We start from the raw sequence: 57671 nt of genomic DNA on the forward strand, positions 1-57671 counted from the left end.
GGGTGCACGTGCTCCGAACCCTGGCCGACGCCGAAGAGCTCGGGGCCGCGTTGCGGCAGGGCGGCCCGCTCGTGGTGATCGGTGCGGGGTTCATCGGTGCTGAGGTCGCGTCCACGGCGGTGGGCCTGGGAGTCCGTGAGGTCACGATGGTCGACCCGGTCGAGGTGCCGCTGTCCCGGGTGCTCAGTCCGGGAGTGGCGAGCCAGGTCGCGGCGTTGCACGAACGACACGGGGTCACGACCCGTTTCGGAGTGGGCGTGACCGACGTCGTTCCCCGCTCGGGCGGTCTCGAGGTCCGACTCGCCGACGGGTCCACGCTCCAGGCCGCGACCGTCGTGGTCGGCATCGGTGCCGTGCCGAACGACGACTGGTTGGACGGCAGCGGCATCACCACCGACGACGGTGTCGTGTGTGACCAGTTCTCCCGCTCGGTCGACGATCCGCACGTGTGGGCCGTCGGTGACGTGGCCCGGTGGTGGCATGTGCGTCAGCAGCGGTCCGTTCGCGTCGAGCACTGGACGAACGCCGTCCAGCAGGCCGAATGCGTGGCGCACAACATCGTCCACCCCGCGGACCTGCGCAGCCACGCGCCGGTGGAGTACGTGTGGAGCGACCAGTACGACTGGAAGCTCCACGTGGTCGGGTGCACCGACGGCGACCAGCAGCACGTGCTCGTCGGCGGTGGTGCCCCGGAGCGGTCGTTCGCCGTGCTCTACGCCGCTGCCGACGGTTCGTTCACCGGAGCCGTGATCGTGAACTGGCCCAAGGCGCTCGTGACCTGTCGTCGGTCCCTGGCTCTGGGCAGGGTCCCGCTCGCCCAGGTGCGTGCCGACGTCGAGGCCCTGCAGCCGAAGTCCCACGGAGTGCGAGGAGCAGCTCGATGACAGCCTCCAGAGAACTCGATCCGCTGCGTGCGCGGATCGCAGAAGCGTGCAGGGTCCTCGCGGCCAGAGGTCTCGCAGACGGGATCCTCGGGCACATCAGCCTGCGGGTCGATGAGCGGCGACTGCTGGTGCGGTGCCGCGGACCCGAGGAACGCGGCCTCGGCTGGACCACTCCCGACGACATCAGGCTGGTCGATCTCGACGGTGCGGAAGGGGTCCCCGGGGAGCTCGACCGTCACGCGGTGCCCAATGAACTCCCGCTGCACACGGGAGTGCTGCGGAGCCGGCCGGACGTGTCGGCCGTGGTGCACGCGCACCCGCCGAACGTCGTGGCAGCGGACTTGGCAGGTCTGGCGATCCGGCCGATCGTCGGATCGTTCGACATCCCGGGGACCCGCCTCGCAGCGGGCGGCGTTCCCGTCTACCCGCGCGGAGTGCTGATCCGCAACCGGAGGTTGGCCCAAGAGATGGTCGGTGCCATGCGGGACCGGCCGGTGGTCGTCCTCCGCGGGCACGGGTTGACCAGCGCGGCCGCTTCGGTGGAAGAGGCGGTGCTGCAAGCCATCAGCGTCGACGGGCTGGCCGGGATGTCACTGCGCGTCGTCAGCGCAGGCGGCAGCCTCGTCGACCTGCCGCCCGAGGACATGCGGGAACTCCCCGACCTCGGAGCGGGTTTCAACACCGAAACCGCGTGGCGTCACGAGGTCACCAGGCTTCGCGGCGTCGTCGCACCAGAACAGGGGTGATCGAGCGGCCGATCGGCCGCGCACCCGTTTTTCGGGCCCCCGGGTTCGGTTGTGGCGCCACGCGTCCACAACCGAACCCGGGGCGCTCGTGTTGCCAGCGAAGCCCGGGGGCGCTTCCGACTGCGGGGTTCGACGGTGGACAGCAGTCTTCTGTGACGAGCGATTGACATCACGTTCTTTCTGGCAGAATCTACCTCTGTATGTCAGAGATAAGTGTTCCCACTCTCATCCGTGGCCGGGCCCGGCGAGCCGGAGGCCGCGTCCATCGGAGCACGCGGAGAGGAAAGACCTGTGCCCATCCACGTCATCGGAGCCGTGGCACTCGTGTTCGTGTTCGTCGTGGGCACGATCCGGCCCGTCAACATCGGCGCGCTCGCGTTGGTGGCGACCTTCCTGATCGGAACCCTGGTAGCGGGGGAGAGCGCGGAGGACGTGCTGGCCGGATTTCCCGCCGACGTCTTCGTGCTCCTCGTCGGAGTGACCTACCTCTTCGGCCTCGCAGCGGCGAACGGCACCATCGAGTGGATCATCGACCGCGCCATGCTCGTGTTCGGCGACCGCCCGGCGCTGGTGCCCTGGCTGCTGTTCGGCTTCTCCGCCGTCCCCACCCTGCTGGGCGCGCTGGGGCCGGCGGGGGTGGCGATGCTCGCACCGCTGTGCCTGCGGCTGGCGGAGAGGTACGGCCTCAGCCGGCGGATGTCGGCGTTGATGGTCATGCACGGCTCGTGCCTGGGCAACTTCTCGCCGCTCAACGGACTCGCCATCATCGTGCAGAAAGCGGCTCAGGCCAACGGGTTGTCGGTGTCCTCGGCAGCGCTCTTCTTCGGCAACGCCGCGTACAACCTGGGACTCGCTGTGGTCATCTACGCCTTCTTCGGCGGTCGACGGTTGCTGCGGGAGCGCAGAGTCCTTCGCGCGACTGCAGCGGTGGGTGCCGGAGGCGGGCCCGCGACCGGGGGCGCGTCCCCGGCGAGCGCTCCGGCCGACGGAGCGGCCGAGGAGCGGCCGGTGCGGGCGCTGCGCGCTGACCAGGCGGCGACGATCCTGGTCATGGTCGGCGTGGCTGTCGGGGCGCTGGCGTTCGAGATCGAGATCGGGTTCCTCGCGCTGACGTCCGCGGTCGTGCTCCACACGGTGTTCCCGAGCCGGTTCACCGGTGCGGACAAGAAGATCGTGTGGTCGGTCGTCCTGCTGATCTGCGGCATCACCTCCCTGGTCGAGGCGATGGAGCACTGGGGCACCGTCGAGGTCCTGGGCAACGGCATCGCCGGCCTGGGGGCACCGCTGCTGACGGCCTTCCTGCTGTGCTTGGTCGGGGCGGTGACCTCGGCCTTCGGCTCCAGCGTCGGACTGCTGGGGGTGCTGATCCCGCTCGCGGCACCCTTCTTCGCCGCCGGTGACGTCCGGGTCGCCCCGCTGATCGTCGCGCTGACGATCTGCGCGACGGTGGTGGACGCGATGCCCTTCTCGTCGGTCGGTGCGTTGACCCTGGCCACCGCACCCGAGGCGGAGCGGCCGAGCTTGTTCCGGTTCATGCTCGGCTGGGGCTTCGCGATGGCGGTGACCGCACCCGTGATCACCTGGTCGGTCCTGGTGCTGCCAGGGACCGCGTGACGGTCGCCCGCTCGCAGGGCCAGTGCTGATCGACCGCTGCTAGGCGGCCATCCGTACGCACGGTGGTCGGACGTCCGGCGTACGATTTCTGCCATGAAGAAAACAGCTCCTGCCGGGCCGCCGGCCAGTGGCCCACCACCGCAATACCCGATCGAATCAGTGGACAACGCGCTGAAGATCCTGCTGCTGTTCGGTGAACGCAGTGAGCTGCGGCTCACCGAGGTCGCCGACTACCTCGGCGTCGCGTCGTCGACCGGGCACCGGCTCCTCGCGATGTTGCAGTACCGAGGTTTCGTCCGCCAGGACAACAAGTCCAAGGTCTACCGCCCGGGCACCGCGTTGACGGGTGTCGCCTTCTCGATCCTCCAGCGCTTCGACGTCCGCGAGACGGTGCGGCCGTACCTCGAATCGCTCAACCGCGAGCTCGGTGAGACCGTCCACCTCGGCACCCTGGACGGGACGGTGGTGCGGTTCATCGACGCCATCGAGAGCCCTCGCGCCGTCCGGGTCGCGTCGAGGTTGGGCCAGTCGATGCCCGCCAACTGCACCTCGACGGGGAAGGCCCTGCTGGCGCAGCTGTCGCAGGAGGACCTGCTGCGGCTGTTCCCGGAGGAGGAGCTCGTCGGGTTGACCAACAACTCGATCCGTTCACGGGTGGAGCTCGAGCAGGAGATCCAGGCGGTGCGTCGACGCGGCTACGCCACGAGCAACGAGGAGAGCGAAGAGGGGGTTTCCTCGGTCGCGGTCGCAATACCCGCGGGCAGGTCGCCGCTCAGCTTGGCCATCAACGTCGCGGTGCCGGACAGCAGGATGAGCCGCAGCGATGTCCGACGGATCGGCGACCTGCTGGTCTCCACCGCCGATGAGATCGCTGAACTCCTGCACTGAGCCGGAGCGTCGATCTGAACACGGCCGGGTGCGGGGTTCGACATGGGCCGCCACCAGGGCGCCCGGGCTCCGTATGGCTACAACGTCGTCGACGGCGGGCCGCGCCCGAACCCGCGTGAGCCGCTGTATCTGGTTCGCTGACAGTCTCGAAGAACCCTCGCTACACCGGGTGCGCCTTCTTCGGTCGCTGGACCAGTCGGGCGGGCCCTTGACCGAGCCGACCCGCACAAGCTGCAGGAGCTCTACGCGCGCATGGGCCTGGAAATGCCCTACGACCCAGAGTCACGGACTCTCGAAACCGCCGTGACCCTGGGCCGTAGGGATAGCGCGCGTGTCCGATGGGCGAGTTGCACCCTAACCACACGGCTCGCCCTCGAACGGACCGGAGAGCCGTTGCTGTCCCACCGTCCCACGGTTTCCCGCATGGGACACTTCTGTGGGACACGTGGCCCTGCGTGCTGACCAGCTAGCCAAAACTCCTGTCGAATCGGTACTTGGACAGGAAGGGCGTCATGTCCCGAGACGTCCCTGAAACGCCGGCTCGGCGCCGTTGACGGCGGTCAATCCGGGACATGGGCCTTTGCCGAAAGTCGGCGCGCGCATACACCGCTCATGACGGCTATCCCCGCGTGCACGGGGCCGACCGGGTCAGCGCATCCACCGCGGTCAGGTGGCCGGAACCATCCCCGCGTGCGCGGGGCCGACGCCGAGTTCGAGATCCGCAGCGGGAACATCCTGGAACCATCCCCGCGTGTGCGGGGCCGACCTTTGGGTGATCGACCCCAAGGGCGGCCAGGAGGAACCATCCCCGCGTGTGCGGGGCCGACAGCCTCGGCATGGTCCGCCACATGCCGGTCGGCGGAACCATCCCCGCGTGTGCGGGGCCGACCCTTGCCGGGCGGGCCCCTGCCGTGGCGGTCAGGAACCATCCCCGCGTGTGCGGGGCCGACAGACCAGGCGGAATCCGAGGACGGCCCCTCGGCGAACCATCCCCGCGTGTGCGGGGCCGACTTCGGCCGTCCCGGCGGCCGCGGCCTGACCTCGGAACCATCCCCGCGTGTGCGGGGCCGACCGCTGGTCGCAGCGGCGCTGCTGCGCTGGCTCGGAACCATCCCCGCGTGTGCGGGGCCGACAAGGAAAACCTGATCGACAACACGCAGGCCGGAGAACCATCCCCGCGTGTGCGGGGCCGACCACACGAGAGGTGGAACGGATTCGCCCCGCTGCTGAACCATCCCCGCGTGTGCGGGGCCGACTCGGGGTGCCTCGTGCGTCGCCGCCACTGGTCGGAACCATCCCCGCGTGTGCGGGGCCGACGGCGGTGAGCCTGGAGATCACCTGGGGGCCGACGAACCATCCCCGCGTGTGCGGGGCCGACCGGATGGCGTCGGCGCGGCGGCGTCGGGCGAGGGAACCATCCCCGCGTGTGCGGGGCCGACATCAGGATGATCGGCGTGCTCGCGGCGCTCGCGGAACCATCCCCGCGTGTGCGGGGCCGACTCGTCCTTGCGGGACGAGGTCCGCTCGCTGGGCGAACCATCCCCGCGTGTGCGGGGCCGACGCTGCCGCAGGTCGTGCGCACCAGCGCCGGGTTGAACCATCCCCGCGTGTGCGGGGCCGACACTTCTTGACCTGCACATTTACCTAGCCCCGACGGTCTTCCCGTGTTGTCCGGGATGACTTCGTGGGGTCATGTCGTGGCGTCTTGTCGGATCGCTGCATGGCTACGGTCACTGAACGCCGCGCGCACGTTGGCGCGGCTTTGATCCCCGCAATGCGGGGCCTACTTCACCTCGTCGGCACCAAGCCATACGTGACTCGGACCATCCCCGCGTGCGCGAGGCTGGAATGCTCGCTCCAAATTCAACCATGAGGAGCAGCTGAGACCACCTTGGGCTCGGGGGTGGGTGGTCGCGCGGCGTCATACTTGGCCGTTTCCTCATACATGCCTGTTGAAAGAGACACTGTGGGCATGTACTCTCCGTCCTGTCCTTGTCACCAGCAGTTAGGAGTAAGTAAGCGGCGTACGTGGGAGGTGTCTCGCCGCGACGGGAACCGAGTGCTGCTAGCCGCCTTCTAGGCGGAGCACCGGTGACTGTCGGTGGGCATGGCTACGGTTCGATCTTGCCGATGACGTCCGCTTCCGAGGGGGTCTTGTGGAGGGCTTGAGTCCGGAGGTGCTCCGGTGGTTGGGGGTGTTGTGGGGGAAGTCGCCGGAGCGCGCTGGCGGACGGATGAACTTGCTGGTGTCGCACATGCTCGACGCGGCGGCGGTAGGTGAGCTGTTGTGGGACTGCTACGTGGCGCCCTCGACGCAGGTCTGGCTCGACCAGGTGGCCGGAGGTCCTGGGCGGGGGCGAGCGTTGCTGTCGTGGTTGTGCGGGGTGCATGACTGTGGGAAGGCGACTCCGGCGCATCAGCGTCTGTGGCCGGAAGGCGCGCGAGCTGTTCAAGAAGCCGGTCTGCGCTGGCGTGAGGTGACGACGGCCAACGTCCGGTGGCGGCACGACCGGGCAGGCGGGTCGGTGTTGCGGTCCGTGCTGAATGAGGAGGGCTGGCTCCCAGAACATGTGGACTGGGTGTGGCCTTTGGTGGCCGGCCACCACGGTCTCTTTCCAGCGGAAGGGCAGTTGGCCGAGCCGCTGAAGGCGCGCGGGCAGTTGCGGGGACGGAGCGCCGAGTGGCAGCGCGCTCAGCGGGGGTTGCTGCAGTGGTTCTCCCGAGCGCTGGGGTTTGCCGGGGTCGCTGACGTGGAGCCGGTCGTGGTGCCGTCGCGTGCTGCGCAGCTGCACTTGAGCGGCCTGGTGGTGATGGCGGACTGGATCGCCAGCGATGAGAAGTACTTCGAAGGCGTCGATGACCTCGACAAGGTGAGCATGGACGGGGCTCGTGAGCGGGCCAAGCGAGCGTGGGTGGACATCGGGCTGCGTGGTGGTTGGGGGCGGTTGAGCGCGCCGAGCGAGTGTCTGTTCCAGACCAGGTTCGGGCAGGATCCGCGGGCGTCACAGCTGGCGGTGCTGGAGGCGGCCTGGGCGATGGAGGCCCCGGGTTTGTTGGTGGTTGAGGCGGCGATGGGGGAGGGGAAGACGAAAGCCGCGTTGGCGGCAGCTGAGGTGCTGGCGGCCCGGTTCGGTGCGGACGGGGTTTTCGTGGGGATGCCAACGCAAGCGACGAGCGACCCGATGTTCACCCAAGTCCGTTCGTGGGCGAAGAACATCGATGGTGAGCTCGCCGGTCAAGTCGCGTTGCTGCACGGCAAGCGCATGTTCAACAAGGAGTGGGCGGCGCTGCTGAAGGCCGACTCGGGATTGGTCGACCGGTTCGCTGGGGTGGACGAGTACGGAATGTCATGTGAGGACGACGAGTTCGGCCTCGCACCTGTCTCCCGGACCCCAGCTGATGAGGTGCCAGAACGACAGGCTCCTGCGCAGTGGTTCCTGGCGTCGAAGCGCGGTCTGTTGTGCCCGTTCGTGGTGGGCACCATCGATCAGCTGTTGTTCGCCGCGACGCGCACCAAACATGTGATGCTTCGGATGGCCGGCCTGGCCGGCAAGGTCGTCATCCTCGACGAGGTCCATGCCGCCGACGTGTACATGTCCCAGTTCCTGCGTGAGGGATTGCGGTGGCTGGGGCAGGCCAGGGTGCCGGTGGTGTTGTTGTCGGCGACGTTGCCTGCTCGGCAGCGCCGCGAGCTCATCGACGCCTATCTCCTGGGTGCGGCGACGAAGGAAGAGGCAGACTTTCCGGCACCACCGGAGCCCGCCGTGTATCCGCGAGTCACCGCGGCGTGGATGGACACCGACAGTGTTGAGCCGCGTTTCGTCACGCGGAAGGCACGATCGTGGCGGTCGGACACCCCAGTGCGTGTCGAGGTCTTGCCTGAGCCGGTACCGCACGTTGGAGCTGATGCGGACCAGCGGGAGTCAGCGCGGAGCGCTGGTGAGCGTGCGGTGGCCGAGTTGCTGGAGCAGAGGCTTGCGGAGGGTGGCTGCGCGTTGGTCATCCGGAACACGGTGGCCCGGGCGCAATCGACCTTCGAGGAACTGCGCGAGCGCTTCGGTGAGGACGTGCGATTGCTGCACGCGCGATTGACGGTGAAGGATCGGGCAGAGCGGACCGAGGACTGTCTCAAGCTGTTGGGTCCGCCTGCCAAGTCCGGTGAAGAGCCGGACCGTCCCTTGCGCCTGATCGTCGTAGCCACTCAGCTGGCGGAGCAGTCCTTCGACGTAGATGCTGACCTCTTGGTCACCGATCTAGCCCCGATCGACCTCCTGCTGCAGCGAATCGGCCGCTTGCATCGTCACCCAGGCACTTCACGGCCGGCCCCACTGCAAGCGCCATCGGTGGTGGTGACCGGGTTCGATGACTGCGGTCGTCAACCGCCGAGGTTTCTCTACGCCAGCGAGAAGATCTACAGCCGGTACCTGCTCCTGCGTACCGCAGCCGAGCTCGTCGGAACCGAGACGTGGTCCATCCCGGGGCAGGTGCCGGAGTTGGTGGACCGGGTGTACTCCGGGGCACTGTTGGTGCCGTCGAGCTGGGCGGAGGCGGCGGAAGACGCGCGTGTCGAGTGGAAGCGCGAACAGACCACTCGGGCAGCATCAGCGGCGCCGTTCCTGCTGACGCGCAGCGGAGAACACGAAGCGCCCACGCTGGCAGGGCTGCACGCCGATGGAGCCTCCGGAGGAGGCAGTGAGTCGCTGATGGAGGCCGTTGTCCGGGACGGGGAGCGGGGTACCGAGGTGATCCTCGTGGTTGCCGACGGCGATCGGTACCGCACCCTCGCAGGCCGAGCGCTGGGACCCAACGGTGAAGTACCGGAACCTGTGGTAGACGACGTGCTGGGATGCACGGTTCGCCTGCCTCCGAAGCTTTCGACGGCTGCGGTCGACAACTGCCGTGTGTTGCCGGGTTGGCAGGCGCATCCGTGGTTGCGGCACAGCCTCGCCCTCGAGCTGGACACCCACCACCGCACGCAGCTGGGGAACGTAGTGATTCATTATGACGCCGAGCTCGGGCTGGTCGAGGAGAACGAGTAGTTCCACACATGCCCGGTTGTCGGTGGTGACTGGATGATGATCTAAGGCTGGAAGGAGAGCATGGTGGTGACTGGGGGTGTTCGTGTCGTTCAACCTGGTTGATCAGCCGTGGTTGGTCGTACGCCCTGTAGGCGGGGGAGCGCCGGCGGAAGTCTCGCTCTGGCAGGCGCTCTGCGAGGCTCATCGTTTCGAAGACCTCGTCGTTGACCTACCGACACAGAAGCCCGCACTGCTGCGTCAAGTCCTGTTGCCTGTTGTGGTGCGCGCCTTGGGACGGCCCGCCACCACACGCGAATGGGCACAGTGGTTCGCAGCAGGAGCCTTCACACCGACCCAGCTTGAGGCGATCACTGCTTACCTGGATGCTCAGCGCGAGTGGTTCGACCTCTTCCACGAGAAGCACCCGTTCGGTCAGGTCGCTGGTCTGCGCACCGCGAAAGACGAGACGAAGGGCACGGCGGTCCTAGTGGCGACGGCCGCCACTGGTAACAACGTGCCGTTGTTCTCCCCGCGGAGCGACGCCGATCCGCTGGAGCTGACCCCGGCCCAGGCAGCGCGATGGCTCCTGCACGCTCACTGCTGGGACACCGCAGCGATCAAGACCGGAGTGGTGGACGATCCGAAGGTCAAAGCCGGCAAGACGACGGGCAACCCCACCGGACCTCTGGGGCAATGCGGTGTGATCGTCCCGATCGGTCGCACTCTGTTCGACACCCTTCTGCTCAACGTGCCGTCAGGACCGGCCCTGCGCTCGGATGACCTTCCCCAATGGGAACGGCGCACCCCCGAGACTCCTGCTGAGTTGTCGGTGGCGAGCTCAGTGTGGCACACCCGAGAAGCCAGGGGGTTGCTGGACATCTGGACGTGGCAGTCCCGCCGTATCCGTCTGATCCCGGAATCCACTCCCAATGGCACGCGGGTGACACGTGTCGTGCTCGCCGCTGGTGACCGCCTCACTGCTACGCCCGACGTGGAGCCTCACACCGCCTGGAACCTCACCCCCGCAGGCAAGACCAAAGGAAAGAGCGGAACCGCGCTCCCGCGTCGACCGAGGCGCCACCCGCAAGGGAAGGCCGCCTGGCGTGGTTTGGAAGCCTTGCTGGCCACCGACCGGGAAGACCGGGCTGCCACCACGACGAAGTCAGGATTCGCCACGAGCGTGCTGGTCAACGAGCTCCGTGCCCGCCGTGAGCTCCTGGATGCGGACTATCCTGTACAGCTCGAACTGCTGGGCATGGTCTACGGCACCCAGTCGTCCACCTTCGAAGACCTCTACTACGACACCATTCCCTTGCCGCTCACGGCCTTGAACATTGACTCGGAGGTGCCCGGGGCGCTACTTGAGATGGCCGCGCAGGCAGAGGGTCTCGCGCAGGCCGTGAACAACCTCGCCAACGACCTGCGGCGTGCTGCGGGTGCAGATCCGATTCCGTGGGACAAGGGACACCGACCAGGCGAACTCGTCCTGCACGCACTGGATCCGCTGATGCGCCGAGCCATGATCGGCATGCGTACCGTTGACGATGACGTCGACATGCTCGAACGCGGATTGTTGGCGTGGGAGCAGAAAGCCGACGACATCACTCGACGGATCGGTGACCGAGTGATCAAGGCCGCGGCCCCGACCGCCGTCTTCGCTGGGCGCACCATTGAACAGGATGACGGCAAGGAGCGCACTTTCCGGCAGAGCACCGCTGAAGCCAACTTCGGCAACAGGATCGAGCAGATCCTCACCCGCGTCCATAGCGTCCCAGGCCGACTTGCCGCACTCGATTCAGATCAGGAAAAGGCCACGCAGAGATGACCGACCGCACCCGAACCCGCTATTGGAACGAACGAGTAAAGTCCGACGGCACATGGCGGCGTGATCCGAACACCGGTGAGCCTATGAGGCCACCAGGTGAAGACCTGGCAGCAATGCGTTCCGGCCTCGGCCGTCCGGCGGGATCAGTGCCAGCGCTGTGGCCCTTCTACACCTGCCCGATCGACGACCATGCCGCGATGCGCGGTGAAGTGTCGGTCGAGCAGGCAGCCGAGCACGCCGCCCTCGCTCTGTTCGGCCTGCACCAGCAAGCCCAGCGCGACCCGATGCACCGCCCCGGCGTCAACCTGGGCCAGGCGTTGAAGGTTTTGCGAGACAAGGAAGCCGAGAAAGCCTCGCGGGGTTCGCGGGACAGCGAGAAGAGGGCCCGCAGCTCCATGGCGCTGGACGTGAGGTTCAACGCGGCGGCGACCGCAACGAGTGTCTCAGCGCTGCTCTACCGGCTGCGTGGTCTGATCAGCCAGCTGCGTGACATCAGTCAGCCGGTGGATTACGACCGGTTGATGGACGACATCCGTGAGTGGCACTATCCCGATTCGCGGTTGCGCGTGCGCAGTCGATGGGGCCTGGGCTACTACGTCTGGAAATCCCCCTCGGCGAGTACCGGAAGTCATTTTCCCGGTTGATTTGCAGCGGGCGGAGTGCATTTCGGCTTGTCTTCTTTGAGCTGATCGAACTCTACTTTATTGGAAGTTCCCAGGAGCATTCGAAACAAGGAGAACCAACAGATGACCCAGCGTCGCTTCATCGACGTGCACATCCTGCAGACCGTGCCGCCGGCGAACATGAACCGCGACGACCAAGGGAACCCGAAGGAAGCCGTTTTCGGTGGGGTCCGGCGGTCGCGAGTGTCCTCGCAGGCGTGGAAGCGTGCGACCCGGTTGGCCTTCGTCGACCATGGGATGGACAAGCAGGATCTGGGCACGCGAACCAAGCGAATCGCCTCCAAGCTGACGGCTCTGCTCGTCGACCGCACCCCACTGGAGGAGGAGCAGGCGGCGCGCCTCGCTGGAGCTCTGCTCGACGTCCTCGAGATCTCGGCGGGCAAGAAGGCTGGCGACACTGCTTATCTGCTGTTCTACGGCAACCGACAGCTCGAGCAGGTCGCCGACCTGGTGATGGAGCGGGCAGAGGAGTTGGCCGCGCTCGGTGACAAGGAGCTGGCCGCAGCAGTCAAAGACCTGCCGGTCAAGGAAACTCTGGGAACCGGACACCCGGTGGACGTGGCCTTGTTCGGACGCATGGTCGCTGACATCCCGACTCTCAAGGTCGACGCCGCTACCCAGGTCGCCCACGCCATCTCCACCCACGCCACCGAGCTGGAGTTCGACTACTACACCGCTGTTGACGACGAGCTCGAGGAGGAAGAGACCGGCGCGGGGATGATCGGCACGATCGGCTTCAACTCCGCTACCCTCTACCGTTTCGCCACCATCAACATGCGCCAGCTGCAAGAGAACCTTGGTGATGATGCGGAGACCGCGTTGAAGGCCGTGGAGCTGTTCGTCTCCAGCTTCACCCGGTCGATGCCCAAGGGCTACAGCAATGCCTTCGCGCACCGCACGCTGCCGCACCTGGTGGCGGTCGTGGTCCGCGACGACCAGCCGGTCAACCTCGTCTCGGCTTTCGAACGCCCCGTATCCACCGGCAATGGTGCCCGAGCGCACGACGGGATTGCTGCAGCCTCAGCACGGCGCCTCGCGCGGGAACACACGACCGCAGTCACCACCTGGGGCGACACCCCGGCGTTCACCGGCCTGTGCTGCACCCTCAACACCGAGGACGAGTCGACCGGATCCGCGCTCACCGAGGCTTTCGGGCAACCGCGTTCGTTCCCCGCGCTCTTGGCCGACCTGCGCGCCCATCTGGCGGAGGGGAGCCACTGATGGCCAGCTCCGAGGAAGCGGTGCTGCTGCTCAGGCTGGCAGGACCGATCCAGTCCTGGGGTGACCGCAGCTCGTTCAACCGCCGCGACACGAGGCCCGAACCTACCAAGTCCGGTGTCATCGGTCTGCTGGCCGCCGCCAGTGGGCGCGCCCGTGAAGACTCCATCACCGACCTTGCCGAGCTCCGCCTGGGAATTCGGGTCGACCAGCCCGGCACACTGTTGCGTGACTACCACACCGCCAGTGATTACCGTGGTAGACCGCTCCCGCAAGCCGGCGTGTCGAAGAAGGGCGTGCAGAAACCGACCTCGCCGCCCAAGGACACCTACGTGACCACCCGCTTCTACCTGCAGGACGCGGTGTTCCTTGCAGGGGTCGCTGGACCCCGCCCTCTCTTGGAAACCCTCGACCACGCTGTCCGCCACCCGTCCTTCCCTCTGGCTCTCGGACGCCGATCGTGTGTGCCAACACAACCGATCTCGCGCGGCTTGCGTGATGGCTCGCTCGGTGACGTGCTCGCGGCCGAGCCTTGGCTGGCCAGTGAGCACGCCCGCGCAGTCCATGAACGCGAGCATCGCACCACTCTTGGTTCCTGGATCAGCTTGTCTGCCACGCTCGAGGATCCGGAGCACGGTGACGACATCCTGAACGATGTGCCTCGGTCCTTCGACCCGCACCACCGCGCTTTCGCCAGCCGCCGAATCCGTCATACCTGGCTGAAAGTGCCCACCGGACTGGCCGACGCCGGAAACGCCGCCGACACCACTGCCGATGCTGGCCACGACCCCTTCGCCCTGCTGGGCTGGTGATCACCCGTGACCTATCTGTCTCGAATCCGTATCAACCCGCTCCGGAAGGCAAGTCAGAAGTTGCTGGCGAATCCCCGCGCCCTACGCGGTGCGGTCGTCGGCGGCATCGCACAGGACCCCACCGAAGAACGGATCTTGTGGCGCCTGGACGCTGACAACCCTCGTCGGCCGCTGTTGTACGTGCTCTCGCGCAGCAGGCCTGACTGGACCCACCTCGTCGAGCAAGCCGGCTGGCCCGGCGCCGACGGTGAACACGCCGGCGTCCGGGATTACGGACCTCTGCTCGCTCAGATCGCTACCGGCCGCGAGTTTGCCTTCCGACTCACTGCCAACCCTGTGCAGAACACTGCCAACCCGGACAAACCCACGCAAGAACAGCAAGAGCGGGTGGCCAACGGCACGACGAAACGGTCCTTCCGGATCGGGCACCGCACCGTGACTGCACAACTCGCTTGGTTGTTGGACCGGACCGTCCGTTGGGGCTTCGAGATTCCAGAGTCTCGCATGTCCACCCCCGCCCCCGGAATTGCGCCCCTCAACGACCCTCATCACGGCGGCGAGCCTGCACGAGAAGTCCGGATCATCGCCCGCAAGCGTCACTCCTTCACCAAGAAGCGCAATGCGCGGCCCGTGGTCTTGCACACCGCCACTTTCGAGGGGCACCTGCGCATCACGGACCCGCAGGTGTTCACCGATCACCTGCTGAAGGGGTTCGGCCCCGCCAAGGCCTATGGATGCGGGCTGCTCACCCTCGCGCCGCTCCCACGCCATCTCCTGCATGAGGGAGGTCATTGAGCGATGTCAGAGGTGTGGTGGAAAGCAGACCCGCACGGCTTGCACCGCCTCGTGGACCGTGTTTCCAGCGTCTACATCGAACGTAGCCACCTCGACCGTGACGACAACGCCGTCGTCGTGATCAACAAGCGTGAGACCGTTCGCATTCCCGCGGCGATGATCGCGGTCGTTCTGCTCGGGCCCGGCACCCGAACCACTCACGCGGCCATCAGCCTGCTCGCCGACTCCGGCACCGCCGTCTGCTGGGTCGGCGAACACGGCGTTCGCATGTATGCCGCCGGCGTCGGAGCCAGCCGCGGGACCACACTCTTGCAACGCCAAGCATGGCTGGTGAGCCGCACCAAGGAACGTCTCGCCGTCGCCCGCGCCATGTACGCCATGCGATTCCCAGGCGAAGACGTGAGCACGATGACCATGCAGCAACTGCGTGGGCGGGAAGGCGCCCGAGTCCGCCGCCTCTACCGAGACCACGCCCGCAGGACCGGCGTCAAGTGGACCGGGCGCGAATACGTACCCGGTGATGCTTTCGCCGCGGGCGACGACCTCAACCGCCTGCTCTCAGCAGCCAACGCCGCCCTCTACGGCATTTGCCACGCTGTGATCAGCGGCCTCGGGGCCAGCCCCGGCCTTGGTTTCATCCACACCGGCGCCGCTACCTCCTTCGTCATGGACATCGCAGACCTCTACAAGGCCGACTACACCATTCCGTTGGCTTTCGATCTCGCCGCCAGCGGACTCACCGACGAGCGTGACGCTCGCGTTGGCCTCCGCGACCGCATCACCCAAGACCAGCTGCTACCGCGGATCGTACGCGATGTCAAAGCCCTTCTCGGGCATCCCGACGTCGAGGACGCCGAACCTGACACCAACCGGATCTGGGACGAACGACGCGATCCCCTACCCGGGGCCTTGAACTACGCAGACCCCACCGACCCGCACCCCACCGCTCCGCATGATCGGGGCAGCGAGCACATCTCCATCATCGGACCCGAGACCACCACATCTGACCCGACTCCAGGCGCCTCATGACCGTCATCGTCCTCATCGCCGCCCCTGAAGGACTACGCGGCCACCTGACTCGATGGATGGTCGAGGTCAACGCCGGCGTCTTCGTCGGCAACCCCAGTCGACGCGTCCGAGACCGCCTTTGGGACGTCCTCGCTACCCGCATAGGGGACGGCCAAGCAGTACTCGTCGAGCCCATGAACAACGAGCAAGGTTGGACCGTTCGCACCGCGGGACGCGACCGCTGGCATCCCGTCGACTACGACGGACTGATTCTCTCCGCCCGTCCTCGCCGCTGAAAGCCCAGGTCAACAAGTCTCGGCCCCGCACACGCGGGGATGGTTCCCCCGATGAGGGCATCCCAGGAGTGCTCGCTGGCTCGGCCCCGCACACGCGGGGATGGTTCCGCGGACCTCATGCCCGACGTCCCCGAGGACTACTCGGCCCCGCACACGCGGGGATGGTTCCAGGTCGTTCTCCCGCTCCCTCAGCGGACTCCGCTCGGCCCCGCACACGCGGGGATGGTTCCGCTCCGCCGAGCGCGGCCCCGATCTCAGCCAGCTCGGCCCCGCACACGCGGGGATGGTTCCCACGGCCACCACGGAGGAGGGGCCCGGACCTTCTCGGCCCCGCACACGCGGGGATGGTTCGTCGGTGGTCCGCACCCGCGCTTCGGCCGACAGCTCGGCCCCGCACACGCGGGGATGGTTCCAGCCCCCGCATCGGCACATGTTCCTTGGTCGGCTCGGCCCCGCACACGCGGGGATGGTTCCTCGGGGCCGTGGGTCGCCGCGGCCTTGCTGCCTCGGCCCCGCACACGCGGGGATGGTTCCGTGAGGCTCATCGGGACATCACCTCAGAGAACCTCGGCCCCGCACACGCGGGGATGGTTCCCTGCTGTGGCGGGTGGTCGGCTACGTCGGGTCCTCGGCCCCGCACACGCGGGGATGGTTCCTCGCCCCCTACCAGCGCATTGCCAAGGAGATCCCTCGGCCCCGCACACGCGGGGATGGTTCCCCGTAAGTCAGCGCGATGCTCTGGCAGCGCTCCTCGGCCCCGCACACGCGGGGATGGTTCCCCGCTGCTGGCGATGGGCCCGGCCATTCGCGACTCGGCCCCGCACACGCGGGGATGGTTCTGGGACCTCCCAACGGGTGTTGGGCCGGAGCTGCTCGGCCCCGCACAGGCGGGGATGGTTCCTGGGACTCCGCAGGTCTCCGGCAGTACTCGAGCTCGGCCCCGCACACGTGGGGATCGTTCCGACATGGTGCTCGGCACCTCCAAGTACAAGCACTCGGCCCCGCACACGCGGGGATGGTTCCCGGTCGTGTCCGGGGCATGGCCCAGTTCCACCTCGGTTCCGCACAGGCGGAAATGGCTTTCTGATCAGTGGGTAGTGTGTTGACAGGAGTGCTCGGTCATGAGCACGCAGGGTTGCCTTCTCGGCCGCTTCGGTGGCGTCGACGCCGAAATGCTCTCTTCTTCGTCACAACCGTCGAAGTCCTCGGAGGACGGCTTGCATGGTCATGGGCGATGGTGTCGGAAACATCCTGATCGTGGGCGTGCTCAGTTGCGGTCGATCTTGGAGAACCCTCGCTACACCGGGTGCGCCTTCTTCGGTCGCTGGACCAGGCAGGAGACCTTGCTCGACCCTGATGACGTCGCAGCCGGGCATGTGGTCCGGTTCCACCGGGCCGGTAAGGAATCAGTGGTGCGCTCGCGGAAGCCGGCGCACCCGGCGATCGTGTCGGTGGAGACGTTCGTCGAGGTGCAGTTGCGGCGTCGGGCTCGGACCGCGGGTGGACTGGCAGCGAGTCGGAAACTGGAGCGTGGGCCGAAGAAGACGACCAAGCGTGCCTACCCGCTCGTGACCAGCGGACCTACTACCGGTGTGCTGCGCGCACGCTGGTGCCGGGCTCGCCGGTGCTCGCCGACCACCCGAAGAACGTCTACCTGCCCGAGGCTCCGGTGCTGGAGCAGCTTCACGCCTGGCTCGGACACTTGTTCGATCCGGCTCGTCGTCGTGACACGGTCGCGGCTCTGCTCGACTCCCAGGGGCAGGACCGGGCGTCGACAGCGCGTGCGAGCGCTGAGCGCCGTCTCGCTGATGCCGAGCGCCGGCTGCGGCGGCTGCAGGAGGCGATCAAGGCAGGTGTCGACCTGCTGCGTTGGTCGAGTCGATCAACGAGGCGCAAGCCGAGCGGGAAGCGGCTCGGGCCGAGTTGGCCAACGCCCCGGCACGCACCCTGCTGACTGAGGACGACGTCAACGCGATGATCGATGCACTCGGCGATGTCGGGCGGGCCCTTGACCGAGCCGACCCGCACAAGCTGCAGGAGCTCTACGAGCGGATGGGCCTGGAAATGACCTACGACCCAGAACCACGGACTCTTGAAACCGCCGTGACCCTGGGCCGTAGGGATAGCGCGCGTGTCCGAGGGGGGACTTGAACCCCCACGCCCTTGATCGGGCACTAGCACCTCAAGCTAGCGCGTCTGCCATTCCGCCACTCGGACATCTCGGGTCGCCCCTGTCTCTCGGGGGTTCCCGCTGTGTTGTGCCGATAGATTAACCCATGGTCATCTCGCCGCCAACGGCACCCCCCTCTTCAGGACTCGGGTGATAGAAATGCCTGGTGAGCGAGCACAGCGGTATGTCCGGTACTGACCATGACGCGGGGTTGCGGCGGGCCGAGGAGGAGGTCGTTGGCCTCGCCAGTGATCTGATTCGCATCGACACCACCAACACCGGTGATCCGGAGACGCTCGTCGGGGAGCGGGCCGCGGCGGAGTACGTGGCCGGCAAGCTCAGCGAGGTCGGGTACGAGGTCGCCTACGTCGAGTCCGGTGACCACCCCGGGCGCGGCAACGTCATCGCGCGGCTGCCCGGTGCCGACCCCAGCCGGGGCGGGTTGCTGGTGCACGGGCACCTGGACGTGGTGCCCGCAGACCCGGCCGAGTGGTCCGTGCACCCCTTCTCCGGGGCCGTCCAGGACGGCTACGTGTGGGGGCGCGGCGCGGTCGACATGAAGGACATGGTCGCCATGAGCCTCGCGATCGCGCGGCGGTTCAAGCGGGACGGCATCGTGCCGCCGCGGGACGTGGTGTTCGCCTTCCTGGCCGACGAGGAGGCCGGGGGCTTCCACGGGGCGCAGTGGCTGGTCGACCACCGCCCCGAGCTGTTCGAGGGGTGCACCGAAGCGATCAGCGAGGTCGGTGGGTTCTCCGTCACGCTCAAGGACGGCGTGCGCGCCTACCTGGTGCAGACCGCGGAGAAGGGCATCCGCTGGCTGAAGCTGCGGGTCCGGGCGCGGGCCGGGCACGGGTCGATGGTGCACGACGACAACGCTGTGACGAAGCTCTCCGAAGCCGTCGCCAAGCTCGGCAACCACCGGTTCCCGCTGGTGCTGACCGACTCGGTGCAGGAGTTCCTCTCCGGTGTCACCGAGATCACCGGATGGGACTTCCCGGAGGACGACGTCGAGGGCGCGGTCGCCAAGCTCGGCAACCTGTCGCGGATGATCGGCGCCACACTGCGCGACACCGCCAACCCGACGATGCTCACCGCCGGCTACAAGCACAACGTCATCCCGTCCGTGGCCGAGGCCGCGGTGGACTGCCGGATCCTCCCCGGTCGGGAGGAGGCGTTCGACCGCGAGCTGGCCGAGCTGCTCGGCCCCGACGTGGAGCGCGAGTGGGTCGGGCTGCCGCCTGTCGAAACCAAGTTCGAAGGGCGGATCGTCGACGCCATGAGCGCCTCGCTGCTCGCCGAGGACCCGGGCGCCAAGGCGCTGCCGTACATGATGTCCGGCGGCACCGACGCCAAGTCGTTCAGCCGGCTCGGCATGAACTGCTACGGGTTCGCCCCGCTGAGGCTGCCCGCGGACCTCGACTTCAGCGCGCTGTTCCACGGCGTCGACGAGCGGGTCCCGGTCGACGCGCTGAAGTTCGGCGTGCGGGTGCTGGACCGCTTCCTCCGCTCCAGCTGAGTGTCGGAGGTGTCTGGTTCCATCGACACCCGAGTCGATCTTCGGGGAGGTGCGGTGTGGACCTGGCGCGCTTGATCGAGACCTACCTGGAGCACTTGCAGGCGCGCAAGCTCGCGGCCAACTCGCTGCGGGCCTACCGGCGCGATCTGGAGTCGGTGGCCGGTGAGCTGGCCGAGCTCACCGGCCTCGCCGCCGACCAGTTGCCGGTGGAGCGCGTCGACGCCTCGGTGCTGCGGTCGGCGTTCGCCCGGTTCGCGGCGTCCCGGTCGGCGTCGTCGGTGACCCGGGCGTGGTCGACCTGGAACGGGTTCTTCGGGTTCCTGGTGGTCGAAGGCGCGGTGCCGGGCAACCCGATGCAGGTGGTCCCCAAGCCGCGCCACGCCCCGTCGACGCCGAAGCCGTTGCAGGGGGAGGACACGCCGGAGCGGTTGCTGCAGATGGTCGCCGCGGGGGCCAGGCGGGCGCGCAATCCCTGGCCGGAGCGCGACCTTGCGGTGCTGGCCACGCTGCTGTGCACGGGGGTGCGCTCGGCCGAGCTGCTGGAGCTCACCGTGGCGTCGCTGGCCGGGCGCGTCGGCGACCGGCGGCTGCACGTGCACGGCAAGGGCGGCAAGAACCGCTCCATCCCGATCGAGGACGCCCTGGACGCGACGATCCAGGACTACCTGCGGACGCGGCGGGAGCGGTTCGGCGACCGCCTGCCCGGTGACGCACCGTTGTTCGTCGACCACCGCGGCGAGCGGCTCCAGCGCGGCGGGCTGCAGTACCTGGTGCGGCAGTCGCTGCGGGCCGCCGGGGTGTCCGACCGGGTCCAGCGGGGCGCGATGGTGCACGCCCTGCGCCACACCTTCGCCACCCGGCTCGCCGAGGACGGGGCCAACGCCGCCGAGATCGCCAAACTGCTCGGCCACTCGTCGATCAACTCCAGCCAGACCTACATCGACGTGACCGCCCGCGAGCAGCGGTTGTCGGTGCGGGCGAACCGGACGCTCAACGTCCTCGGAGAGCTCTCCAGCGGCTCGGTGCGGTAGCGCCTGTCAGGCGACGTCGGTGGGGCATCCGGTCGCGAGGGGCGCCGGAACCGTGCGGGCGCGACGAGATCCCTGCGAGGAACGCTCGCTGTGATCGAGGGATCGGTCGAGCGACAGCCGTGAAGCGCGAAGAGACCGAGTGTCCTCTATAGACATAAAAGATCCGTGGTCGCCTACCGGTGGAGGACTTCGGTGCCTCGGTGCCGCGTTCGGCGTTCGCGCGGTTCGACGGCCCGAGAACAGAACGGCATGGGCGCTGCCGAGGATCGGCCCGACCGTTCCCGTGCGTGCTGCGTGGGCGAACCGCCCGAAATTCGCCCGGTGGTAGTCGCGGATGGGTAGATTCACGGTGCGTGAGCTTTGCTGCCGGTAGAGGACCGGCAGGGTGAATTGGGAGCTGATCGGGATGGGTTCGATGGTTCGTCTCCCGCTGTGACGCTTTCTCGATGTCGTCGCCGTTCTGCCAGGCGAGCACGATGTAGCAGGTGAGCACGACGGTGAACAGCGCGCTGAGGACGCCGTTGACGAAGGACTGCGAGCCCGAGTCCGCTCCGCCGGAAGCGGCTGCCTTGCGGCGCGCGTTCAGCACGGTGACCCCAGCGACGGCGAGGGGCAGCATGCCGATCGCCGGCAGGCTGATGAAGGTCACGACGGCGAGTCCGAACGGATGCGTGAGGAAGTCGGGATGCCGGGCGCCCGGGATCCGGGTGCGGCCGAGGTGTGAACGTACTGGGACCGTTGTGCCAAACCCCAGTCGCGCACGCGAAGCCGCTCGGACGGCTCTTACCGGCTCGCGCCCTCACGACCGCGAATCGGTGGCGGGCACGGTGTTTCAGGCGTGGGTCGACCGTGGTACCCAGTGGCATGCTGCTGAGGCTTCCTGGGGTTTACCGCCCGCAGGGCGATTCGTTGCTGCTGGCGGAAGCCCTTCGCGAGGTCGGGCTCCAGCGCGGGTCGCGGGTGCTCGACATCGGGACGGGTACCGGTGTCCTCTCGATCGCCGCGGTGCGCGCGGGTGCGGCTGAGGTCTCGGCGGTCGATGTCTCGCGGTCGGCGGTGCTGTCCGCGCGGTTCAACGCGGGAGTGCGCGGGTGCCCGGTGCAGGTCCAGCGGATCTCCTCGCTGGAGGACCTCCTGGGCGCGCGGTACGACGTCGTCCTGTCCAACCCGCCTTACGTCCCGTCCCCGTGCGACGAGCTGCCCCGGCGCGGTGGTGCGCGGTGCTGGGACGCGGGCGTCGACGGGCGCGCGGTGCTGGACCAGATCTGCGAGATCGCGCCGGAACTGCTGAACCCGGGCGGTGTCCTGCTCCTCGTGCAGTCCTGCTTGTCCGGGGTGCAGCAGACGATGGAACGGCTCGAGGACGCGGGCCTGGGGACGTCGCTGGTCGCGCGACGGCGCCAGCCGTTCGGGCCCGTGCTGCGCAGCCGCGCCGCGTTGCTGGAAGAGCGCTCGCTGATCGGGCGCGGGGAGCGCATGGAAGAACTGGTGGTGGTTCGAGGTGACCGAACCGACGGCGCGGTACCGCGCGGACTGGCGTCGGGTGCGGATCGTGCCTGGCGGCCCGGTCCTGATCGACGGGCCGGTGGACATCGTCACGGGTGACGGCACGACGCACAGCTCCGACCGCGTCGTGGTCGCGCTCTGCGCCTGCCGGCGCAGCCACCGGTTCCCGTTCTGCGACACCAGCCACCGGCGCCGGGTCCGGCGGACGACCGAGCCCGACGCCGAGGGGTCAGCTCAGCGGCCGGAGCAGTGACGTGCCGCCCCGCTCCCGCCACGCGGTGAGCAGCGCCTCCGCGAACCTGGCTTCCAGGAACTCAGTGGCCTGGATGCCGAACACCACGTCGGCGGCCAGGTCCGGTTCCTGAGCGAGCAGGTCGTCGATGACGTCGTGCCGCATGATCTGCTCGTGCACGGCGTCGGCTTCGATGTGCTCGGTGAAGAACAACGTGCACTCCGGTGGTGCGCCGAGCCGTTCCAGGGCGCTCGCCATCCGCCGGGCGCTCGGCGCCGTGCTGATCTCGGCGGCGCTGAAGTGCCCGACGAGGGCCCCGCGCAGGCTGCGGTGCAGGCCGAACAGCGACATGAGGTTGACGATCGCGATCTGCGGCGCGGGCACGATGTCGAGGTAGTGCAGGTAGTCCGAGCTCAACCCGGCCGCGTCGAGCAGATCGGCGTACAGCTGGGCGTGGACGCGTTCGGCCTTGCCGCCGCCGAACTCGTCGAACTCCACCGCGACCAGGGCCGCCTTCGCGCGACCGCGCAGCCGCGGGATGACCCACGCGTGCGGGTCGGCTTCCTTGAGGTGGTAGATCGACCGGTGCGCGAAGAACTCGCGCACCTGCTCCCAGGTCCCGTGCTCCCGCAGGTGGTTCGGCACGCCGTCGTTCGGGATGAACTCGGTGAGCAGCTCCTCGACGACGCCGTCCACGTCGTCACCGCCCTCGACCTCCTCGCGCAACGCGGTGAGGAAGCGGCGCTCCAGCTCGGCCCGCAGCGCCAGCAGCGCGGGGTCCCACTCCCACTCCGCGGGCACGCTGCGGAAGCCCCGGTAGTGCAGCTCGTAGCAGGTGTGCAAGGCGATCGCGAGGTCGTCGCCGAAGGGGTCGGGGTCCAGCGCCCGGACCACCGAGGGCGCCGGCGTGGGCCGGGTCTCGCGCAGCACGTCGACGACCGCCTCGGACACCGGGCCGCGCGGTTCCGGGAGCGCGGGTGCCACCGCGACGTCGAGCCCGCTGGTGCTCATCGTGCCTCCTCTGGCGTCATCGTCTGGACGGGTCGCAACGGGTAGGTGTGGTCGGCGATCATGTCCACCACCGCGAGCGGGCCGCCCCGCGCGGCGCGGCGCTGCTGGTCGGCCCCGGTGCCGTGGGCGGACAGCGACCGGAGGCGTTCCCGCACGACCGCGAGGTCGCCCGTCTCCTCCAGGGCCGGGGAGACCCGGTCCAGCATGGTGCGCACCAGTTCCGGTGCGGGCACGCGTTCCTCGCGGAGGAGGTCGACCGCCGGACCCGTCGGCCCGTAGCGCGCCGCGGACCAGACCGCGGCCGCGGCGGCCTGCTCCCCGACGCGCGGGGCTTCGCGTCCCGCGGCGAGTTCGGCGAGGGCGTGCTGGACCAGGCCACGCGTCAGCGCCGCGATGAGGACGGTGTCCTCGACCGCGAGCAGCGCGTCCGTCGCGCGGACCTCGACCGTCGGCAGGTGGGGGGAGAGCCTGGCCAGCCAGAAGTTCATGCGCGGGTCGACGAGCGCCCCGCAGGCGACCAGGCGGTCCAGCTGCTCGTGGTAGGCGGCCGCGGAGGCGAAGCACGGCGGGACGCCGGATCCCGGGAAGCGGGACTGCAGCATGATCCGCCAGCTCATGTACCCGGTGTCCCGGCCGAGGTGGTACGGGGAGTTCGCCGACAGCGCCACCAGGACCGGCAACCACGGTCGCAGGTGGTTCAGCACCGCGACCCCGGTGTCCTGGTCCGGGACGCCGACGTGCACGTGGCACCCGCAGGACTGGTAGTCGGCGACGACAGCCTGGTACGCGTCGGCGATGCGCCGGAAGCGCTCGCCGTCGGAGACGGGCGGGGGCGGGCCGCTCACCACGGGCGTTCCGGCGGAGACCAGCAGGGCCTCCGCCCGACGCGCGGCGGTGGCGAGCTTCCGGCGTCCGCAGCGCAGGTGCTGTTCCAGCTCGGCCAGCTCGGTGCACCGGCCGGTGACGGCTTCGACCTGGCTGCTGAGCAGTTCGGCGTGCAGCTCGGTGCCCAGGCCGTCGTCCTCCTCGGCGGCGTCGGCCAGGACCGCGCCCGCCAGGGGGACTGCCTGTCTCGTGTGCGCGTCGACCAGCAAGAACTCCTCTTCAACTCCCATGGTCGTGCCACCGGCAGCACCCGGTCGCGCAACGCCGTGCATGCGGTACGCCCTTTCGCCACGATCGCCGACGGTTCGCTGAGTACCCGGGTCCGCCCGTTCGCACACCGCCCCGGACCGAGGTTTCGTGGGGACTCGCCGATCAGCGGCGTCGAGGAGTCCGGATGCGGGGTTGTCGCGAACAGGTAGCTTAGGCTAACCTAATATCACCGCTTCGTGGTGGGAGCGGCAGCAGTTCGGGAACGGATCGGCCCCAGGTCTTCGACGCAAGACCTGGGGCCGAACTCGTGCTGCCCTCAGACGAGGGAAGGCCCGCCGGGGTGTCCGGCGGGCCTTCCGTTCGGGGAGAGTGTCGGGGGAGGGGCGTCAGGCGGCGTAGCCCTTCGGCGCGATCAGGGACGCCATCTGGTCCAGGGACAGCCAGTAGTCCTGGATGCCGCCGAACCGGGCCGGGTCGGTGACGTGCACCGTCTTGTTCGCCTCGTCGTAGCCGGTGATCGCCACGTAGTGGTAGATCGTCTGGCTCGACGGGTAGCCGGGCGGCTGGTTGCCGGGGGCCGCCACGATGTTGGCCACCATGCCCTTGCCCTCGTTGATGTCGCGGACGACGTCGGACCACAGCTGGTCCTTGAGCTCCGGGGTCAGCTCCTTGTCGCTCCAGTCGCGGGCCTCGTAGTGGGCGGCACCGGCCAGCTGCTCGTTGAGCCCGTTGACGACCTGGTGGATCGTGTCCGTGCCGTTCGAGGTGGTGCCCAGCACCGAGGCCAGCGTGCTCTGCTCAGGCACGGCGTCGGTCTTGGCGGACAGCGCGATCCGTGTCGCGGCCGGACCGCACCAGTAGCTGGTCTTCTGCGCCTGGTAGTCGACGTCCAGGGACTTCGACACCGGCTTCGGGGGCGCCTCCGGGGCCGGGGCGGCCTGCGGGGCCAGCGGGGCCGGGGGCTGTGCGGGAGCCGGGACCTGGTGGTCGACGGTCTGGACCTGGGCGGTCGTCGGCTCGTGCTCGGCACCCGCGCCCGCCACCAGCGGCTGGCCGACCATCGCGATCGCGCCACCGGCGACGACCACCGGGAGGACCTTGGTGGACACCTGGCGGAGGCGGGAACCGCCTGCGTTCATGCCGAACTTGTCTGCGAGGTTGCGGACTGCCTTCGGGGTGCGGCCGCCCGCGTTGTCCTGGTTCTGCACGTCGCGCCTCTCCACGTCGGGGGAGATCCGGTTGCCACCGACGGGGGTGCGGTGGCCGATCTCGGGGTCGTAACCGGATCGTGATTGAACAGCCATCTGCAACGTAACGGTGCGTCACCTCGGCATCAACGTTCGACCTGATCGGGTTAGGGGAGTAGCCCGCGACGAACGCGGAGAGTGATGGACTGTGTCGATCACCACGACCCCGCCGGAGCAGGGCGGTGCGGAGGTCGCCGCGGGGGCCGCGTTCCGGGCATCAGTGCAGGTGAGCGGCGTGTGAGCGGGAGGCTCGCGGTGATCGGCGACGTCTGCGGCGTCGAGATCGGGTCGCGGTCGTCCGGGGCCGGTCGAAGCGGCGAGAAAACGGTTCGTGACCCTGGGCACACGTCGATCGCCACGCGGCGTTGCGGCTCACTCGGCCGGGTGGTGGCCGCATGCGAAGCACTACGACCGTGAGCGCCGGAGCGGCTCGGCGCGGGCGCGCGGCGCCCCGCGACGGGCGGTGAGCCGTTGGACCCGTGCTGTCTCGAGGCCCCGCCGGCGCCTCCGGACCGCGGTCACGTCGCTCGGCGTGCCGGTGCTGCTCGCGCCACCCGTGTGAGTGACTCGGCCTCCTACTGTCGCACGCAGGCGAGGCCCTGCGGCCGAGGGGGGCGGGCCGCGGTGTCGCGCGCTGCCGGGCGGTGATCGTCCGGGGAGCCGGGGCTCGGCCGTGGTCGCTGGTGTCGGGACTGGTCAGAGGGCTGGTGCGTCCGTTCGGTGGAGCTGGTGCATCCTGGTGCGCGGTCCCGCCTCGACGGCGCCCCGGCCCGGTCGGGCCCGTGCGGGTCGCCGGGCGGGCGACGGCCGACGTCGAGCGGGACGCCCGACGGCCTGTCGACAGCACGACGCACATCGCCGCCGGACCGCGCTCGCGAGCACGGTCCGGCGGCCTCGGGCTGAGCGGTGCGCCCGCTCGGTCGTGACACGGGGCACGACGTGGTCCCGCAGGGAGGAACCAGGTGGAGAAAGGCGCTGCGGCCCTGAGCCGAGGCCTCACAGCACGGCACATCCGCTTCATCGCACTCGGCTCGGCCATCGGGACCGGGCTGTTCTACGGGTCGTCGGAGGCGATCGGGCTGGCGGGCCCCTCGGTGCTGTTCGCCTACCTGATCAGCGGCGCCGTGGTGTTCGTGGTGCTCCGGGCGCTCGGCGAGATGGCCGTCGCCGACCCGGTGCCGGGCTCCTTCGGCGAGTACGCCAGCCGCCACCTCGGGCGCCTGCCCGGTTTCGTCACCGGCTGGACCTACGCGTTCGAGATGGTCATCGTCTGCATCGCCGACGTCACCGCGCTGGCGGTCTACATGGGGTTCTGGTTCCCCGGCGTGCCCCGCTGGACCTGGGTGCTGGCCACGCTGTTCGTCATCGCGGCGGTGAACCTGTTCAAGGTCAAGGTGTTCGGTGAGTTGGAGTTCTGGTTCTCGGTGATCAAGGTCGCCGCCATCGTCGCGATGATCGTCGGCGGCATCGCGGTGCTGGCCTTCGGCTTCACCTCCGGCGGCGGCCACGCCGACCCAGCGGTGAGCAACATCTGGTCCCAGGGCGGGATGTTCCCGCACGGCGTCGAGGGCTTCCTGCTGTCCTTCGCCGTGGTGATGTTCGCCTTCGGCGGCACCGAGATCATCGGCGTGACCGCAGGTGAGGCGGAGGACCCGCAGCAGACCATCCCGCGCGCGGTCAACACCGTGCCGGTGCGGATCCTGCTGTTCTACGTGCTGACGCTGGCCGTGATCATGGCGATCACCCCGTGGCACCAGATCACCGGCGAGGGCAGCCCCTTCGTGGAGATCTTCCAGGGCCTCGGCCTGGACTCCGCGGCGGCGGTGCTCAACGTCGTGGTCATCACCGCCGCGCTGTCGGCGATCAACAGCGACATCTTCGGCGCCGGCCGGATGCTGTTCGGCATGGCCGAGCGCGGCCAGGCCCCGGCGATCATGGGCCGGGTCGGGCGCAACGGCGTGCCGTGGATGACCGTCGTCATCATGACCGTCGCGCTGCTGGTCGGCGTGGTGCTCAACTACGCCGTGCCGGAGGACGTCTTCACGATCATCGCCTCCATCGCCACCTTCGCCACGGTGTGGGTGTGGCTGATGATCATGCTGTCGCACTACCGGGCGCGGCGGAAGATGAGTGCGGAGGAGGCCGCCGCGCTGGCGTTCCCGGTGCCGCTGTGGCCGGTGGCGCAGATCGTCGCGATCGCCTTCCTCGTCTTCGTCTTCGTCCTGCTGGCCTTCTCGGCCGACACCCGCGTGGCGCTCGTCGTGGGCGCGGTGTGGCTCGCGCTGCTGTCGCTCGGCTACTGGCTGGGCATCGGCCGGCGGTCCCGCACCGGCGACGAGCGCGCCGTCTCCGAGACCCGGACGAGCTGAGCCGGCCGCCGCTCGGCCGGGCGAACCGGACGAAGTTCGCCGCGCCGAACCGCGTCTGGGATACCAGACGGTGGCGCGGGCTCGGGCATTGCTCCGCCGGTCCTCGCGACTGACCGTGGAACGAACCTGGTTCGCGGCAGGGCGAGGAGTGGCACATGGCCGGTGGGTTGCGGGTCGAGCGGCGGTCGATCGACCCGGTGCCGGACAGCGAGCGGCACGGCAGTCCGCGCAGCCTGTTCACGCTGTGGTTCGCGAGCAACATGCAGATCACCGCGGCGGTGACCGGTGCGCTGCCGGTGCTCGTGGGGCTGCACCCGCTGTGGGCGCTGGTGGCCATCGCGGTGGGCAACGCGCTCGGCGGCGTGCCGATGGCGCTGCACGCGGCGCAAGGACCGAAGCTGGGCATCCCGCAGATGATCCAGAGCCGCGCGCAGTTCGGCGTGCACGGCGCGGTGCTGCCGCTGGTGCTCGTGGTGCTGATGTACCTCGGCTACTTCGCCAGCGGCAACGTGCTGGGCGGTCAGGCGCTCTCGGCGATCACCGGCCTGCCGGTGGACCTCAGCATCGTGGTCTACGCGGCGCTGTCCGCGCTCATCGCGATCGTCGGGTACCGGCTCATCCACCGCTTCGGCTGGCTGGCCTCGTTGGTGTCGGTCGTGGTGTTCGTGTACCTGACCGCCCGGCTGGTCACCACGCACGACCTCGGCGCGGTGCTGGCCGGTGCCGAGTTCGAGGTGCCCGAGTTCCTGCTGGCGCTGTCGCTCATCGCGTCCTGGCAGCTCACCTTCGGCCCCTACGTGGCGGACACCTCGCGCTACCTGCCGGCGAGCACCTCGGTCCGGGCGACGTTCTGGTGGACCTACGGCGGGACCGCGCTCGGCGCCACGTGGGCGATGTCGTTCGGCGCCATGGCCTACGCCGTGGCGGGTCAGCAGTTCAAGGGCCGCGAGGTCGCCTACGTGGTGGGCCTGGGCGGCGAGGCGCTGGTGCTGCCGCTGCTGCTGGCCATCGCCCTGGGCAAGCTCACCATCAACGTGCTCAACATCTACGGCGGCTACATGACCGTGGCCACGACGATGACCGCCTTCGCGCGCCGGGTGGTGCTGTCCCCGGCGACCCGGGTCGGCTACATCGCGCTCGTCGGCGTGCTCGGCGGGGTGCTGGCCGTGCTGGGCCGCGGGGACTTCCTGTCGAACTTCGTGCTGTTCCTGCACTTCCTGCTCTACTTCCTCACCCCGTGGAGCGCGGTCAACCTGGTCGACTTCTACTTCCTGCGCCGGGAGGACTACGACCTGGAGGCGATGTACGACCCGGACGGTGCCTACGGACGCTGGTGCGTCCCGGCGCTGGTGGCCTACTTCGCGGGCATCGCGGTGCAGATCCCGTTCTCCCACGTGGAGGGTGTGTTCACCGGGTTCGCGGTCCCGCTGCTCGGTGGTGCGGACATCGCGTGGCTGCTCGGGCTCGCCGTGCCCGGTGCGATCTACTGGGCGGCGATGCGCAACCGGACGGGTGCCGCCGAGCGCGTGGCCGGGTAGGCGCACTCGCTGAGGTGTTCACAGTGGACTGATCGTGCCGCGAGAACCGTTGTGGCCGATCGTGGTCCAGGCTGTCATCCCGCGCCACTGTCACGCAAGGGTGCGAGTCCAGTTCGCCCGGGAAGTCGTCCGTTGCCGCTTCCGGCCGGTCGCCGCCGTCGACCGCCTCGGCCGGGACCGGGTTGTGGCGAGAACTGGTCGCCGGGGTTCTCCGCGGCGGGGACGGTCGTCCAAGGTGGGTGGCCCAGCACTCGCAGCGGAGGGAGGTGCCGGTGGCCGCCCACGGAACCACCCCGGTCGCCGCTGGTGCGCAGCGGCGTGCGACCCGGTGCCTCGACCCCGCCGAGCTCGCCGACCTGGAACTGCTGCTGGACGGCGCTTTCCCGCCGCTGCGCGGGTTCCTCACCGCCGACGAGGCCGAGTCGGTGCGCACCCGGCAGCAGCTGCGGGAGGGCGTGCCCTGGCCGGACCCGATCACGCTGCGCGTGCCCGACGACATCGCCGCAGCCGAGGAGATCGAGCTGCGCGACGCCGAGGGCGCCCCGGTCGCGCTGGTGCGCAACGACGCTCCCTGGCGCGACGGCACCGGCGCGCACGCCGCGGGCCCGGTCCAGCCCCTGGGGGAACCCACCGGCGTGCTGCGCCGGATGCGCCCGCCCGCTGCGGAGGTCCGCGCGAGCATGCCCGACGGGCCGGTGCTCGGGCTGTTGCCGGAAGAACCGCTGCACCACCGCGAACTGGCGCAGGTCCGCGCCCTGGCCGCCGAGCTCGACGCGCACGTGCTGGTGCTGCCGCGGATGAGCGGCCCGCGACCGGAACTGCTCGTGCAGGCCGTGCTGGCCGCCGGACCGGAACTGCCGGAGGGCACCACGATCGTGCCGGTGCCGCTGGTGCGCCGCAGCGACCCGAAGCGCGACGCGGTGCTGGCCGCGCACGTGGCCGCCGCCTACGGCGCCACCCACCTGGTCTCGCGGTTCCCGGTGGAGCAGGCCCCGATCGCGGTGCTGGAGCCGCCGGAGGTGGTGCGCGACCGCGCCGACCGGTGGCTCCCCGCCGCGCAGGTCCCCGCCGCCGACCGCCGCCCCGGGCTCAGCGCCGAGCTGGTCCGCGAGCTGCTCGACCGCGGCGCGGACCTGCCCGACTGGTTCACCACACCGGCGATCGCCGAGGTGCAGCGCCGGATGCACCCGCCGCTGGCCCACCGCGGGTTCACCGTGCTGTTCACCGGCCTGTCCGGCGCGGGCAAGTCCACCGTCGCCCGGGCGCTGCGCGAGCAGCTCAACCGGCACGACCACCGCGCGGTGACGTTGCTCGACGGCGACGTGGTCCGGCGGACCCTGTGCGAGGGGTTGGGGTTCTCCGCTGCCGACCGCAGCCGGAACGTGCGGCGCATCGGCTACGTGGCCGCGGAGGTCACCCGGCACGGCGGTGCGGCGATCTGCGCGCCCATCGCTCCGTACCGCGCCGACCGCGACGCGGTGCGCCGGATGGTCACGGAGGTCGGCGGTTTCGTGCTGGTCCACGTCGCCACCCCGCTGGCGGAGTGCGAGCGGCGCGACCGCAAGGGCCTGTACCGGGAGGCGCGGGCCGGCGCGATCCCCGAGTTCACCGGGGTGTCCGCGCCCTACGAGGTCCCCGACGACGCCGACCTCGTCCTGGACACCTCGGTGCTGTCACCGGACGAGGCGGTGGCACGCGTCGTGGCCGTGCTGCGCGAGCGGGGCTGGGTGGGGTCGTGGACTGGGGAGTAGCGGCGACCGGGCTGCTCACCGGCCTGATGGTGGGCGTGACCGGCATGGGCGGTGGGGCGCTGACGATGCCGCTGCTGACCCTGGTGTTCGGCGTGCCGCCGCTGGCCGCGGTGTCGTCGGACCTGGTCGCCGCAGCGGTGGTGAAACCGGTCGGGGCGGCGGTGCACCTGCGCCGCGGCACGGTGCGGCCGCAGCTCGTCGGCTGGCTGTGCCTCGGGTCGTTGCCGTGCGCCGCGGTCGGGTCGCTGCTGGCCGGGTCGCTGGGCCGGACCGCGGAGTCGGTGCTCGAGGACGTCATCGGGGTCGCGGTGCTGCTGGCGGTCGGCACGTTGCTCGCGCGGATGTGGCTCGACCACCGGGCCGCGGACGGAGGAGCGCCGGTGCGGCCGGTGCCGACGGTGCTGCTGGGCGGGGTGGCCGGGATGGTGGTGGGACTGACCTCGGTCGGTTCCGGGTCGATCGTCATCGTGGTCCTGCTGCTGCTCCACCGCGGCCTGAGCTCGGCGCGGCTGGTCGGCACCGACCTCGTGCACGCGGTGCCGCTGGTGCTGGTGGCCGCGGCCGGACACCTGCTCGCCGGCGACGTCCGCCCCGGACTCGTCGGTGCGCTGCTGGTCGGGTCGCTGCCCGGGGTGCTGGTGGGTGCGCTGGTCTCGGCGCGGGTGCCGGACCGGCCGGTGCGCGTGCTCGTGGGCGGGATGCTGGTGACCAGCGGGTCGGTGGTGCTCGGGGCGGACGTCGTGCTCGGCGGGGCCGCGGGCCTGCTGGCGGTGCTGGTCGGCGCGGCGCTCCCGCTGCTGCGCGGCGCCGGAGTCGTCGGACGTGCCCGCGGTGCGCGGGCCGGGGAGGTGTCGGGTGAAGGTGGACGACCACGAGCTGGCCGCACGGCTGGCGGAACGGGCGGGGGAGCACCTGCTCACGGTGCGGACGACGGGATCGTCCACATCGGACCCGAAGGCGCTCGGCGCGGCGGGTGACGCGGCGGCCCACGCGCTGCTCTGCGAGGCGCTGGCGCAGGAACGCCCGCAGGACCCGGTGCTGTCGGAGCACGGCGTGTCCGGTCCGGCGCCCCGTCCCGGAGGCCGGGTCTGGATCGTCGACCCGCTGGACGGCACCCGGGAGTTCTCCGAACCCGGCCGCACCGACTGGGCGGTGCACGTCGCGCTGGTCGAGGAGCACGAGGTGCGCGCCGCCGCGGTGGCCCTGCCCGCGCGGGGCACCGTGCTCAGCACCCGAGGGCCGGCCGAGCAGGCCCCACGCAGCGCATCGCGGTCGCGGATCGCGGTCAGCCGCAGCCGTCCACCGGAGTTCGTGCACGACGTCGCCGCGGACGTCGGCGCCGAGCTCGTCCCGATGGGCTCGGCCGGCGCCAAGATCTCCGCGGTGGTCCTCGGTGAGGTCGACGCCTACCTGCACGGCGGCGGGCAGTACGAGTGGGACAGCGCCGCCCCGGTGGGGGTCGCCCGTGCCGCCGGGTTGCACACCAGCCGTCTGGACGGCTCCGCGCCGGTCTACGGCCGGACCGACCCGTGGCTGCCGGACCTGCTGGTCTGCCGGCGCGACCTGGCCGGCGCGCTGCTCGACGCCGTGTCCCGCACCCGAGCAGAGGGGAGTCGCTGATGCCGACCGAGCTGTCCCGCCTCGACCTGCTGGAGTCCGAGGCGGTGCACCTGATCCGCGAGGTGGTGGCCGAGTTCGACCGCCCGGCGCTGCTGTTCTCCGGCGGCAAGGACTCCGCGGTCCTGCTGCGGCTGGCGGAGAAGGCGATGGCCCCGGCACCGATCCCGTTCCCGGTGCTGCACGTCGACACCGGGCACAACTTCGAGGAGGTGCTGGAGTTCCGGGACCGCCGCGCCGCCGAGCTGGGCGTCCGGCTGGTGGTCGCCTCGGTGCAGGACTCGATCGACGTCGGCCGGGTCGCCGAGCAGCCCGGAGGCAGCCGCAATCGCGCGCAGACCGTCACCCTGCTGGACGCCATCGCCGAGCACCGCTTCGACGCGCTGTTCGGCGGTGCCCGCCGGGACGAGGAACGCGCCCGCGCCAAGGAACGGATGCTGTCCTTCCGCGACGCCTTCGGCCAGTGGGACCCGCGCAACCAGCGCCCGGAGCTGTGGAACCTCTACAACGGGCTGATCCACCCCGGCGAGCACGTGCGCGCGTTCCCGCTGTCGAACTGGACCGAGCGCGACGTGTGGGCCTACATCGAGTGCGAGGGCGTGGAACTGCCGTCGCTGTACTTCGCGCACAACCGCAAGGTCTTCGAGCGCGACGGGATGCTGCTGGCCGACAACCCCTTCCTGCCGCGGGACCCGAGCGAGGTGCTGGTCGAGAAGTCCGTGCGGTTCCGCACGGTCGGCGACATGACCTGCACCGGCGCGGTCCCGTCCACCGCCACCACCGTGTCTGAGGTGATCGCCGAGATCGCCGCGACCCGGGTGAGCGAGCGCGGCCAGACCCGGGCCGACGACCGCACCAGTGCCGCCGCCATGGAGGACCGCAAGCGGGAGGGGTACTTCTGATGAGCACCGCGACGGACCAGCGACCCGCCTTCGCCCCGGCGCGCAGCCTGCTGCGGTTCGCCACCGCGGGCGCGGTCGACGACGGCAAGAGCACGCTGATCGGCCGGCTGCTGCACGACTCCCGGTCGCTGCTGGCCGACCAGCTGGAACAGCTCGAACTCGCCAGCGCCGAGCGCGGCGACGACGGGCTGGACCTGGCGATGCTCACCGACGGACTGCGCGCCGAGCGCGAGCAGGGCATCACCATCGACGTGGCGCACCGCTACTTCGAGACCGCGCGGCGGGCGTTCATCATTGCCGACACCCCCGGCCACGCCCAGTACACCCGCAACATGGTCACCGGCGCGTCCACCGCCGACCTGGCGATCGTGCTGGTCGACGCCCGCAACGGGCTGACCGAGCAGAGCCGCAGGCACGCGGTGCTGGCCGCGCTGCTGCGGGTGCGGCAGCTGGTGCTGGCGGTCAACAAGATGGACCTGGTCGGCTTCGACGAGGCGGTGTTCGGCACCATCGCCGCCGAGTTCGCCGCCTTCACCGACCGGCTCGAGGTCCGGCAGGTCACCGCCATCCCGATCTCGGCGCTGCGCGGCGACAACGTCGTGCACCGCTCGGAGGCGATGCCCTGGTACGACGGGCCGTCGCTGCTGGAGCACCTGGAGGAGGTCGACGCCGGGGACGACCGGGCGGCCGGGCCGTTCCGGTTGCCGGTGCAGTGCGCCCTCCGCGCCCCGGAGCGCGACTACCGCGGCTACGCCGGGCAGATCGCCGGCGGCACGATCGCCCAGGACGAGGAGGTCCTGCACCTGCCGTCCGGGACGCGCACCACCGTGGTCGCGGTCGACACCGCCGACGGCGAGCTCGACCGGGCGCGGGCGCCGCAGTCGGTGACCGTGCGGCTGGCCGACGACCTCGACGTCGGCCGTGGCGACATGCTGTGCGCCGCCGAGAACGCCCCGGCCGCAACCGAGGAGCTCACCGCCGAGGTGTGCTGGATGTCGGCGACGTCCGCGCTCGAACCGGGTCGGCGGCTGCTGCTCAAGCACACCACCCGCACCGTCAAGGCGGTGGTCGCCGAGGTCCGGGACCGGCTGGACGTCACCACGCTGCACCGCAGTCCGGTCGTGCGGCTCGAGCTCAACGAGATCGGCGCGGTCGTCCTGCGGCTGGCGCAGCCGGTGTTCTGCGACCGCTACGCCGACAACCGGGCCACCGGCGGCGCGGTGCTCATCGACGAGGCCACCCACGCCACCGTCGGCGCGGTCCTCATCACCGGGACGCACTGAGACCCCGCGCGGCGCCGGCGCCGCGCACCGGTTCCGCCGGAGACGGCGGTACGACGACGAGGAGCAGGGAATGGTGCAGATCATCGGGGCCGGGTTCGGCCGCACCGGTACCGCGTCGCTGAAGGCGGCGCTGGAACGCCTCGGCTTCGGCCCGTGCTACCACATGTTCGAGGTCATCGCGAAGCCCGAGCGGGTGCGGGACTGGGAGCGGGCGCTGGACGGCGAGGTCTCCGACTGGGAGACCGTGCTCGGCGGTTTCCAGTCCACTGTGGATTGGCCTGGTTGTGCCTTCTGGCGCGAACTCGTCGACTCCTACCCGGACGCCAAGGTCGTGCTGACCGTGCGCGACCCGGAGAAGTGGTACGACAGCGTGCACAGCACGATCTACCAGTTCGTGCAGGAGGAACCGGGCGACGACGACTTCAGCGTGAAGCTGCGCCCGACCATCGAGCGGATGATCTGGAACGGCACCTTCGGCGGCCGCTTCGACGACCGCGCGCACGCCATCGAGGTCTTCCAGCGGCACAACGCCGCGGTCCAGGAGGCCGTGCCGGCCGACCGGCTGCTGGTCTACCAGGTCGGCGAGGGCTGGCAGCGGCTGTGCGACTTCCTCGGTGTCCCCGTCCCCGACGTGGACTTCCCGCACGTCAACGACGCGGCCTCGATCCGGGGCCTGGTCGAGCGGATCCGCCGCGACGGCGAGGTGCCCACGCTGGCCTGAGGGGCGGCGCCCGTGCTCGCGGCCGCGGTCAGGCGTTGGGCAGGACGTCGGTGCCCGCGCCGCGGCGCCGGATCGCCGTGCCGACCGGCCGTCCGTCCCGCTGCCCGAGGTCCTCCTCGGAGCCCTGGACGACGAAACCGCCGTCCCGGATCATCTCCAGGTCCGCCTCGGCCGCCTGGCCCTCCGAGGTGAGGTAGTCGCCGAGGAAGATCGAGTTGGCCACGTGCAGGGCGAGAGACTGCAACGAGCGCAGGTGCATCTCGCGGCCCCCGGCGATGCGGATCTCCTTGTCCGGGCAGACGAACCGTGCCATCGCCAGGATCTTGAGGCAGCGGGTCGGGGAGAGCTCCCAGGTGTCCGCCAGCGGCGTGCCGTCGAAGGGCATGAGGAAGTTCACCGGGATCGAGTCGGACCCCAGCTCGCGCAGCGCGAACAGCGCCTCGACGAGCTGCTCGTCGGTCTCGCCCAGGCCGGCGATCAGGCCGGAACAGGGGGAGATCCCGGCGTTCTTGGCCTTGGTCACGGTGTCGACCCGGTCGCCGTAGGTGTGCGTCTGGACGATGGCGTCGTGGTGGCTCTCCGCCGTGTTGATGTTGTGGTTGTAGGCGTCCACGCCGGCGTCCCGGAGCCGCTCGGCCTGGCCGTCCTGGAGCAGCCCGAGGCATGCGCAGACCTCGACGCCGGGGTGCCGTTCCTTCAGTGCCGCCACCACGTCGACGACCCTGTCGATGTCCCTTGTGGACGGTCCGCGACCAGAGGCCACCAGGCACACCCGGCTCGCGCCGCCCTCGAGCCCGGCATCGGCCTGGGCGAGAGCTTCGTCCGTGGACAGCCACGAGTACTTGAGGATGGGTGCGCTCGAACCCAGCGCCTGCGAGCAGTAGCTGCAGTTCTCCGGGCACAGCCCGGACTTCAGGTTCACCAGGTAGTTGACCTTCACCGCGTTGCCGAAGTGCGCGCGCCGCAGCCGGCCGGCCGCGTCGACGACGGACAGCAGCTCGGCGTCGTCGGCGCGCAGCACCGCGAGCGCGTCCTCGGGGGTGGCCGGCGTCCCGGCGAGGACCGCGTCGGCGAGCTGGTGGAAGTGGGTCATCGTGTCTCCCGGTGTCGGGACCTGAACAATGTTCAGCTGAACGGCGTTCAGGTTAGACTGGGGCGGTCCACCGATCAACGGGAGGTGCCCGCGTGCGCTACCACCGAGACGACGTCGTGGCCCGCGCCCTCGCGGTCCTCGACGACCACGGGCTGGAGTCGCTGACGATGCGGCGGCTGGCCGGCGAGCTCGGCGTGCAGCCGAGCGCGCTCTACCACCACGTGCCCAACAAGCAGGCACTGCTGGCCTTGGTCGCCGACGAGATCCTGGCCCGCGGCAAGCGGCCTCGCCGGGCCAAGCGGTGGGACCGCCGTGTGGTGGAGGTCTGCGCGGAGCTGCGCGACGCCATGCTCGCCTACCGCGACGGCGCCGAGGTGGTCGTCACCGCGCACACCTTCGGGCTCGGTGCCGCGGAGCCCGCCCAGCAGCTCCGGGAGGCGTTGCGCGACGGCGGGCTGCCCGACGACGTGGTCGACGTCGGCACCCGGGCCCTGCTGCACCTCGTGTTCGGCCACACCGCGGAGGAGCAGATGGCGCTGCAGGCGGCGAGCGCCGGAGCGATCGAGCGGGCTCCCGGCGGGCCGGCCGACTTCGAGCACGGGCTCGAACTGGTGCTGGACGGACTCCGGGCCCGTGTCAACGCCTGATACCCGAATCTTGATCACTCTGTCGGGTGGTCTTCGGGTGGGGGCGGCGGTATGTGCTGCCGGAGACCGGCGGTGTGATGCATGGTGGACCAGGGTTGACCTGGGCTGATCGTTCCGCGCGCGGTCGCGGACGAGGTCCCGGGGGCCCGCCAGACCTGCCCGACGAGACCGTGTGAGGACCCCGCACCGTGAACAGCGTCAACGAAGCGCTGCAGCTCTACCCGGAGCTCGCGCTCCTGGTCGGGCTCCACACGCTGTGGACCTTCTGGATCCTGACCGATCCGCTCGGGCGCCCGGAATGGCTGGTCGGGGTGATGAGCTGGCCCGAGCACAGCGACGCCCTCTGGATCGCCGACCGCCAGCACGCGCTGGCCGCGCGCCTGCTCGTGTCCACGCCGTCCGGCGGGATCGTCTGGCAGGCCTCGGGCGGGCTGGCCGCGACCATCGAAGCGCTGAGCAAGCTCCCCGCGCCCGACGCCCCCGACGCGCCGAAGAAGGTGCTCAAGCCCGGTCCGTTCTGGCCACCGGCCAGCCTCTGCTGACCGTCCTCATCCCCAGCTCCCGGCAGCGGCCAGCGCGAGCGTCGCACCGTTCGGGTCGGTGATCAGCAGGGCCTCGCCGAGCAGCGGGTGGTCGAGCCGCTCGAGGAGCTCGACACCCACCTCGCTGAGCAGTTTCTCGGCCCGCGACAGGTCTTCCACCGCGAAGAAGCACAACCAGCCCCAGCCCGCCGCGGACTCGCGGGCGGTGCGGGACGCCAGCGGGCGGTCGTCGACCAGGTACTCCGCGCCCCCGGCGGTGGGGCGCACCACCCAGTGCAAGGTGCCGGCCCAGAAGGCGTCGGCGCGCTCCGGGGCGCTGGTGGCCAGGTCGATCCACCGGGGCTCGCCGGGGCGCGGCGGCGGAGCCCAGGGCCCGTGCTGGGCCCGGCCCCGGGCGATGACCGCGAGCGCGTCGTCCGGTCCGGTCAGCGTGCAACTCGGGGAGTTCCCGGCGAGGACCGGGTGCCAGCCGGGACGTTCGCCCGCGCGGGGCTTGCGGATCTCACTGCACCGCCGATCGCCGACCCAGCAGTCGAACCCGCGCCCGGTCGGTTCCGGCGTCCAGCCGAGCAGGGCCCGGTAGCGGACCGCAGCAGCCACCGGGTCCGGGCTGATCAGGTCGACGCGACGCAGGCCGCGGACCACGGGTCGAGCGGGCACGAGCGACACCTCGTCACCACTGGGGACCAACCCATCCTGGAGTCCCCGGGCGCGCCGCACAATCCGCCGTTCGTCCGCCGCGCCACTGGTGCCGACGACCTCAGCGGGGCCGGGTCACCGCAGCCGCTCCAGCTCCACGGCCACGTCGACGACCTGCGCCGCGAGCTTGCGCAGCTCGGCGTGGTCGGCCCCGTCGTCGACCGCGGTCACCACGTCCTCGGCGGCACACCGCAGCTGGAACAACCGGTCCTGCAGGTCGGCGAGCTCGGCGGCGGAGAGCACCACCGCGTCCTCCGGCAGCCCGCCGCGCTGCACCGCGGTGCGGCGCTCGTAGGCGCGCTGGCGGCAGGACTGGGCGCAGTACAGGCGCGGACGTCCCTGGCGACCGGCCTCCGGGACGCGCCGTCCGCACCACGCGCAATGCCGGACTCGTCGCTGACGCGGGGGCTGGGCCGAGATGTCCACGATCGATCACGGTAGTCAATGGCCCCGCCTGCACGATGCAGGCACGCCGATCGGGCAGAGTTGTGCACTGTGACGCATCCTTTCCTGCTCGGCCCCCGGCCCCGCGCGTTCGCCCACCGCGGGTGGCACCTCGGGGAGCTGCACGACATGGAGAACTCGCTGAGCGCGTTCCGCCGCGCAGTCGACGAAGGCTTCCACTACATCGAGACCGACGTGCACGCCACGGCCGACGGTGTCGTGGTGGTCAACCACGACCCGACGCTGGAGCGCACCTCCGACGGGCGCGGCGCCATCCGGCGGCTGCCGTGGTCGGCCGTGCGCACCGCGCGGATCGGCGGCCGGGAGCCGGTGTGCTCGCTGGACCAGGCGCTCGAGGAGCTGCCGGAGACCTTCTTCAACATCGACGTCAAGGACGACTCGGCGGTCGAGCCGGTGCTGCGCACCCTGCGCGCGCACGACGCCTGGGACCGGGTGTGCGTGGCCTCGTTCGCCGAGCACCGGCTGACCCGGTTGCGGAGCGCGGCGGGGCCCCGGCTGCTCACCTCGACCGGCCGACGGTCGGCCGGGCTGCTGTGGCTGGGTTCGCGGTGGGGCGGCTGGCCGCTGCGGCCGTGGGTCGTCGGCAGGGCGGCCCAGGTGCCCCAGGGGTTCGGCCCGCTGCGGGTGATCGACTCCCGGTTCGTCCGCCTGGCGCACCGCTGGGGCATCGAGGTGCACGTCTGGACCGTCGACGACGCCACCGAGATGCGGCAGCTGTTGGACATCGGGGTGGACGGGCTGGTCACCGACCGGCCCGACGTGTTGCAGCGGGTGCTGCGGGAGCGTTTCGGCGAGCCGCGTTCGGAGGTCGGCGGATGAGTACAACTACGCAATGTCCCGGCTCGGGCCTCCACCGTGATCGATGGAGCCAGTAAGGTCCGGTTACCCCCACTCGAGTGACATGGCTTCCGGAGGGACCGAACGGATGAGCGTGATGGGCAGCGACGTGGCACCGGACGCCGCGCAGCGGCGTCGGGAGCAGCGTGGTTGGTGCTGGTACGACTGGGCCAACTCGGTGTTCCCGACCTCGGTGTCGACGGTCTTCCTCTCGCTCTACCTCACGGCCGTCGCCACCTCGGCGGCCCGGGCCGACACCGAGCGCAACGGCGTGGATCCGTGCCCCGGGGGCAACGCGCTGGTGGACTGCGACATCTCGTTCCTCGGGCTGAGCTTCCCCGCCGGGTCGCTGTGGGGGTACCTGCTGTCGGTGTCCACGGTCGTGCAGGTGGTGGTCCTGCCGATCACCGGCGCGATCGCGGACCGGTCCAACAGCAAGCGGCTGATGCTGGCCGTGCTGGCCTTCGGCGGCGCGGCGGCCACCGCGCTGCTGGCGCTGGTCGGCGGCCAGAACTGGCAGCTGGGCGTGGTGCTGTTCATCCTCGGCAACATCTGCTTCGGTGCCTCGGTGGTGGTCTACTACTCGTTCCTGCCGGAGATCGCCACGGCCGACGAGCGGGACATGGTCTCCACCAAGGGGTGGGCGTTCGGCTACCTCGGTGCCGGGGTCGCCCTGGCCCTGCACCTGGTGATCTACCTCTTCCACGACTCGATCGGGATGGACTCCGACGCCGCGGTGCGGCTCATCTTCCTGTCCTCGGGCCTGTGGTGGGCGGCGTTCACGCTGCTGCCGCTGGCGGCGCTGCGCCGGCACCGGGCACCGGAGGCCGCGGCGCGGCCGACCGCGACGCTCACCGACGGGTTCAAGCAGCTGGGGAGCACCCTGCGCGAGGCCAAGCACTTCCCGCTGACGCTGGCGTTCCTGGGGGCCTACTGGGTCTTCACCGACGGCATCTCCACCGTCGTCCAGGTCGCCCCGCAGTACGGCAACCTGGAGCTGAAGCTCCCGCAGGACGCGCTCATCGTCACCGTGCTCATCGTGCAGTTCATCGCCTTCGTCGGCGGCATGCTGCACGGGCTGCTGGCCAAGCGGATCGGCGCCAAGAAGACGATCCTGATCAGCCTGACGATCTGGTTGGGCGTGGTGGTCGCGGCGTACTTCGTGGAGGCCGGGCAGGAGGCGCAGTTCTACGGCCTGGCCGCGGGCATCGGGCTGGTGCTCGGCGGCACGAACGCGCTGTCCCGCTCGTTGTTCAGCCAGATGGTGCCGCCCGGCCGCGAGGCGGAGTACTTCTCGCTGTACGAGGTCGGGGAGCGGTCCACCTCGTGGCTGGGGCCGCTGGTGTTCGCCGGGGTCGGGCAGGCCACCGGGTCGTTCCGGCTCGCCATCGTCTCGCTGGTGCTGTTCTTCGCGGTCGGCCTGCTGCTGGTGGCGCTGGTGCCGGTGCGCCGGGCCATCGAGGCGGTCGGCAACCCGGCCCCCAAGGTCCTCTGACGGGGGGAACGCTCGTGCCTGCGGGTTGCGCCGGTCGGGTGACACTCCGCGTCGGTCCTGCCGGTCCGGGGCACGTTGCTCCAAGCTGGTGAAGGTGAGCGCGGGGGGTCCGGCAAGATCGGAATATGCCGGTACGCTGCGTCGCGAGGACCGGGGCAGAGCGTGACTACGCTCCGTTGCTCATCGACCCGGTTCGTGCTCCTTACGGGGCGTGATCTATGTCGCACTCCTGATGTTTTCCCAGGACCTCGTTTAGGCATAGTCACTCTCGATCTGGCACTATCACCCGTTCGAACGCACCTATAGATTGCCAGTGGGATAACGCGTCACGAACGCGGACCGACTGCATCTCTAGGGAGAGAGCCGTCATTGACGGGTGAACAACGTCACCGACGGCAATCAGAGGCACGACACCGGGAACAGATGGCGGGACCCCCGTCGTTGCACTCGGTGAGCACAACCGCCCGGGCCAGGTCCCGGGCCGAAGGGAAAGGAACCGTCATGGCCGACCGCGTTCTGCGTGGCAGCCGGCTCGGAGCAGTGAGCTACGAGACCGATCGCAACCACGACCTCGCACCGCGCCGGACGGTGCGCTACGCCTGCCCCAAGAGCCACGAGTTCGAGGTGCCGTTCTCCGACGACGCCGAAGTGCCCCCGACGTGGGAGTGCCGCCTGCACGGCACCGAGTCGAAGATCATCGACGGCAGTGAGCCGGAGCAGAAGAAGGCCAAGCCGCCGCGCACCCACTGGGACATGCTCCTGGAGCGTCGCACCATCCCGGAGCTCGAGGAGCTGCTCAACGAGCGTCTGGAGCTGCTGCGGGCGCGCCGCGGCGGTCAGTGATCCGGCCGGTCTCGCGCTGACGAGCGCCTGGGACGGGAGGCTCCCAGGCGCTCTGCCACGTCCGGGCCCCTTCAGCGCCGGAGCGCGCGCAGGGCGCCCGCCACCTGGTTGCCGCGGCGCCGCAGGCCCCACTTGGTGACCCGCACCAGCGCCTCGCGCACCACCTCGGCGTCCATCTTCGACGTGCCGATCTCCCGCTCCACGAAGGTGATCGGCGCTTCCACCACGACGAACCCCGCCTCCACCGCGCGCCACGCCAGGTCCACCTGGAAGCAGTAGCCCTGCGAGGCCACGTCGTGCAGCCGCACCGTCTCCAGCACCTCGCGCCGGTACACCCGGAAGCCCGAGGTGATGTCGTTGATCGCCACACCGAGCGCCAGCTTCGAGTAGATGTTCGCGCCGCGGGACAGCAGCGCCCGGTACCACGGCCAGTTCACCGTCTGGCCGCCGGTCACGTAGCGCGACCCCAGCACCACGTCGGCGCCGGTGCCGTCCGGGCCGACCAGGCCGATCAACCGCGGCAGGTCCTCCGGGGCGTGCGAGCCGTCGGCGTCCATCTCGATGATCGCGTCGTAGTGGCGGGACAGCGCCCAGTCGAACCCGGCCACGTAGGCCGCTCCCAGCCCGGCCTTCTCGGTGCGGTGCAGCACGTGCACCCGCTCGTCGTCCGCGGCCAGCTCGTCGGCGACCTCGCCGGTGCCGTCCGGGCTGCCGTCGTCGACGACCAGCACGTGCGCCGTGGGCAGCGCCGCGAACAGCCGTCGCACGATCGGTTCCAGGTTGTCCCGCTCGTTGTAGGTGGGGATCACCACCAGCGCCGCGTCGGCACCACCGCCGGGGGTTCGCCGGGTCGACATCGTTCCTCCTAGCCGGTCGCGCGGACCGGCCGTGCGTTCGTGCGGTTCGGTCGGTTCTCGGGGTGCGGCGTCAGCCGCGGGTGGTGTCGCGCCGGGGCCGCCGCCAGGTGGCCAGCAGCGCGCCGGCCCCCAGCACCACCAGCCCCCACGTCGGCGTGGCTCCCAGCACGGTGGCTGCGGTCTGCGTCGTGCGCAACGGCACCTCGGCGACCAGGGTCTCCGCGGTGAACTGCGCGGTCTGCTCGCTCACCGAGCCGTCGGGCTGCACGACGGCGCTCACGCCGCTGGTCGAGGCCACCAGGACGGCGCGGCCGTGCTCGACCGCGCGCAGCCGGGCCATCGCCAGCTGCTGGTAGCTCATCTCGGAGTGGCCGTACCAGGCGTTGTTCGTGGGCAGCGCGAGCACGGTCGCGCCCCGCTGGGCGGCGCCGGTGAACACGTCGTCGTAGGCGACGTCGTAGCAGATGCCCACGCCCACCCGGACACCGCCGGCGGTGAGCACGCCGGGCTCGTCGGCGGGCACCATGTCCTGCCGGAAGCGGTCCACGAACGGGGTGACCAGGCGCGCGAGCGGGCGCACCGGGATCGTCTCGGAGAACGGCACCAGGTGCTGCTTGACGTAGCGCTCGCCCGCGCCGGAGGCCGGGTCCCACTGCACGACCTGGTTGCGCAGCTCACCGGTGGCGTCCTCGCCGAGGCCGCCGACCAGCAGCGGGACGCCGAGCTGCGCGGCGATCGCGGAGAGCTCCGGGTCGGTCCGGCTGGGCCCCCAGCTGCCGACCTGCTCGGGCAGCACGACGAAGTCCGGCTGCGGCACCCGCCCCGCCTGCACGTCCGCGACCAGCTGCCGCGCGGCCTCGATGTGGTTGGCGCGCAGCGTGCCGTCCTCGTAGAGCAGCCCGAGTCCGATGTTGGGCGCGTTGCCCTGCACGAGCGCGACGCGCGCGGTGCCCGCCTCGGCCTCGGTGCCGAGCAGCGGCAGCATCGCCGCGCCGCCGACGACCGGGACCAGCACCGCGGCCAGCGGGGCCGCCCAGCCCTCCCGCGCGACCAGCCGGCGCACCAGCTCGGCCAGCCCACCGCCGACCAGCGCGACGGCGAAGGAGACCAGCGCGCTGCCGCCGAGCGCGGCCAGCGGCAGCAGCAGTCCGGTGTCCTGGGTGAAGGCCAACCGGCCCCACGGGAAGCCGCCGAAGGGCACGCTGGAGCGGGCCACCTCGAAGGCGACGAACACCGCCGCCATCCACACCGGCCCGCCCCGCAGCCGGCTGACCCGCGCCATCGCGGCGCCGGCGAGCCCGATGAACAGGGCCTCCACCCCAGCGACGCCCAACCACGGCCACGGACCGAAGTCGGCGCCGAGGAAGTCCTGCAACCAGCCCAGCAGCGGCAGCAGGAACGCGAACCCGAACACCACGCCGTAGCCGAACCCGGCGCGCGCCCGGCGGTGCCGGACCAGTGCGGCGAAGACGGCGAACGCGATCGGTGCCAGCCACCACAGCTCGCGTGGCGGTGACCCGGCGTACAGGGCGAACCCGGCCGCGACGGCCGCCAGCACCCGCCCCAGCCAGCGCAGCCCGGCTGCCCGACCTCTGGTTCTGCTGCGATCCGGCCGTGCTGTGCGCTGCGGACGAGTCGTGGGGGAAGCCAAGCTCTCAACTTTCTAGGTGCTGCGCTCCCGGCCGGGCCGGAACGCCGGAGGTCCTGCCAGTCATCGTGCGCCGAGGGTCGGTGCGCACTGAACAAATGTACGCCGAGCGTCCTCGCTCGGGCTGTCCTGGGCGAGAGGCCGGGTGGCCGAGAGGCGCCGGACGGACGGTCTCACCTCGTCGAGGCTCGGGAGTCCGGGAGGTGGGTGACGGACGCCACGTGCTCGTCGGACGTCGGACTGGGAGCCGGTCCGCGGCTCGGCGGACCGTCGTCCCGGCGGGCTCGCGCGGCGTCGGGGCGGGGGGAACGGTGCCGCCGGGGCGGTCGAGCGCGCTGCCCATCGGCACTGGTGCCCGCCGCGTCGTCGGAGCGCTCCGGTGCTCGTCCGGGCGCGGCGGCGGACCGTCGACCGCGACGTTGCTCGCTCAGCGCGCGTTCCACCTCGGCGGTCGGAGGGGTGGGCGAGGTGGCAAGACCGAGGACGAATCCTTGCTCCGTCCTCAGTGGACGGTGTCTGGCGGTGCGCCGCGCGGGAGTCGCTCGACGGTTCGCCGGAAGAAGGCGCGGGTTCGATCGAACCAGCCTCGTGCGAGCCGATCTCGACCTACTGTGCTCCTGTGCAGAACAAGATCACGCTCTTCCGGCGACTGGCCAACGCGGTGCTGGCCGCGGTCGTGATCGGGATCAGTGGCCCCACCGCCCACGCCGCGTTCTGCGACGGCAGTACGGCGCTGGGTGGGCGCGGGGAGCCCTACGTGGAGACCACCCTGCTGTTCGGTACCGCCCGCCCCGACGGCGGGCCGCCCGTCACCGACGAGCAGTTCCACGCGTTCCTCGACGAGGTCGTCACCCCGCGGTTCCCGGACGGCTTGACGGTGCAGACCGGATACGGCCAGTACCGGGACGCCGGCGGGGTGATCGAACGGGAACGCTCCTACGAACTGCTCCTGCTCTACCCGGTCGCCGAGTACCCGGCCCACGACGCGGACATCGAGCAGATCCGCAAGGAGTACCTCACGCGCTTCGCCCAGGAGTCGGTTGCCAGGGTCGACGACCAGACCACGGTCGACTTCTGACCTCCCTCGCCCCACCGGCTGCGAGGCCCACGGGACACCACGCGACGGTCAGGCCGAGACTGACACGCCCCCCTCGTGGAGAGGGTGCCAGTTCCGCCTGTAACTGGCGGCCTCGAGCGCTGCGGGGAGGGTGTCAGTTCCGCCTGTAACTGGCGGCCTCGAGCGCCGCGGGGGGAAGGGAACAGGTGCGCCTGGGCTGGCGGCGGTGTCACTGCGCGGGGTGTCTGGTGCGTGTTCTCCACCCTCACCGGCCGTGGTAGGTGAAGGCGGCCCAGTGGGCGGGGGTGGTGGGGTCGGTCTCGGCGAAGTACCGGACCAGTTCGGCCGGGGCGTCGGGGATCGTCGGTCGGTCCGGGTCGAGCATCCACAGCTGGGTGGCGCGCAGGGCCTCGGCGGGATCGGGGTGGTCGCCGTTGAGGTGGTGGTGGAAGACGATCATGAACATCGCGGTGACGAGGTCGTCGATCGCCCACTTGGTGCCGACCACCCCGCCGGCGCCGGCCGCCGGGAACGCGGTGGCCAGGGTGAGGACTTCGTCGTGCTGGCGTTCGGTCAGGTCGCTGGCGCAGGCAGCGAGCACGACGAGCGCCCCGCGCGGGCCGCTGCCGCGCCGCAGCACCTCCCGCACCGGCAGCGCCCGCCCGGCACCGAGGCGCAGCGCGGAATCCACCGGCAGCTCCGCGGGTTCGGCGTGGCAGCCCAGGTGCAGCAGCGTCGCGTCGGGGAGCGCGGCCAGCACGTCCTCCGGGGTCGGCACCGATCGGCGTCCCGGCCGGCCGAGGTACTGGCCGTGCGCGTAGTGCGCGGCGTGGAGGTGCCCGATCTCGTGCCGGGTCCAGTGCAGGTCGGGGGTGCGGACCAGCACGGGCCGCTCCGCGAAGGGGCGGACGGGACGCCGGGCGGCCTCGACGAACTGCCGCGCGGACGCCGCGTAGCTGAACACCGCGTCCTGGCAGGCGTGGTGGGACCGCCCGTCCTGCGCCGGTTCCCGCGCCGCGTGCCACGGGACGGTGGTCAACCGCCCGGTCGGCACCAGCACGACCCGCGGGCGCTCCTCGCCCAGCCAGTCCAGCAGCGGACCGATCGCGGCCGTCCACGCCCAGCCGCACAGGTCGTCCAGCGCCGCCCGCCACGGCTGTTCCGCGGCTCCTCCGATGCGGGCGCGTTCCTGCTGCACAAGGTCGAACCGCCGCACCGGGGTGCGGTCGCGCAGGCCCGGCAGCGGCAGGTGGTGCAGGTCGTCGTCCTCGGTGACCACCACGGCTTCCCCCGCGGTGAGGTACACCAGCGCCCGCGCGCCGCGGCTGCGCAGCGCGGCACCGACCGCGGGCACGCTCGGCGGGGAGAGCAGGTCGTGCTCCGCGGCGGTGCCCTCCAGCGCGCGCAGCGCGGCCAGGCGCAGGTCGCTGGGCACCCGCAGTTCCGTCCGGTCACCCCGGCTCGTGCCCGCGTCCCAGGGCTGCTGCTGGTCGACCTCGGCTTCCCACCGCTCCGCGAGATCGGGATGCCCGCCGTCGCGCAACCGGTCCGGCATCGTCGCCGCGGAGGTCGCCGCGTGCAGTACCATGCCGCGGCCGAGCTCCAGGGCCTGCACCGCGGAGGCCAGGTCGCCGGCGCGCAGGCAGCGCTGCGCGGCGGTGGCGGCGCTGCCCACCGCCACCCCGGCCACGCCCATGGCCCGCTGCGGGCTGGACTGCAGCAGCACGCCCCGTGCCCGCGTCCGCAGCGCCTCCAGGCTGGTCTGGACGGCGCGCTGCAGGTCACCGCGCTCCTCGTAGTTCGCGGCCAGCAGGTCGAGGTTGGCCGTCAGCGCTTCGCTGAGCCCCGCGGGGTGCTCCCGGACCATGCGTTCCAGCGCCTCGATCGCCGCGCTCAGGGCGTCGGCGGACGAGCGGCGCCACGCGCGCACCTGCCGCGCGATCCCGTGCAGGTGCACCGTGAAGTACTGCAGCTCCTTCGCCAGTCCGGGCTGCCGGCTCACCGCGTCGAGCGCCGCCAACCCCTCGTCGGCCACGGTCATGTCGTCCGCGGCCAGCCCGACCGCCGCGCAGAGCAGCGCCGCGCCGGAGACCTCGCCGGCCCGCTCCGCGCTGCTCTCCGGCACCCGCTGCGCGTCCGCGAGCGCCTGGCGGGCCGCGTCGACATCGGCCGCGCTGGGTGGGGCCGGCACGGACCCGAACGGGAGCTGGGCCAGCAGGTGCAGGGCGACGGCGCACCGGGCCGTCCACCGGACGCGGTGTTCCGGCGGTGGCTCGGCGACGGAAGCGCGCAGCTTCTCGATCCCCTTGTCCAGATCGGCGATCGGCTCCGACGCCACCTCGCGCACCCACCGCGCGAAACCCGACCAGCGCTCGTCGATGTCGGGGGTGTAGTACACGGCGGCGTCGGCGTCCTCGCGGTTGCCCGACAGCAGGTAGCGCATCATCAGCATCGTGCCCAGCGCCGTGTTCACGTCGGCCCGCGTCTCGTCGTCGGGCGGCAGCAGCTCGTCGGCCCGGCGCACGTGCTCGAGCGCGTCCTGGACGGTGTCGAGTGAGTGGCCCACCCCGTACTCGGCGCTGAGGGCGAGCAGGGCGTGGCTGACCCCCGACGCGGTCTCGACGCCCGGGTACCGCTGCGCCACGTGCTCGGCGATCTCCTTGGCCCGCGCCAGCGCTCCCGCCGCGCCGTCGCCACCGTGGTGGGCCTTGACCACCAGCATCGAGGCGAGCGCGACCAGTTCTTCGGCGCGTTCCGGGGAGCCCTCCGGCAGGGTCTCGAGCCGCTGCTCGCTGGCGTCGATCAGCCTCGCCAGGTCGTCACCGCCGAGGCTGTCCGGCGAGTCGGGGTCGATCCGGAACAGCAGGAACAGCTCGTGCAGCAGCGAACCGTCGGGCAGGTCGCGGGAGGCCGAGGCGAGCAGCCGGCGGACCTCCTCGTCGTCCCGGCACTCCGGCAGCGCCGCGCCGACCGACCGGATCGCGGCCAGCTCGGTGGCGCTCAGCTCGCCGCCCGCGGCGGTGGCCAGGTCCCGCAGGACCTCACCGAGGTCGTGCTCGCGCCAGTCACCGCCGACCGACCGGGCCAGCAGCCGGATCGCGGCGGCTTCCTCGTCCGCGGCGTCGGGGACCTCCGCCACGTGCCGCTGCGCCTCGGCCAACCGCTCGCGGTCGACGTAGCGGACGAGGTCGTCGGGGTCGATGCGTTCCGGGTCCCGCCGCGCGTCCGCGGGGACGTCGCGGAGCAGCAGCAGGGTCGCCAGCGCGGAGTGGCAGAGGTCCCGGGTCTCCGCATCCGCCCAGTCCAACGCCGCGGTGAAGGCCTCGGTGGCCTCGCGGTGGTCCTCCTCGGTCCCGCCCATCTCCAGGAACCGCAGCTGGTGCAGCGACGCCCGGGCGATCCACGCCCGCCGGCGGAGGCCACCGTCCGGGAGGTCGGCCAGCGCGGCGTCCAGCAGCTCGATCGCCTCGGCCACGTCCGCCGGGTCGCCGGAGGTCGCCGCGAGCTTCGCGTGCACCAGGCCGCCGTGCGCGCAGGTCTTGGCGCGCTCCGGGGAGCCCTCGGGGTGCTGTTCTCGCAGTCCCCGCAGCAGTTCCGCGGCCCGGCGCAGGTCCGGCAGCGAACCGCGGGAGAAGAGGGCGAGCGCGAGCTGGAGCACGGCGGCGGACTGCTCGGGCGGGTCGAGCAGCGCCACCAACGCCTCGGCGATCTCGATGGACTTCCCCGGGTCCTGGCCGGTCAGCTCGGCGCGCTGGTGCAGCAGGTTGCTGATCACCAGCAGGTCGGCGGCCAGGGGTTGCCCCTCGGCCGCGCGGACCACCTTCCGCCGCTGCGCGGCGATCGCCTCGTCCAGCTCGGCGAGCCCGTCGGGCGGCTCGGCCGGTCGCGGGTCCGACGACAGCGCGGCCCGGATGGCGACGAGCTGGTGGCGGCGGGGATCGTGCTCGTCCAGCCGGGCGGCGAGGACATCGGCGTCGCCGGCCAGCACGTCCCAATCCCGTTGCGTGGTCTCGGGTCCTTGCGCGGCGATGACGGTGAAGCGGATGGCGGCCAGCTCCGGGACCTCGGCGGCGGGTGCGGACACCGCGTCGAGGTGCGTGCGCAGCGCGGCCAGCGTGGTCGCCGGGGCCGCCCGGACGCACTCGACGACCTGCTGGTCGTCCCCCGAGTCGGGACGTCGTTCGGTGGGTGGCAGCTGCTCGGCCAGCAGCAGGTAGACGATCTCGGCGTGGCAGCGGTCCGCGAGAGCGGCGTCGGTCTCGGGCCACTCCAGGGCTTCGGTGAACGTGTCGACGGCGTAGCGCCGGTCGCTGTCCTCGCCGCCCATCGCGCGGAACCGCGTGGCGCACACCACGGCGCGGTGGAACCGCGCGGCGCGCTGCAGCGGGCCGTCCGCGAGCCGCTGCAGGGCCTGGTCGAGGTCCGCGAGCGCCTCCTCCGCGCAGTCCCGGTCGACCAGCCGCACCGCGATGTCGGAGGCGAGGACCCCGGCGCGGGCACGGATCTCCGGGTGCATCGGGTGGTCGTCGTCGAGCAGCGGGCGCAGTTCCCGCAGGAGTTCCCACGAAGTCCGCAGCGACTGCGCACCGCCCTGGGCCGCGCGGGCCCAGTGCCCCGCGGCGAGGTGCAGCAGCGGGAGGGCGCGGGCGGGCGAGTCCGCGAGGAGAGCACCGGCGAGCCGTCCCGCGACGGCGATCGCTTCGGCCGGGTCCTCGCCGGTCAGCTGGCACCGCTGCAGCAGCAGCTCGGTCAGCTCCACGGCGGCGCCGTAGGCCGTGACGTCGTCGGCCGTCTGCGCCAGAGCCTGGCGTCGTGCGGCGATGGCCTCGTCGAGTTCGGCCGGAACCCCGTTCATCATCGCCCCCTGCGCAGCGGCCCGGCCGTCAAGACTAGAGGAACGCCGCGACGTGGTGGTGCGGCTCAGCAGAACCTGCTAGCGTGCCGCTCGTGACTGCCGGGTCGGCGGAAAGCCGCGCACAGGAAGGGTTCCCGGCCGTGAGGTGATCACGGCGCGGGCCCGGGGTCCGCCCTCCGGACGCGTCCCGAACATCTCTGCGGGATCGCGGAAGGAGGTGAAGTCCATGTCCTCGCCAGAGGTTTCGCTCGCCGGGTGGCAGGCGTTCCAGGACGAGCACGGGGAGGGCACCGTCGTCGACGCGACCGTGGTGACGGTCGTCCCGTTCGGCGCGTTCGTCGAGGTCGCCCCCGGGATCCACGGGCTGATGCACAAGGACGAGTGGGACCGCACGCCGCAGGTCGGGGAGTCGCTGCGGGTGCGCATCGCGGCCTGGGGGCCGCCGCGGTTGAGCGTGGCTCCCGCCTGATGCCGGGTGTGGGTGCGCGGCCGAGCGCGGCCTGCGCACCCACACGCGGATCCCCGTGGCACGGCGCGGGGTTCAGCGCGGGGCGCGGCGGGAGATCGCGACGCCGAGGAGGCAGATCGCGCCACCGGCCAGTGCCTGCACCGTCGGTGCCTCCCCGAGCAGCAGCCAGGACAGCAGGACCGAGACCGCCGGTGCCGCGTAGGTCGTGGTGCTGAGCCTGCCCGCCTCGATGCGGCGCAGCGCGTAGGAGTAGGTCGTGAAGCCGATCGCAGTCGGGAACAGTCCCAAGTAGACGGTCCCCGCGATCGCGCTCAGCGGCGCAGCGGCGAGTTCGTCGAGCAGCTGCGGGGTCCAGGGCAGCAGCACCGCGGTGGCGACCAGGCAGCCCAGCCAGATCGCGATCAGACCGTCCACGCCGCGCAGCGCGGCCTTCTGGACCAGCACGCCCGCCGCGTAGAGCACGGCCGCGACCAGGCACAGCAGCACGCCGAGGCCGTCGCGGTGCCCGGGGGAGCCGAACGCGATGAGCGACAACCCGCCCAGCGCGACCAGCGAGCCGAGGACGAGCACCGCGGAGACGCCCTCGCCGAAGAACAGTCCGGCACCGAACGCGATGAGCAGTGGCGCGGTGTTCACCAGCAGTGCGGCGGTCCCGGCGTCGATGTGCAGTTCGGCGGCGTTGAGCACCACGGTGTACCCGGCGAGCCAGAGCACCGCGTACACCGCGATGAGCAGCAGCGTCCGGCCGGACCGCGGGACGCGCGGCGCGCCGCGGGTGGTGAGCCCCACCAGGACCGAGAGGGCGGCCGCGGCGACGGCGAGGCGCAGCAGCGCCATCGGCGCGGGGGAGAGGGAGTGCCCGACGGCGCGGATCGCCACGAAGGCCGACGCCCACAGCACGATGGTGACGAGGACGGCCGCGGTCGCCCGCCCGCGTTCGGCGGGGGAGGCGCTGGTGGGGGTGACGTCGTGGAGGTGGGTTTGTCCGGTCACGACGCCCATCGTCGCCAGCCCGAAAGGCAAGGACAAGCGATTTCTCCTACCGGACCGTTCAGCAGCGCTGTACAGTTGTGGGCGTGCTCGACCTTCCCCGGCTGCGCGTGCTCCGGACCGTGGTGGCGACCGGATCGATCCGCGCGAGCGCTGCCGCCCTCGGCTACACGCCCTCCGCGGTGAGCCAGCAGCTCGCCTCGCTGCAGCGCGAGACCGGACTGCAGCTGTTCGAGCGGGTCGGGCGCGGGATCGAACCCACCGCCGCCGGGCGGACCCTCGCGGCGGAGGCCGAACCGCTGTTCCAGGCGGTCAGCCGGCTCGAGGGCGTGGTCGGCGACCTGCGCGCCGGGCGCATCGGCAGCCTGTCGATCGGCTACTTCGGCAGCGCCGGGGCGTCGTGGCTGCCGTCGATCGTGGCCGCGCTGCGCGCCGAGTTCCCGGAACTGCGCCTGGAACTGCGGCTGACCGAGCTCGACCCGTCCGAACCGGACATCGACATCCTCGTCGAGCGGCCCGGTACGGAGTTCCCCCCGCAGGTGGCGGTGCACCGCCTCATCGACGACCCGTACCTGGTGGTGGTCCGCGACGACGACCCGCTGGCCGACCGCGCCGAGGTGCCGCTGGCCGAGCTGGCCGAACGGCACTGGGTGGACAACGACTTCGCCGCCGGGGCGTGCCGGCAGGTGCTCCTCGACGCCTGCGCCGAGGCGGGCGTCGCCCCGCGGTTCGTCGTCGAGACCCGCGACTACCAGACCGCGATCCCGTTCGTGGCCACCGGCATCGGCATCACGGTGATCCCGCGGCTGGGCATCGGGAACCTCCCCGCCGGGCTGACCGCGGTGCCGGTGGTGGACCCGGCGCCGGTGCGCCGGATCAGCGTGGTGGTGCGCAAGTCGATCGCCGACCACCCCGCCGCGCGACGCACCGTCGGGCTGCTGCGCGAGCTCACCGCCGCGGACTTTTGAACCCCGCCCGCCGCGGGCACTCCTGGTGCACGAGCGGATGGGGGGAGCCATGACGTCCGGACCGAGCGCAGGGCGGCGGGGGACCGAGCAGCGCGTCGAACCGGGGCGGAGCACCTGGGCGCTGGCCCGCTCCGAGCACGTCGGGCCACCGTCGGGGTGGCTCGCGTTCGCCGGTTCGATGCTCGGCCTGCTGGGCGTGTTCAACGTCATCACCGGGCTCACCGCGCTGCTGCGCCCCGGCTACTTCCTGGTGGACACCTCACGGCTGCTGGCGTTCGACTACACCGCCTGGGGCGTGATCTGGTTGGTCCTCGGTGTCCTGCAACTGGTCGCCGGGGCCGGTGCGGTGCTCGGGCGCGGGTGGGCCCGGTTCATCGGCATCGACCTCGCGGCGCTCTGCGCGATCGGGCACCTGGTGTTCCTCACCGCCTTCCCGCTGTGGTCGGTGCTGGTCATCGCGCTGTCCGTGCTGGTCATCTACGGGCTCGTCGTGCGGAGTCCGGAGCCGGTCGACCGCGAGAACGGCGCGGACCGCGTGCCGCGGCCCAGCACACCAGGCCGGTGAGGGCGAACGCGGCGGCAGCGGCGAGGTACAGCGCGGTCGCGTGCGCGAGGAAACCGGGCTCTCCCGGGCTCCCGGCGATGGCGGCGGCGATCGCGATGCCGAGCGCTCCGCCGGTCTGCCGGCTCGTGTTGCTCGCACCGGAGGCCACCCCGGGCGAGCCGGGTGCGGCCTGCAGCGCGGCGGAGACGATCGCCGGGGTCAGCACGCCCACACCCGCGCCCCACAGGGCCAGGGAGAGCAGGAGGGCGGCGTGGTCGGTGCCGGTGGTGCTCGTCGCCATGCCGACGAAGCCGGCGGCCGCGGTGAGCAGACCGAGCGCGCTGGTCGGCCACGCGCCGATGCGGGCGCTGAGCCGACCGGCCGGGCTGCCGAGCAGCGGCAGCGGCAGCATCGCCGGGAGGGTGGCGAGTCCGGCCAGCAGCGGGCTGAGCCCGTGCACGTCCTGCAGCAGCTGGGTCAGCAGGAACAGGCCGCCGAGCACGCACAGGTTCATCAGCCCGGCCACCAGGCACGCCGCGGACAGAGCCCCGCGCGCCTGCCCCGGGACCCGGATGAGCGGATGCCTCGCGCGGCGCTCGACGAGGACGAACGCGAGCGCGAGGCACACCGCCGCCAGGGTGAGGACGCCCGCCGACCGGAGGGCGTCCGCGCCCCGGACGATCGCGGTCACCGCGCAGGCCAGCGCCGCGCCCAGCAGGGCAGCGCTCGCCCACGCCACGGTGCCGTCCCGGCGCACGTCGCGGGACCGGAGCCGGACGACGGGCACGAGCGCGAGGGCGATCACGGGAACACCCAGCCAGAACACGGCCCGCCACCCCGCGACCTGGACCAGCACGCCACCGACCACGGGGCCGGCCGGGAGGGCCGCCCCGCCGATCGCCGCCCACGTGCCCACCAGCCGTGCCCGGGCGCCCTCGTCCGGCGCGTGCTCCACCAGGAGGGCGAGCGTGCCCGGGAGCACCAGCGCCGCCCCGACGCCCTGGACCGCACGGGCGGCGACCAGGACCCCGATGGTCGGCGCCACCGCGCACCACACCGACGCCGCACCGAACGCGGCGAAGCCGAGCAGGACGACCCGGCGGTGCCCGAGCCGGTCACCGATCGCGCCCGAGGCGAGCAGCAGCGCGGCCAGCGGCACCGCGTAGGCGTCCACCGCCCAGGCCAGTCCCGGACTGCCCGCGCCCAGGTCGGAGCGGACCTGCGGCAGCGCGACGTTCACGACCGTGACGTCCAACAGCACGAGGAAGTAGCCGCTGCACAGCGCGAGCGTCAGCGGCCACCCGGAACGAGGTCGGTCCATGCCCGGGATCGTGGGCCCGCAACGCTTCAGGCCCGGTCGAAGCGTTCGGCTCCTAGCATCGAGGCGTGACCACCTCGGAGCCCGTGCGCGGCGAGCCGGACATCGCCCGGGTCGCCTCCGCCTTCGCCGACCCGCGACGCGCGCGGGTGCTGATGGCGCTGGCCGACGGGCGCGCCCTCCCGGCCGGGCGGCTGGCCGCGGAGGCCGGGACCGCCGCCTCCACCATCAGCAACCACCTCGCCGTGCTGCTGGACCACGGTCTCGTCACCGTCGAGAAGCACGGCCGTCACCGGTACTACCGGCTGAGCAGCAGCGAGGTCGAGGGCGTCCTGGAAGCCCTCGCCGGACTCGCGCCCCGCACCCCGGTCACCTCCTTGCGCCAGCACACCCGCGCCGCCGCGCTGCGCGCCGCCCGCACCTGCTACCACCACCTCGCCGGGCGCGCCGGAGTCGCGCTGTTCCAGCAGTTCCTCGCCGCCGGGTGGATCACCGGCGGCGACGGCGAGCACCACCCCGGGGCCACCCGCGACCGGCTCTCCGCGCCGGGGCGGGGCACCCACTACCGGCTCACCCCGGACGGCGCCGCCGGGCTCGCGGCCTGGCACATCGCGCCGAGGCTGCTCTCCACCGAGCGTCCCCTGCGCTACTGCGTGGACTGGACCGAGGAAGCCCACCACCTCGCCGGCCCCCTCGGCGCCGCGATCACCACCCGGCTCTTCGAGCTCGGCTGGATCACCCGCGGCACCGTCCCGCGCAGCGTCCGCGTCACCGAGCGAGGACGGGACGGACTCGCCGCGCTGACCTCAGGCAGTCGGCTCAGCAGCACCGGCTAGCGGCACACGATCCGCACGGAGTGCCACCCGGTCGCCCCGTCCGGCACCACGCCTCGGGGCTGCGCGGTCTGGGTCTGCCCCGCGCGGTCGGTGGCCCGGCACTCGAGCACGTGCTCCCCGGGCGCCAGCTCCAGCACGGCCCGCCACATCCGCCAGGTGTCCCGGCTGACGTCCGCGGCCAGCTCCGCGGCCTGCCACGGCCCGCCGTCCGCGCGCACCTCGACCCGGTCGATCCCGGTGTGCTGCGCCCAGGCGATCCCGGCGACCGTGACCGCCCCGGCGGGCACCGGCGGACCCGGTTGCGGCCGGTCGATGCGGGACTGGGTCTTGATCGGCGCGGTCCGCGCCCACCCGCGCCGCTCCCAGTAGTGGGCCCGGTCGAAGGTGGTCACCTCGGCGTCCACCAGCCACTTCGTCGCCGAGACGTAGCCGTACAGGCCGGGAACGACCATCCGCACCGGGAACCCGTGCTCCGCCGGCAGCGGCTCGCCGTTCATCGCGACCGCCAGCAGCGCGCCCCGGTCGGGTTCGAGCAGCACGTCCAGCGGGGTGCCCGCGGTGTAGCCGTCGACGCTGGTGGTGAACAGCTGCTGCGCCCCGGGCCGCACCCCGGCCTCCAGCAGCAGGTCCCGCACCGGCACCCCGGTGAAGACGGCGGTGGAGATCAGCGGGCCACCGACCGGGTTGGAGACGCAGGTGAGGGTGATCGGCCGGGACTCCAGCCGACGCCGGAGCAGGTCGTCGTAGGTCAGCACGAGCTCCCGCTGCACCATCCCGTGCAGCCGCAGCTGCCAGTCCTCGGCGCTCAGCTGCGGGACCACCAGTGCGGTGTCGATCCGGTAGAAGTCCCGGTTGCTGGTGAGGAACGCGGGGGTGCCGGAGGCGGCGAAGTCGGCCCGCGGCGGGATCGGCGGGGCCGGGACGTCCGGGATCTTCGCGGCGACGGCCTGCCGGGAGCTCGACACGCCGGCGCCGCGCTGCACGAACCCGCCGGCCAGGCCGGCGACCCCGGCTCCGAGGAGCACGGCGCCGGAGGTGACCAGGAACCGCCGCCGGTCCGCGGCCGGTCCGGCCTCGGTCGTCGCGGCGGTGTGGTGCAGCCACCAGAACACCACCACACCGACCGCCAGCGACGTCAGTGCCGCGGCCAGCCCGCCCTCGTCCCGGACCACCGCGACGAGCACACCGACGAGGCCGAACACCGCGATCACCGCGGCCCCGGGCCACCAGTGCCGCCGGGACAGCAACCCGGCGGCCACGGCCAGCAGCGCGATCACGAACGCCATGCCGACCAGCAGCGCCAGCTTGTCGGCGGTGCCGAACGCGGCGATGGCGAACTGCTTGACCGGCTCGGGCGTCAGGTCGATGGCGGAGTTGCCGACGGCCACGAACGGCGAGGTGCGGGGATCGGTCAGGCCCGCGACCAGGTGGCCCGCGGCGAGCGCAGCGGCGGTGGCGGTCAGTCCGGCCGCGACCGCGCGCGTCCGGGAGAGCAGGACTGGGGTCATGGGGCCATTCGACGCTCACCCGCCGCGCACCGCCACGCATCCCGCGGATCCGTAAGGAATCGGCAAGGCTCCGTAAGGGATCGGCAGGGCTCCGCAAGGGATCGGCAGGGCTCCGTAATGGATCGGCAGGGCTCCGCAAGGAATCGGCAAGGCATTGTGGATCTCTTACGGTGCACCGCTGCGGACGCCGCGGAGCGCGCACCGCGCTTACGGTCGGGGCG

Annotated in this window: 49 protein-coding genes, 1 tRNA gene and 2 CRISPR repeat arrays (2 of these 52 cut by a window edge); of the genes, 37 read left to right on the plus strand and 13 right to left on the minus strand. The window is 71.3% G+C overall.

Features of this window, described 5'->3' with window-relative positions; translation table 11 throughout:
- From HNR68_RS13480 to HNR68_RS13545, 14 genes are all read left to right on the plus strand, one after another.
- On the plus strand, positions 1–884 hold the 3' portion of the coding sequence (locus tag HNR68_RS13480) for an NAD(P)/FAD-dependent oxidoreductase (RefSeq protein ID WP_179720969.1). Its footprint begins 361 nt before the window's first position; only the last 884 of its 1245 coding nucleotides appear in the window; the start codon falls outside the window, past its left edge; the stop codon is at positions 882–884.
- Positions 881–1630 (plus strand): 3,4-dihydroxyphthalate decarboxylase, encoded by a 750-nt coding sequence (gene phtC / locus HNR68_RS13485; protein ID WP_179720971.1) that lies wholly within the window; start codon positions 881–883, stop codon positions 1628–1630. The genes HNR68_RS13480 and phtC overlap by 4 nt, the downstream gene beginning before the upstream one ends.
- Positions 1631–1921: 291 nt before the next feature.
- The gene (locus HNR68_RS13490) at positions 1922–3244 is read left to right on the plus strand and encodes an SLC13 family permease (protein ID WP_179720973.1); all 1323 of its coding nucleotides are present in this window, start codon (positions 1922–1924) and stop codon (positions 3242–3244) included.
- 93 nt (positions 3245–3337) lie between these two features.
- On the plus strand, positions 3338–4132 hold the full coding sequence (locus tag HNR68_RS13495) for an IclR family transcriptional regulator (protein ID WP_179720975.1): 795 nt from the start codon (positions 3338–3340) through the stop codon (positions 4130–4132).
- A 677-nt stretch (positions 4133–4809) separates the two neighbouring features.
- Positions 4810–5754: direct repeats of the CRISPR family, unit length 28 nt; unit sequence GAACCATCCCCGCGTGTGCGGGGCCGAC.
- A 573-nt stretch (positions 5755–6327) separates the two neighbouring features.
- Positions 6328–9171 (plus strand): CRISPR-associated helicase Cas3', encoded by a 2844-nt coding sequence (gene cas3 / locus HNR68_RS13500; RefSeq protein WP_343050130.1) that lies wholly within the window; start codon positions 6328–6330, stop codon positions 9169–9171.
- Between the two features lie 76 nt (positions 9172–9247).
- Positions 9248–10975, plus strand: a complete 1728-nt coding sequence (casA, locus tag HNR68_RS13505) for a type I-E CRISPR-associated protein Cse1/CasA (protein ID WP_179720979.1) — start codon at positions 9248–9250, stop codon at positions 10973–10975.
- Positions 10972–11619: a type I-E CRISPR-associated protein Cse2/CasB gene (casB, locus tag HNR68_RS13510; RefSeq protein ID WP_179720981.1), complete on the plus strand. Its 648-nt coding sequence runs from the start codon at positions 10972–10974 to the stop codon at positions 11617–11619. Before casA ends, casB begins: the two co-directional genes overlap by 4 nt.
- Positions 11620–11721: 102 nt before the next feature.
- Positions 11722–12879 carry a type I-E CRISPR-associated protein Cas7/Cse4/CasC gene (gene cas7e, locus HNR68_RS13515; protein WP_179720983.1) on the plus strand — a complete coding sequence of 386 codons (1158 nt, stop codon included), beginning with the start codon at positions 11722–11724 and terminating at the stop codon, positions 12877–12879.
- Positions 12879–13688 carry a type I-E CRISPR-associated protein Cas5/CasD gene (gene cas5e / locus HNR68_RS13520; RefSeq protein WP_179720985.1) on the plus strand — a complete coding sequence of 270 codons (810 nt, stop codon included), beginning with the start codon at positions 12879–12881 and terminating at the stop codon, positions 13686–13688. Before cas7e ends, cas5e begins: the two co-directional genes overlap by 1 nt.
- A 6-nt stretch (positions 13689–13694) precedes the next feature.
- Positions 13695–14483, plus strand: a complete 789-nt coding sequence (gene cas6e / locus HNR68_RS13525; protein ID WP_179720987.1) for a type I-E CRISPR-associated protein Cas6/Cse3/CasE — start codon at positions 13695–13697, stop codon at positions 14481–14483.
- Between the two features lie 3 nt (positions 14484–14486).
- On the plus strand, positions 14487–15512 hold the full coding sequence (cas1e, locus tag HNR68_RS13530; RefSeq protein WP_179720989.1) for a type I-E CRISPR-associated endonuclease Cas1e: 1026 nt from the start codon (positions 14487–14489) through the stop codon (positions 15510–15512).
- A complete protein-coding gene (gene cas2e, locus HNR68_RS13535) occupies positions 15509–15787 on the plus strand; it encodes a type I-E CRISPR-associated endoribonuclease Cas2e (protein ID WP_179720991.1) in 279 nt (92 codons plus the stop codon). The genes cas1e and cas2e overlap by 4 nt, the downstream gene beginning before the upstream one ends.
- Positions 15788–15805: 18 nt before the next feature.
- A CRISPR array of direct repeats spans positions 15806–16810; the repeat unit is 29 nt; unit sequence CTCGGCCCCGCACACGCGGGGATGGTTCC.
- 149 nt (positions 16811–16959) lie between these two features.
- Complete coding sequence (locus tag HNR68_RS27610; protein WP_425502918.1) at positions 16960–17745, plus strand: recombinase family protein; 786 nt, start codon at positions 16960–16962, stop codon at positions 17743–17745.
- The gene (locus HNR68_RS13545) at positions 17657–17938 is read left to right on the plus strand and encodes a hypothetical protein (RefSeq protein ID WP_179716371.1); all 282 of its coding nucleotides are present in this window, start codon (positions 17657–17659) and stop codon (positions 17936–17938) included. Before HNR68_RS27610 ends, HNR68_RS13545 begins: the two co-directional genes overlap by 89 nt.
- Here HNR68_RS13545 and HNR68_RS13550 read toward each other — a convergent pair.
- Positions 17920–18004, minus strand: a tRNA-Leu gene (locus HNR68_RS13550). The two genes, HNR68_RS13545 and HNR68_RS13550, sit on opposite strands and share 19 nt — an antisense overlap.
- Before the next feature lie 137 nt (positions 18005–18141).
- Between HNR68_RS13550 and HNR68_RS13555 the strand changes: the two genes are divergently transcribed.
- From HNR68_RS13555 to HNR68_RS13570, 4 genes are all read left to right on the plus strand, one after another.
- Positions 18142–19476, plus strand: coding sequence for a M20/M25/M40 family metallo-hydrolase (locus tag HNR68_RS13555; RefSeq protein ID WP_179725021.1), 1335 nt, complete (start codon positions 18142–18144; stop codon positions 19474–19476).
- A gap of 56 nt (positions 19477–19532) precedes the next feature.
- Positions 19533–20507: a tyrosine-type recombinase/integrase gene (locus HNR68_RS13560; protein ID WP_179720995.1), complete on the plus strand. Its 975-nt coding sequence runs from the start codon at positions 19533–19535 to the stop codon at positions 20505–20507.
- An 864-nt stretch (positions 20508–21371) separates the two neighbouring features.
- Positions 21372–22112, plus strand: a complete 741-nt coding sequence (locus HNR68_RS13565) for a HemK2/MTQ2 family protein methyltransferase (RefSeq protein ID WP_179720997.1) — start codon at positions 21372–21374, stop codon at positions 22110–22112.
- Positions 22009–22266, plus strand: a complete 258-nt coding sequence (locus HNR68_RS13570; protein WP_343050131.1) for a CDGSH iron-sulfur domain-containing protein — start codon at positions 22009–22011, stop codon at positions 22264–22266. Before HNR68_RS13565 ends, HNR68_RS13570 begins: the two co-directional genes overlap by 104 nt.
- On the opposite strand, the gene HNR68_RS13575 is transcribed toward HNR68_RS13570, so the two are convergent.
- From HNR68_RS13575 to HNR68_RS13585, 3 genes are all read right to left on the minus strand, one after another.
- Positions 22243–23256 carry an iron-containing redox enzyme family protein gene (locus HNR68_RS13575; protein WP_179721001.1) on the minus strand — a complete coding sequence of 338 codons (1014 nt, stop codon included), beginning with the start codon at positions 23254–23256 and terminating at the stop codon, positions 22243–22245. The two genes, HNR68_RS13570 and HNR68_RS13575, sit on opposite strands and share 24 nt — an antisense overlap.
- Positions 23253–24413 carry a carboxylate-amine ligase gene (locus tag HNR68_RS13580; protein WP_179721003.1) on the minus strand — a complete coding sequence of 387 codons (1161 nt, stop codon included), beginning with the start codon at positions 24411–24413 and terminating at the stop codon, positions 23253–23255. Before HNR68_RS13580 ends, HNR68_RS13575 begins: the two co-directional genes overlap by 4 nt.
- A 324-nt stretch (positions 24414–24737) precedes the next feature.
- Entirely contained in the window at positions 24738–25655 is a 918-nt protein-coding gene (locus HNR68_RS13585; RefSeq protein WP_246330445.1) for a C39 family peptidase, read from the minus strand.
- A gap of 905 nt (positions 25656–26560) precedes the next feature.
- Between HNR68_RS13585 and HNR68_RS13590 the strand changes: the two genes are divergently transcribed.
- The 8 genes from HNR68_RS13590 to HNR68_RS13625 all read left to right on the plus strand — a co-directional run bounded on the left by HNR68_RS13590 (position 26561) and on the right by HNR68_RS13625 (position 35779).
- Complete coding sequence (locus HNR68_RS13590; RefSeq protein WP_179721005.1) at positions 26561–27967, plus strand: amino acid permease; 1407 nt, start codon at positions 26561–26563, stop codon at positions 27965–27967.
- A gap of 155 nt (positions 27968–28122) precedes the next feature.
- Positions 28123–29505, plus strand: coding sequence for a purine-cytosine permease family protein (locus HNR68_RS13595; protein WP_179721007.1), 1383 nt, complete (start codon positions 28123–28125; stop codon positions 29503–29505).
- Between the two features lie 272 nt (positions 29506–29777).
- Entirely contained in the window at positions 29778–31256 is a 1479-nt protein-coding gene (gene cysC, locus HNR68_RS13600) for an adenylyl-sulfate kinase (RefSeq protein WP_179721009.1), read from the plus strand.
- Positions 31241–32233: a sulfite exporter TauE/SafE family protein gene (locus HNR68_RS13605; protein WP_343050132.1), complete on the plus strand. Its 993-nt coding sequence runs from the start codon at positions 31241–31243 to the stop codon at positions 32231–32233. The genes cysC and HNR68_RS13605 overlap by 16 nt, the downstream gene beginning before the upstream one ends.
- Positions 32178–32876, plus strand: coding sequence for a 3'(2'),5'-bisphosphate nucleotidase CysQ (locus HNR68_RS13610; RefSeq protein ID WP_343050133.1), 699 nt, complete (start codon positions 32178–32180; stop codon positions 32874–32876). Before HNR68_RS13605 ends, HNR68_RS13610 begins: the two co-directional genes overlap by 56 nt.
- The gene (cysD, locus tag HNR68_RS13615) at positions 32876–33775 is read left to right on the plus strand and encodes a sulfate adenylyltransferase subunit CysD (protein WP_179721013.1); all 900 of its coding nucleotides are present in this window, start codon (positions 32876–32878) and stop codon (positions 33773–33775) included. The genes HNR68_RS13610 and cysD overlap by 1 nt, the downstream gene beginning before the upstream one ends.
- Positions 33775–35058 carry a sulfate adenylyltransferase subunit 1 gene (locus tag HNR68_RS13620; protein WP_179721015.1) on the plus strand — a complete coding sequence of 428 codons (1284 nt, stop codon included), beginning with the start codon at positions 33775–33777 and terminating at the stop codon, positions 35056–35058. The genes cysD and HNR68_RS13620 overlap by 1 nt, the downstream gene beginning before the upstream one ends.
- A 70-nt stretch (positions 35059–35128) precedes the next feature.
- Positions 35129–35779: a sulfotransferase family protein gene (locus HNR68_RS13625; RefSeq protein WP_179721017.1), complete on the plus strand. Its 651-nt coding sequence runs from the start codon at positions 35129–35131 to the stop codon at positions 35777–35779.
- 28 nt (positions 35780–35807) lie between these two features.
- Here HNR68_RS13625 and bioB read toward each other — a convergent pair whose 3' ends face one another.
- Positions 35808–36872, minus strand: coding sequence for a biotin synthase BioB (bioB, locus tag HNR68_RS13630; RefSeq protein ID WP_179721019.1), 1065 nt, complete (start codon positions 36870–36872; stop codon positions 35808–35810).
- A gap of 92 nt (positions 36873–36964) precedes the next feature.
- Between bioB and HNR68_RS13635 the strand changes: the two genes are divergently transcribed.
- Together HNR68_RS13635 and HNR68_RS13640 are read left to right on the plus strand one after the other, a co-directional pair.
- Positions 36965–37519 (plus strand): TetR/AcrR family transcriptional regulator C-terminal domain-containing protein, encoded by a 555-nt coding sequence (locus HNR68_RS13635; RefSeq protein ID WP_179721021.1) that lies wholly within the window; start codon positions 36965–36967, stop codon positions 37517–37519.
- 188 nt (positions 37520–37707) lie between these two features.
- Positions 37708–38061, plus strand: coding sequence for a hypothetical protein (locus HNR68_RS13640; RefSeq protein ID WP_179721023.1), 354 nt, complete (start codon positions 37708–37710; stop codon positions 38059–38061).
- A gap of 6 nt (positions 38062–38067) precedes the next feature.
- Here HNR68_RS13640 and HNR68_RS13645 read toward each other — a convergent pair whose 3' ends face one another.
- Positions 38068–38721 (minus strand): VOC family protein, encoded by a 654-nt coding sequence (locus HNR68_RS13645; protein ID WP_343050134.1) that lies wholly within the window; start codon positions 38719–38721, stop codon positions 38068–38070.
- Positions 38722–38835: 114 nt separating this feature from the next.
- Complete coding sequence (locus tag HNR68_RS13650; protein WP_179721027.1) at positions 38836–39186, minus strand: hypothetical protein; 351 nt, start codon at positions 39184–39186, stop codon at positions 38836–38838.
- Between the two features lie 18 nt (positions 39187–39204).
- Between HNR68_RS13650 and HNR68_RS13655 the strand changes: the two genes are divergently transcribed.
- The 3 genes from HNR68_RS13655 (at position 39205) to HNR68_RS13665 (ending at position 42400) form a co-directional block, all read left to right on the plus strand.
- Complete coding sequence (locus HNR68_RS13655; RefSeq protein WP_179721029.1) at positions 39205–40044, plus strand: glycerophosphodiester phosphodiesterase family protein; 840 nt, start codon at positions 39205–39207, stop codon at positions 40042–40044.
- Between the two features lie 106 nt (positions 40045–40150).
- Complete coding sequence (locus tag HNR68_RS13660; RefSeq protein ID WP_179725025.1) at positions 40151–41557, plus strand: MFS transporter; 1407 nt, start codon at positions 40151–40153, stop codon at positions 41555–41557.
- Between the two features lie 501 nt (positions 41558–42058).
- Entirely contained in the window at positions 42059–42400 is a 342-nt protein-coding gene (locus tag HNR68_RS13665; protein ID WP_179721031.1) for an RNA polymerase-binding protein RbpA, read from the plus strand.
- Positions 42401–42471: 71 nt separating this feature from the next.
- Here the strand turns inward: HNR68_RS13665 and HNR68_RS13670 are convergent, their stop codons facing one another.
- Both HNR68_RS13670 and lnt read right to left on the minus strand, forming a co-directional pair.
- Positions 42472–43257 carry a polyprenol monophosphomannose synthase gene (locus HNR68_RS13670; RefSeq protein ID WP_179721033.1) on the minus strand — a complete coding sequence of 262 codons (786 nt, stop codon included), beginning with the start codon at positions 43255–43257 and terminating at the stop codon, positions 42472–42474.
- A 70-nt stretch (positions 43258–43327) separates the two neighbouring features.
- On the minus strand, positions 43328–44815 hold the full coding sequence (gene lnt, locus HNR68_RS13675) for an apolipoprotein N-acyltransferase (protein ID WP_179721034.1): 1488 nt from the start codon (positions 44813–44815) through the stop codon (positions 43328–43330).
- 709 nt (positions 44816–45524) lie between these two features.
- Here lnt and HNR68_RS13680 point away from each other — a divergent pair.
- Positions 45525–45983 carry a DUF3574 domain-containing protein gene (locus tag HNR68_RS13680; RefSeq protein ID WP_343050136.1) on the plus strand — a complete coding sequence of 153 codons (459 nt, stop codon included), beginning with the start codon at positions 45525–45527 and terminating at the stop codon, positions 45981–45983.
- Positions 45984–46227: 244 nt separating this feature from the next.
- Here the strand turns inward: HNR68_RS13680 and HNR68_RS13685 are convergent, their stop codons facing one another.
- The gene (locus HNR68_RS13685; protein ID WP_179721036.1) at positions 46228–50817 is read right to left on the minus strand and encodes a CHAT domain-containing protein; all 4590 of its coding nucleotides are present in this window, start codon (positions 50815–50817) and stop codon (positions 46228–46230) included.
- Between the two features lie 226 nt (positions 50818–51043).
- Between HNR68_RS13685 and HNR68_RS13690 the strand changes: the two genes are divergently transcribed.
- Positions 51044–51286: a S1 RNA-binding domain-containing protein gene (locus HNR68_RS13690; protein ID WP_179721038.1), complete on the plus strand. Its 243-nt coding sequence runs from the start codon at positions 51044–51046 to the stop codon at positions 51284–51286.
- A 72-nt stretch (positions 51287–51358) separates the two neighbouring features.
- Here HNR68_RS13690 and HNR68_RS13695 read toward each other — a convergent pair whose 3' ends face one another.
- Entirely contained in the window at positions 51359–52288 is a 930-nt protein-coding gene (locus HNR68_RS13695) for a DMT family transporter (protein ID WP_179725029.1), read from the minus strand.
- Between the two features lie 74 nt (positions 52289–52362).
- Here HNR68_RS13695 and HNR68_RS13700 point away from each other — a divergent pair, with 74 nt between their 5' ends.
- Entirely contained in the window at positions 52363–53244 is an 882-nt protein-coding gene (locus HNR68_RS13700) for a LysR substrate-binding domain-containing protein (RefSeq protein ID WP_179721040.1), read from the plus strand.
- A gap of 49 nt (positions 53245–53293) precedes the next feature.
- On the plus strand, positions 53294–53809 hold the full coding sequence (locus HNR68_RS13705) for a DUF7144 family membrane protein (protein WP_179721042.1): 516 nt from the start codon (positions 53294–53296) through the stop codon (positions 53807–53809).
- Here HNR68_RS13705 and HNR68_RS13710 read toward each other — a convergent pair.
- Positions 53718–55109 (minus strand): MFS transporter, encoded by a 1392-nt coding sequence (locus tag HNR68_RS13710; RefSeq protein ID WP_179721044.1) that lies wholly within the window; start codon positions 55107–55109, stop codon positions 53718–53720. The two genes, HNR68_RS13705 and HNR68_RS13710, sit on opposite strands and share 92 nt — an antisense overlap.
- Positions 55110–55174: 65 nt before the next feature.
- On the opposite strand from HNR68_RS13710, the gene HNR68_RS13715 reads away from it, so the two are divergent.
- The gene (locus tag HNR68_RS13715; protein WP_343050137.1) at positions 55175–55942 is read left to right on the plus strand and encodes an ArsR/SmtB family transcription factor; all 768 of its coding nucleotides are present in this window, start codon (positions 55175–55177) and stop codon (positions 55940–55942) included.
- Here the strand turns inward: HNR68_RS13715 and HNR68_RS13720 are convergent.
- Positions 55939–57450, minus strand: coding sequence for a molybdopterin-dependent oxidoreductase (locus HNR68_RS13720; protein WP_179721046.1), 1512 nt, complete (start codon positions 57448–57450; stop codon positions 55939–55941). The two genes, HNR68_RS13715 and HNR68_RS13720, sit on opposite strands and share 4 nt — an antisense overlap.
- Positions 57451–57670: 220 nt before the next feature.
- Here HNR68_RS13720 and HNR68_RS13725 point away from each other — a divergent pair, with 220 nt between their 5' ends.
- Position 57671 carries a 1-nt sliver of an NAD-dependent epimerase/dehydratase family protein gene (locus HNR68_RS13725; RefSeq protein ID WP_179721048.1) on the plus strand. It continues 1064 nt past the right edge of the window, so a 1-nt sliver of its 1065-nt coding sequence is all that appears in the window; its start codon straddles the right edge of the window (only 1 of its three bases is visible, at position 57671); its stop codon lies off the right edge, out of view.

The organism is Saccharopolyspora hordei (assembly GCF_013410345.1).
Lineage (GTDB): Bacteria > Actinomycetota > Actinomycetes > Mycobacteriales > Pseudonocardiaceae > Saccharopolyspora > Saccharopolyspora hordei.

Excerpts from the sequence above, each read along its gene's own strand:
- HNR68_RS13625 (WP_179721017.1), top strand. The coding sequence starts at position 35,129 with ATGGTGCAGATCATCGGGGCCGGGTTCGGCCGCACCGGTACCGCGTCG.
- HNR68_RS27610 (WP_425502918.1), top strand. The coding sequence starts at position 16,960 with ATGCTCTCTTCTTCGTCACAACCGTCGAAGTCCTCGGAGGACGGCTTG.
- cysD (WP_179721013.1), top strand. The coding sequence starts at position 32,876 with ATGCCGACCGAGCTGTCCCGCCTCGACCTGCTGGAGTCCGAGGCGGTG.
- bioB (WP_179721019.1), bottom strand. The coding sequence starts at position 36,872 with ATGACCCACTTCCACCAGCTCGCCGACGCGGTCCTCGCCGGGACGCCG.
- cas5e (WP_179720985.1), top strand. The coding sequence starts at position 12,879 with ATGGCCAGCTCCGAGGAAGCGGTGCTGCTGCTCAGGCTGGCAGGACCG.
- HNR68_RS13705 (WP_179721042.1), top strand. The coding sequence starts at position 53,294 with ATGACGTCCGGACCGAGCGCAGGGCGGCGGGGGACCGAGCAGCGCGTC.
- HNR68_RS13565 (WP_179720997.1), top strand. The coding sequence starts at position 21,372 with ATGCTGCTGAGGCTTCCTGGGGTTTACCGCCCGCAGGGCGATTCGTTG.
- phtC (WP_179720971.1), top strand. The coding sequence starts at position 881 with ATGACAGCCTCCAGAGAACTCGATCCGCTGCGTGCGCGGATCGCAGAA.
- HNR68_RS13660 (WP_179725025.1), top strand. The coding sequence starts at position 40,151 with ATGAGCGTGATGGGCAGCGACGTGGCACCGGACGCCGCGCAGCGGCGT.
- HNR68_RS13585 (WP_246330445.1), bottom strand. The coding sequence starts at position 25,655 with ATGGCTGTTCAATCACGATCCGGTTACGACCCCGAGATCGGCCACCGC.
- casB (WP_179720981.1), top strand. The coding sequence starts at position 10,972 with ATGACCGACCGCACCCGAACCCGCTATTGGAACGAACGAGTAAAGTCC.
- HNR68_RS13555 (WP_179725021.1), top strand. The coding sequence starts at position 18,142 with ATGTCCGGTACTGACCATGACGCGGGGTTGCGGCGGGCCGAGGAGGAG.
- HNR68_RS13690 (WP_179721038.1), top strand. The coding sequence starts at position 51,044 with ATGTCCTCGCCAGAGGTTTCGCTCGCCGGGTGGCAGGCGTTCCAGGAC.
- cas1e (WP_179720989.1), top strand. The coding sequence starts at position 14,487 with ATGTCAGAGGTGTGGTGGAAAGCAGACCCGCACGGCTTGCACCGCCTC.
- cas2e (WP_179720991.1), top strand. The coding sequence starts at position 15,509 with ATGACCGTCATCGTCCTCATCGCCGCCCCTGAAGGACTACGCGGCCAC.
- cas7e (WP_179720983.1), top strand. The coding sequence starts at position 11,722 with ATGACCCAGCGTCGCTTCATCGACGTGCACATCCTGCAGACCGTGCCG.
- HNR68_RS13655 (WP_179721029.1), top strand. The coding sequence starts at position 39,205 with ATGGCCCCGCCTGCACGATGCAGGCACGCCGATCGGGCAGAGTTGTGC.
- HNR68_RS13720 (WP_179721046.1), bottom strand. The coding sequence starts at position 57,450 with ATGACCCCAGTCCTGCTCTCCCGGACGCGCGCGGTCGCGGCCGGACTG.
- HNR68_RS13575 (WP_179721001.1), bottom strand. The coding sequence starts at position 23,256 with ATGAGCACCAGCGGGCTCGACGTCGCGGTGGCACCCGCGCTCCCGGAA.
- HNR68_RS13620 (WP_179721015.1), top strand. The coding sequence starts at position 33,775 with ATGAGCACCGCGACGGACCAGCGACCCGCCTTCGCCCCGGCGCGCAGC.
- HNR68_RS13595 (WP_179721007.1), top strand. The coding sequence starts at position 28,123 with ATGGCCGGTGGGTTGCGGGTCGAGCGGCGGTCGATCGACCCGGTGCCG.
- HNR68_RS13685 (WP_179721036.1), bottom strand. The coding sequence starts at position 50,817 with ATGAACGGGGTTCCGGCCGAACTCGACGAGGCCATCGCCGCACGACGC.
- HNR68_RS13495 (WP_179720975.1), top strand. The coding sequence starts at position 3,338 with ATGAAGAAAACAGCTCCTGCCGGGCCGCCGGCCAGTGGCCCACCACCG.
- HNR68_RS13710 (WP_179721044.1), bottom strand. The coding sequence starts at position 55,109 with ATGGACCGACCTCGTTCCGGGTGGCCGCTGACGCTCGCGCTGTGCAGC.
- HNR68_RS13695 (WP_179725029.1), bottom strand. The coding sequence starts at position 52,288 with ATGGGCGTCGTGACCGGACAAACCCACCTCCACGACGTCACCCCCACC.
- HNR68_RS13665 (WP_179721031.1), top strand. The coding sequence starts at position 42,059 with ATGGCCGACCGCGTTCTGCGTGGCAGCCGGCTCGGAGCAGTGAGCTAC.
- HNR68_RS13670 (WP_179721033.1), bottom strand. The coding sequence starts at position 43,257 with ATGTCGACCCGGCGAACCCCCGGCGGTGGTGCCGACGCGGCGCTGGTG.
- HNR68_RS13580 (WP_179721003.1), bottom strand. The coding sequence starts at position 24,413 with ATGCACGGCGTTGCGCGACCGGGTGCTGCCGGTGGCACGACCATGGGA.